Source organism: Micromonospora sp. NPDC000121, from assembly GCF_042899165.1.
GTDB lineage: Bacteria > Actinomycetota > Actinomycetes > Mycobacteriales > Micromonosporaceae > Micromonospora.
This window is the reverse complement of sequence record NZ_JBIAZP010000012.1, coordinates 57,672-115,342: the sequence shown is the minus strand read 5'-3', so window position 1 is coordinate 115,342 and position 57,671 is coordinate 57,672. Positions and strand designations below refer to the sequence as shown.

The 57,671-nt window shown below is 72.2% G+C and carries 50 protein-coding genes and 3 pseudogenes (1 of these 53 only partly in view); 29 read left to right on the top strand and 24 right to left on the bottom strand.

What is annotated here, in order from left to right:
* From ACFY23_RS27455 to ACFY23_RS27445, 3 genes are all read left to right on the top strand, one after another.
* Nucleotides 1-108: the final stretch of a hypothetical protein gene (locus tag ACFY23_RS27455; protein ID WP_350680216.1), read on the top strand. 318 nt of this gene lie to the left of the window's left edge; the window shows 108 of its 426 coding nt (coding positions 319-426); its start codon lies off the left edge, out of view; the stop codon is at nt 106-108.
* A gap of 434 nt (nt 109-542) precedes the next feature.
* Nucleotides 543-2,267 (top strand): class I adenylate-forming enzyme family protein, encoded by a 1,725-nt coding sequence (locus tag ACFY23_RS27450; RefSeq protein WP_350680218.1) that lies wholly within the window; start codon nt 543-545, stop codon nt 2,265-2,267.
* Between the two features lie 96 nt (nt 2,268-2,363).
* Nucleotides 2,364-4,517, top strand: a complete 2,154-nt coding sequence (locus ACFY23_RS27445; protein ID WP_350680220.1) for an MMPL family transporter — start codon at nt 2,364-2,366, stop codon at nt 4,515-4,517.
* Nucleotides 4,518-4,612: 95 nt separating this feature from the next.
* Here the strand turns inward: ACFY23_RS27445 and ACFY23_RS27440 are convergent, their stop codons facing one another.
* On the bottom strand, nt 4,613-6,985 hold the full coding sequence (locus tag ACFY23_RS27440) for a hypothetical protein (protein WP_350819332.1): 2,373 nt from the start codon (nt 6,983-6,985) through the stop codon (nt 4,613-4,615).
* A gap of 23 nt (nt 6,986-7,008) precedes the next feature.
* On the bottom strand, nt 7,009-8,652 hold the full coding sequence (locus tag ACFY23_RS27435; protein ID WP_350681020.1) for a fatty acyl-AMP ligase: 1,644 nt from the start codon (nt 8,650-8,652) through the stop codon (nt 7,009-7,011).
* 177 nt (nt 8,653-8,829) lie between these two features.
* Here ACFY23_RS27435 and ACFY23_RS27430 point away from each other — a divergent pair, with 177 nt between their 5' ends.
* Nucleotides 8,830-14,442 (top strand): type I polyketide synthase, encoded by a 5,613-nt coding sequence (locus ACFY23_RS27430; RefSeq protein ID WP_350819333.1) that lies wholly within the window; start codon nt 8,830-8,832, stop codon nt 14,440-14,442.
* Nucleotides 14,443-14,515: 73 nt separating this feature from the next.
* Here the strand turns inward: ACFY23_RS27430 and ACFY23_RS27425 are convergent, their stop codons facing one another.
* Genes ACFY23_RS27425 through ACFY23_RS27415 form a run of 3 tightly spaced genes read right to left on the bottom strand, consistent with a single transcriptional unit; the run spans nt 14,516 to nt 17,284 of the window.
* Entirely contained in the window at nt 14,516-14,986 is a 471-nt protein-coding gene (locus ACFY23_RS27425) for an SRPBCC family protein (protein WP_350681024.1), read from the bottom strand.
* 31 nt (nt 14,987-15,017) lie between these two features.
* Nucleotides 15,018-16,043, bottom strand: a complete 1,026-nt coding sequence (locus tag ACFY23_RS27420; RefSeq protein WP_350681026.1) for an SDR family oxidoreductase — start codon at nt 16,041-16,043, stop codon at nt 15,018-15,020.
* The gene (locus ACFY23_RS27415; protein WP_350681028.1) at nt 16,040-17,284 is read right to left on the bottom strand and encodes an aminotransferase class III-fold pyridoxal phosphate-dependent enzyme; all 1,245 of its coding nucleotides are present in this window, start codon (nt 17,282-17,284) and stop codon (nt 16,040-16,042) included. Before ACFY23_RS27415 ends, ACFY23_RS27420 begins: the two co-directional genes overlap by 4 nt.
* Before the next feature lie 120 nt (nt 17,285-17,404).
* Between ACFY23_RS27415 and ACFY23_RS27410 the strand changes: the two genes are divergently transcribed.
* The 3 genes from ACFY23_RS27410 to ACFY23_RS27400 all read left to right on the top strand — a co-directional run bounded on the left by ACFY23_RS27410 (nt 17,405) and on the right by ACFY23_RS27400 (nt 19,396).
* On the top strand, nt 17,405-18,238 hold the full coding sequence (locus ACFY23_RS27410) for an enoyl-CoA hydratase-related protein (protein ID WP_350681030.1): 834 nt from the start codon (nt 17,405-17,407) through the stop codon (nt 18,236-18,238).
* Between the two features lie 16 nt (nt 18,239-18,254).
* The gene (locus ACFY23_RS27405; RefSeq protein WP_350681032.1) at nt 18,255-18,737 is read left to right on the top strand and encodes an SRPBCC family protein; all 483 of its coding nucleotides are present in this window, start codon (nt 18,255-18,257) and stop codon (nt 18,735-18,737) included.
* Between the two features lie 191 nt (nt 18,738-18,928).
* Nucleotides 18,929-19,396, top strand: coding sequence for a hypothetical protein (locus ACFY23_RS27400; RefSeq protein WP_350681034.1), 468 nt, complete (start codon nt 18,929-18,931; stop codon nt 19,394-19,396).
* A gap of 51 nt (nt 19,397-19,447) precedes the next feature.
* Here the strand turns inward: ACFY23_RS27400 and ACFY23_RS27395 are convergent, their stop codons facing one another.
* Nucleotides 19,448-20,431, bottom strand: a complete 984-nt coding sequence (locus ACFY23_RS27395) for an NAD(P)-dependent alcohol dehydrogenase (RefSeq protein ID WP_350681036.1) — start codon at nt 20,429-20,431, stop codon at nt 19,448-19,450.
* A gap of 112 nt (nt 20,432-20,543) precedes the next feature.
* Between ACFY23_RS27395 and ACFY23_RS27390 the strand changes: the two genes are divergently transcribed.
* Nucleotides 20,544-21,260 carry a TetR/AcrR family transcriptional regulator C-terminal domain-containing protein gene (locus ACFY23_RS27390; RefSeq protein ID WP_350681038.1) on the top strand — a complete coding sequence of 239 codons (717 nt, stop codon included), beginning with the start codon at nt 20,544-20,546 and terminating at the stop codon, nt 21,258-21,260.
* 124 nt (nt 21,261-21,384) lie between these two features.
* Here the strand turns inward: ACFY23_RS27390 and ACFY23_RS27385 are convergent, their stop codons facing one another.
* Nucleotides 21,385-21,615 (bottom strand): hypothetical protein, encoded by a 231-nt coding sequence (locus ACFY23_RS27385; protein WP_350681040.1) that lies wholly within the window; start codon nt 21,613-21,615, stop codon nt 21,385-21,387.
* Between the two features lie 94 nt (nt 21,616-21,709).
* Between ACFY23_RS27385 and ACFY23_RS27380 the strand changes: the two genes are divergently transcribed.
* Nucleotides 21,710-22,447, top strand: coding sequence for a TetR/AcrR family transcriptional regulator C-terminal domain-containing protein (locus ACFY23_RS27380; protein WP_350681041.1), 738 nt, complete (start codon nt 21,710-21,712; stop codon nt 22,445-22,447).
* A 46-nt stretch (nt 22,448-22,493) separates the two neighbouring features.
* Here the strand turns inward: ACFY23_RS27380 and ACFY23_RS27375 are convergent, their stop codons facing one another.
* Nucleotides 22,494-23,372, bottom strand: a complete 879-nt coding sequence (locus tag ACFY23_RS27375; protein WP_350681042.1) for a helix-turn-helix transcriptional regulator — start codon at nt 23,370-23,372, stop codon at nt 22,494-22,496.
* A 203-nt stretch (nt 23,373-23,575) separates the two neighbouring features.
* Between ACFY23_RS27375 and ACFY23_RS27370 the strand changes: the two genes are divergently transcribed.
* From ACFY23_RS27370 to ACFY23_RS27360, 3 genes are all read left to right on the top strand, one after another.
* Nucleotides 23,576-23,716, top strand: a complete 141-nt coding sequence (locus ACFY23_RS27370; protein ID WP_350681043.1) for a hypothetical protein — start codon at nt 23,576-23,578, stop codon at nt 23,714-23,716.
* A gap of 250 nt (nt 23,717-23,966) precedes the next feature.
* Entirely contained in the window at nt 23,967-24,623 is a 657-nt protein-coding gene (locus ACFY23_RS27365) for a hypothetical protein (protein ID WP_350681044.1), read from the top strand.
* Between the two features lie 91 nt (nt 24,624-24,714).
* Nucleotides 24,715-25,422 (top strand): class F sortase, encoded by a 708-nt coding sequence (locus ACFY23_RS27360; RefSeq protein WP_387038311.1) that lies wholly within the window; start codon nt 24,715-24,717, stop codon nt 25,420-25,422.
* Between the two features lie 106 nt (nt 25,423-25,528).
* On the opposite strand, the gene ACFY23_RS27355 is transcribed toward ACFY23_RS27360, so the two are convergent.
* On the bottom strand, nt 25,529-27,730 hold the full coding sequence (locus ACFY23_RS27355; RefSeq protein ID WP_350681048.1) for an MMPL family transporter: 2,202 nt from the start codon (nt 27,728-27,730) through the stop codon (nt 25,529-25,531).
* Between the two features lie 262 nt (nt 27,731-27,992).
* Between ACFY23_RS27355 and ACFY23_RS27350 the strand changes: the two genes are divergently transcribed.
* From ACFY23_RS27350 to ACFY23_RS27340, 3 genes are all read left to right on the top strand, one after another.
* Complete coding sequence (locus ACFY23_RS27350) at nt 27,993-29,012, top strand: alpha/beta hydrolase (RefSeq protein WP_350819334.1); 1,020 nt, start codon at nt 27,993-27,995, stop codon at nt 29,010-29,012.
* 66 nt (nt 29,013-29,078) lie between these two features.
* Nucleotides 29,079-29,588, top strand: a complete 510-nt coding sequence (locus ACFY23_RS27345; protein ID WP_350681050.1) for a DUF523 domain-containing protein — start codon at nt 29,079-29,081, stop codon at nt 29,586-29,588.
* 47 nt (nt 29,589-29,635) lie between these two features.
* A complete protein-coding gene (locus ACFY23_RS27340) occupies nt 29,636-29,926 on the top strand; it encodes a LuxR C-terminal-related transcriptional regulator (RefSeq protein ID WP_350681052.1) in 291 nt (96 codons plus the stop codon).
* 130 nt (nt 29,927-30,056) lie between these two features.
* On the opposite strand, the gene ACFY23_RS27335 is transcribed toward ACFY23_RS27340, so the two are convergent.
* The 3 genes from ACFY23_RS27335 to ACFY23_RS27325 form a co-directional block, all read right to left on the bottom strand.
* Nucleotides 30,057-31,085 (bottom strand): helix-turn-helix domain-containing protein, encoded by a 1,029-nt coding sequence (locus ACFY23_RS27335; RefSeq protein ID WP_350681054.1) that lies wholly within the window; start codon nt 31,083-31,085, stop codon nt 30,057-30,059.
* Between the two features lie 81 nt (nt 31,086-31,166).
* The gene (locus ACFY23_RS27330; RefSeq protein ID WP_350681056.1) at nt 31,167-32,060 is read right to left on the bottom strand and encodes a phosphotransferase; all 894 of its coding nucleotides are present in this window, start codon (nt 32,058-32,060) and stop codon (nt 31,167-31,169) included.
* A 132-nt stretch (nt 32,061-32,192) separates the two neighbouring features.
* A complete protein-coding gene (locus tag ACFY23_RS27325) occupies nt 32,193-32,390 on the bottom strand; it encodes a hypothetical protein (RefSeq protein WP_350681058.1) in 198 nt (65 codons plus the stop codon).
* 152 nt (nt 32,391-32,542) lie between these two features.
* Between ACFY23_RS27325 and ACFY23_RS27320 the strand changes: the two genes are divergently transcribed.
* On the top strand, nt 32,543-33,019 hold the full coding sequence (locus tag ACFY23_RS27320) for a MarR family winged helix-turn-helix transcriptional regulator (RefSeq protein ID WP_350681060.1): 477 nt from the start codon (nt 32,543-32,545) through the stop codon (nt 33,017-33,019).
* A 336-nt stretch (nt 33,020-33,355) separates the two neighbouring features.
* Complete coding sequence (locus tag ACFY23_RS27315; RefSeq protein ID WP_350681062.1) at nt 33,356-34,111, top strand: hypothetical protein; 756 nt, start codon at nt 33,356-33,358, stop codon at nt 34,109-34,111.
* A gap of 87 nt (nt 34,112-34,198) precedes the next feature.
* On the opposite strand, the gene ACFY23_RS27310 is transcribed toward ACFY23_RS27315, so the two are convergent.
* From ACFY23_RS27310 to ACFY23_RS27290, 5 genes and pseudogenes are all read right to left on the bottom strand, one after another.
* Entirely contained in the window at nt 34,199-34,540 is a 342-nt protein-coding gene (locus ACFY23_RS27310) for a barstar family protein (protein WP_387038302.1), read from the bottom strand.
* A 188-nt stretch (nt 34,541-34,728) separates the two neighbouring features.
* Nucleotides 34,729-35,595: a hypothetical protein gene (locus ACFY23_RS27305; protein WP_350681066.1), complete on the bottom strand. Its 867-nt coding sequence runs from the start codon at nt 35,593-35,595 to the stop codon at nt 34,729-34,731.
* A 106-nt stretch (nt 35,596-35,701) separates the two neighbouring features.
* Nucleotides 35,702-35,851, bottom strand: a pseudogene (locus ACFY23_RS27300) (hypothetical protein); the annotation flags it as partial.
* Between the two features lie 91 nt (nt 35,852-35,942).
* A pseudogene (locus tag ACFY23_RS27295) lies at nt 35,943-36,815 on the bottom strand (DUF817 domain-containing protein); the annotation flags it as partial.
* Nucleotides 36,812-37,174, bottom strand: a complete 363-nt coding sequence (locus tag ACFY23_RS27290) for an ADP-ribosylation/crystallin J1 (protein ID WP_350681068.1) — start codon at nt 37,172-37,174, stop codon at nt 36,812-36,814. The pseudogene ACFY23_RS27295 and the gene ACFY23_RS27290, both read right to left, overlap by 4 nt.
* A gap of 432 nt (nt 37,175-37,606) precedes the next feature.
* On the opposite strand from ACFY23_RS27290, the gene argS reads away from it, so the two are divergent.
* The 6 genes from argS (at nt 37,607) to ACFY23_RS27260 (ending at nt 45,731) form a co-directional block, all read left to right on the top strand.
* Nucleotides 37,607-39,325: an arginine--tRNA ligase gene (gene argS / locus ACFY23_RS27285; protein ID WP_350681070.1), complete on the top strand. Its 1,719-nt coding sequence runs from the start codon at nt 37,607-37,609 to the stop codon at nt 39,323-39,325.
* 89 nt (nt 39,326-39,414) lie between these two features.
* Nucleotides 39,415-40,428, top strand: coding sequence for an S-methyl-5-thioribose-1-phosphate isomerase (gene mtnA, locus ACFY23_RS27280; protein ID WP_350681072.1), 1,014 nt, complete (start codon nt 39,415-39,417; stop codon nt 40,426-40,428).
* A 34-nt stretch (nt 40,429-40,462) separates the two neighbouring features.
* Nucleotides 40,463-42,421 carry a bifunctional aldolase/short-chain dehydrogenase gene (locus tag ACFY23_RS27275; RefSeq protein WP_350681074.1) on the top strand — a complete coding sequence of 653 codons (1,959 nt, stop codon included), beginning with the start codon at nt 40,463-40,465 and terminating at the stop codon, nt 42,419-42,421.
* Nucleotides 42,422-42,890: 469 nt separating this feature from the next.
* On the top strand, nt 42,891-43,961 hold the full coding sequence (locus tag ACFY23_RS27270; protein WP_350681076.1) for a hypothetical protein: 1,071 nt from the start codon (nt 42,891-42,893) through the stop codon (nt 43,959-43,961).
* 413 nt (nt 43,962-44,374) lie between these two features.
* Nucleotides 44,375-45,010, top strand: a complete 636-nt coding sequence (locus ACFY23_RS27265) for a hypothetical protein (protein ID WP_350681078.1) — start codon at nt 44,375-44,377, stop codon at nt 45,008-45,010.
* A 268-nt stretch (nt 45,011-45,278) separates the two neighbouring features.
* On the top strand, nt 45,279-45,731 hold the full coding sequence (locus ACFY23_RS27260) for a hypothetical protein (protein WP_350681080.1): 453 nt from the start codon (nt 45,279-45,281) through the stop codon (nt 45,729-45,731).
* A gap of 39 nt (nt 45,732-45,770) precedes the next feature.
* On the opposite strand, the gene ACFY23_RS27255 is transcribed toward ACFY23_RS27260, so the two are convergent.
* Nucleotides 45,771-47,060 carry an MFS transporter gene (locus ACFY23_RS27255; protein ID WP_350819337.1) on the bottom strand — a complete coding sequence of 430 codons (1,290 nt, stop codon included), beginning with the start codon at nt 47,058-47,060 and terminating at the stop codon, nt 45,771-45,773.
* Nucleotides 47,057-47,515 (bottom strand): GNAT family N-acetyltransferase, encoded by a 459-nt coding sequence (locus ACFY23_RS27250; RefSeq protein ID WP_350680790.1) that lies wholly within the window; start codon nt 47,513-47,515, stop codon nt 47,057-47,059. The genes ACFY23_RS27255 and ACFY23_RS27250 overlap by 4 nt, the downstream gene beginning before the upstream one ends.
* Before the next feature lie 82 nt (nt 47,516-47,597).
* Between ACFY23_RS27250 and ACFY23_RS27245 the strand changes: the two genes are divergently transcribed.
* Nucleotides 47,598-48,185 (top strand): TetR family transcriptional regulator C-terminal domain-containing protein, encoded by a 588-nt coding sequence (locus ACFY23_RS27245; protein WP_350680792.1) that lies wholly within the window; start codon nt 47,598-47,600, stop codon nt 48,183-48,185.
* A 35-nt stretch (nt 48,186-48,220) separates the two neighbouring features.
* Here ACFY23_RS27245 and ACFY23_RS27240 read toward each other — a convergent pair whose 3' ends face one another.
* Nucleotides 48,221-49,711, bottom strand: a complete 1,491-nt coding sequence (locus ACFY23_RS27240; protein ID WP_350680794.1) for a mannitol dehydrogenase family protein — start codon at nt 49,709-49,711, stop codon at nt 48,221-48,223.
* A 15-nt stretch (nt 49,712-49,726) separates the two neighbouring features.
* Here ACFY23_RS27240 and ACFY23_RS27235 point away from each other — a divergent pair.
* A pseudogene (locus ACFY23_RS27235) lies at nt 49,727-49,930 on the top strand (helix-turn-helix domain-containing protein); the annotation flags it as partial.
* Between the two features lie 42 nt (nt 49,931-49,972).
* Nucleotides 49,973-50,263 carry a zinc ribbon domain-containing protein gene (locus ACFY23_RS27230; RefSeq protein ID WP_350819342.1) on the top strand — a complete coding sequence of 97 codons (291 nt, stop codon included), beginning with the start codon at nt 49,973-49,975 and terminating at the stop codon, nt 50,261-50,263.
* Nucleotides 50,264-50,276: 13 nt separating this feature from the next.
* On the opposite strand, the gene ACFY23_RS27225 is transcribed toward ACFY23_RS27230, so the two are convergent.
* The 4 genes from ACFY23_RS27225 to ACFY23_RS27210 form a co-directional block, all read right to left on the bottom strand.
* Nucleotides 50,277-51,338: a dihydrodipicolinate synthase family protein gene (locus tag ACFY23_RS27225; RefSeq protein WP_350819338.1), complete on the bottom strand. Its 1,062-nt coding sequence runs from the start codon at nt 51,336-51,338 to the stop codon at nt 50,277-50,279.
* 70 nt (nt 51,339-51,408) lie between these two features.
* A complete protein-coding gene (locus tag ACFY23_RS27220; protein ID WP_350680796.1) occupies nt 51,409-52,065 on the bottom strand; it encodes an SGNH/GDSL hydrolase family protein in 657 nt (218 codons plus the stop codon).
* 15 nt (nt 52,066-52,080) lie between these two features.
* The gene (locus ACFY23_RS27215) at nt 52,081-53,088 is read right to left on the bottom strand and encodes a Gfo/Idh/MocA family oxidoreductase (RefSeq protein ID WP_350680798.1); all 1,008 of its coding nucleotides are present in this window, start codon (nt 53,086-53,088) and stop codon (nt 52,081-52,083) included.
* Between the two features lie 13 nt (nt 53,089-53,101).
* Nucleotides 53,102-53,965, bottom strand: a complete 864-nt coding sequence (locus tag ACFY23_RS27210) for a Gfo/Idh/MocA family oxidoreductase (protein WP_350680800.1) — start codon at nt 53,963-53,965, stop codon at nt 53,102-53,104.
* Between the two features lie 212 nt (nt 53,966-54,177).
* Here ACFY23_RS27210 and ACFY23_RS27205 point away from each other — a divergent pair, with 212 nt between their 5' ends.
* The 3 genes from ACFY23_RS27205 (at nt 54,178) to ACFY23_RS27195 (ending at nt 57,620) form a co-directional block, all read left to right on the top strand.
* Nucleotides 54,178-55,137: an acetylxylan esterase gene (locus tag ACFY23_RS27205; RefSeq protein ID WP_350680802.1), complete on the top strand. Its 960-nt coding sequence runs from the start codon at nt 54,178-54,180 to the stop codon at nt 55,135-55,137.
* Nucleotides 55,134-56,138 (top strand): hydroxyacid dehydrogenase, encoded by a 1,005-nt coding sequence (locus ACFY23_RS27200; protein WP_350680804.1) that lies wholly within the window; start codon nt 55,134-55,136, stop codon nt 56,136-56,138. The genes ACFY23_RS27205 and ACFY23_RS27200 overlap by 4 nt, the downstream gene beginning before the upstream one ends.
* Nucleotides 56,139-56,390: 252 nt before the next feature.
* The gene (locus ACFY23_RS27195) at nt 56,391-57,620 is read left to right on the top strand and encodes an extracellular solute-binding protein (protein ID WP_350680806.1); all 1,230 of its coding nucleotides are present in this window, start codon (nt 56,391-56,393) and stop codon (nt 57,618-57,620) included.
* Nucleotides 57,621-57,671: the final 51 nt, after the last annotated feature.

The window sequence follows — 57,671 nt, the reverse complement described above, 5'->3', positions numbered from 1 at the left end:
TCCGTGCGACGGGAACGGGAGACGCAAGCGGACTTCGACTGGAGATTCGATCTCGTCACCGAGGCGGTCGACGCTTTGCGGCTGGTCGCTGAGCGCCATGTCAGGTGAGTCCCAAACGGGTCAGGGCAGCCCGCTCCTGCGGGCCGTGTGCGCGCGCACGATCGCAGCCCACGTCGGCCGATCGCCGGATCGGGTTCGCGGCTGCCCCGCTGGCGGCCGCAGGCCGCTCAAGCCGCAGTGATGCCGGGACCGCCGCCCGGCGGATTCCTCCTCGCTGCGTAGGCCCGGGTGCGGCAGAGTTCGGCGCAGCAGCCCGGGACGGCGTCTCCCGTCACGTCGCCGGCAGGACATTGTGGCCGGTCGCCCGTCCATCCACACTGGTCGGACGGTCCGGAGGTCGGATGCGTTCGGGGTCGGATTTCCGTCCACCCAGATCTGGTTTAGGTCAGACAATGTCGATATCGTTACCGGCCAATTGGACGGCCGATGCGCATTCGTCGTCAGCCGACCTCCCCAAGCCCCGAGAACAGGAGGACGCGCTCGTGGCCTCACCCGCCGATTCGACGGTCACCGGCGACGACGTCGAGCCGCAGCGGCCCATTCCGCGGTTTCTCACCGAGTTCACGCCTACCCGGTGGCGCCGTCGGCTGAGCCCCTTCTCGCGCGTACCGAAGCACTCCAAGATGGGCGAGACCTGGCACGTGGCGGCGAAGACCGCCCCGGACGAGCTGGTCATCGTCGATCGCCCACCGGACATCGACCCCGACGGAGCCGAAGCCCGCACCTACACGCAGTGGGCGGAGCTCGTCGATCGCGCCGCGGCCTGGCTGCACAAGGCGGGCGTGCGCCCGTGGGACCGGGTGGCGATCCTCAAGCAGAACCACCTGGACATCGTCATTCTCGGCTGCGCCATCGCCCGGATCGGTGCCATTCCCTGCATGTTCTCCGGCTCCTACGGGCCGGAGGCGATGATCCCGATGCTGGAGCGGCTGGAACGGCCGTTCCTGTTGACCGACCAGAAGCACCTCGACAAGTGCGGCATCACCCCAGAGGTGGTGGCGGAGCTCACCGTACGGACGATCAGCATCGATGCGGTCGCGGACCGGCCGGACGTGCTGCACCTGGACGACTTCAAGGACGCGCCGCCGGTCCAGCCGAACATGCGCGAGTTCAAGGAGCCGGTGGTCATCACCCACACCTCCGGCACCACCGGCGTACCCAAGCTGGTCATGCACTCCGCCGAGTCCATCTACGCGATGGCGATCGTGGAGACCGAGCGGTGGCCCAGGTTCGGGCTCCGGCGCAGCGACACGGTGGCCTTCTGCGACCCCTACACGCACGAGCGGCTCACCACCATGCAGTTGGCGATGGCCGCGGTCGGCCCGCGGGTGCTCTACCTGTCCGACCCGCTCTCGCCCCGCGTGCGGGAGCTGCTGGCCGAGCACAAGCCGACGCTGGTGGAGGCGCTGCCGAACATCTACCTCGCCTGGGAGCCGCTGACCCGCGACCCCGCCGGCCTGTTCAGCAACGTGCGGGAGTACGTCAACTCGTTCGACGCCATCCACACCCGCACGATCCGCACCTTCATGGCCGCCACCAAGCGCCGGTTCCCGATCTGGGTCCAGTCGTGGAGCCAGAGCGAGAACGGCGCGCTGTGCATCCGGCCGTTCTTCCGCTTCGTCGTACGCCGCAAGGGGCACCGCCCGCCGCCGACGCAGCTGATCGGCTGGCCCATCCCGTTCCACGCGAAGATGCGGGCGGTGGACCCGGAGACCGGCAAGGAGGTCCCGCGCGGCCAGGTCGGCCTGATCGAGATCGACCAGCCGGGACGGTGCCTCGCCTACGTCGGCGAGCAGGACCGGCACGACCTGAAGTGCAACGGCAGGTGGTGGAACACCGGTGACCTCGCGGTCATCAACAAGTGGGGCGCCGTGCGGATCGTGGACCGGGAGATCGACCGGATCCCCGGCGGCAGCGCGATCGAGTTCGAGGACCTGATCCTCGACCGGATCGACTACACCACCGAGGTCGTCGTCCTTCCGGTCGCCGGTGACCTGCCGGTACCCGTGGTCAGTACCGCGGACGACGTCCCGCTGGACAAGGCCGACTGGGAGCGGGCGGTCGCCGACCTGAGCCCGATGGCCCCGCCGATCCAGATAAAGTGGGACGAGTTCCCGCGAACCGGCACGTGGAAGATTCGCCGGGTCGCGCTCCGGGAGAAGCTGCTCTCCGATGCCCAGGCGATCGGCATCGGGCGCTGGACCTGACCGTCGTCAATCTGATCACCCCGACGCGGCGCCGGCCCTGACTGTGCCGGCGCCGCGTCGTCCCGGACCACCGCGGTCGAGCGAAGGGTAACTGCGATGTTGGATCTCCTCGGCCGGCTCGCGCACCGGGCACGCTGGTGGGTGATCGCCGCCGCCGCGGTGTTCCTGGTCGCCGCCGGCGGCTGGGGAGCCGGCGCCTTCGACGACCTGGCCGTCGGCGGGTTCACCTACGCGGCCAGCGAGAGTTCCCGTGCCGACGAGATCGAACGGGAGGCGCTCGGACGCAACGACGCGGACGTCGTCGTGCTGTTCGGCAGCGACCGCTGGACGGTGGAGGACCCCGCGTACGCCGACGCCGCCCGGCGCGTGCTGGACGGGCTGCCGGCGGACCGGGTCGAGGGCGTGACCGACTACTGGCGGGCCAAAGCTCCCGCCCTGGTCAGCACCGACCGGCACGAGACGTTCGCGGCGGTGCAGGTCGCCGGCGCCACCGAGAACGACCGCCTCACCAACTACCTGGCCATCAGGGACAGCCTGACCAGCCCGGATCTCGACGTCACCGTCGGGGGGCCGCTGGCGCTGATCGACGACGTCAACAACCAGAGCAAGGCGGACCTGACGCGCGCCGAGGCGCTGGCGTTGCCGATCCTGTTCGTGCTGCTGGTCCTCATCTTCCGTAACCTGCTGGCCGCGCTGCTGCCGGTGGCGGTCGGGGTGCTCGCGATCGTGGGCTCGTTGGCCGGCCTGCGGCTGCTGGCGCAGTTCACCGACATCTCGATCTTCGCGGTCAACGTGGTCACGCTGCTCGGTCTCGGGCTGGCCGTGGACTACAGCCTGTTCATGGTCAGCCGGTTCCGGGAGGAACTCGGCGCGGGTCACCCCGTCCCGACGGCGTTGCGGCGGACGATGGTCACCGCCGGCCGGACCATCGTCGTCTCCGCGGTGACCGTCGCGCTCGCGCTGGCCAGCCTGGCCGTCTTCCCGCAGGTGTTCCTCCGGTCCATCGCCGTCGGCGGGGTCGCCGCGGTGCTGCTGGCGGGGTTCTTCGCGATGACCGTGATGGCGGCGATGCTGGCCCTGTTCGGGCCGCGGCTGCGGGAGCGCCGCCGCAGGCCGGTCGACACCGACCCGGACTCGGGCGCGTGGGCGCGGATCGCGCGGACGGTGATGCGTCGGCCCGTACTGGTCGGCGGCGCGGTCATCGCCGTGCTCGTGGTGCTCGGCCTGCCGTTCCTGCGCATCTCCTACGGCTGGCTGGACACCCGGGTGCTGCCCACCTCGGCGGAGAGCCGGCAGGTCCAAGACGCCATCGAGCGGTCGTTCCCGGACAGCGTCACCCGGCCGATCGAAGCCATCGTCACCCTGGACGGCCCGGCGACCAGTTCTCCCGGCCGGGAGGAGATCGCCGCGTACACCGAACGGGTGGCCGCGCTGCCGGGCGTACGGCAGGCGGACGTCAGCGGTCTGGCCGGCGACACCGCGCGGGTCACCGTCCGGTTCGACGCGGAACCGATCTCCGAGCAGGGGCGGGAACTGGTCGACGCGGTGCGCGGCGTCGAACCGCCGCCCTCCGGCACGGTGCTGGTCGGCGGCGACGCCGCCGGGTTCGCCGACCTGATGGACATGCTCGGGCAGCGGCTGCCGTGGATGGCGCTGCTCGTCGTGGCCACCACGTTCGTACTGTTGTTCCTGTCCTTCGGCTCGCTGGTGCTGCCGGTCAAGGCGATCCTGATGAACGTGCTGAGCCTGACCGCGGCGTTCGGCGCGGTGGTGTGGGTCTTCCAGGACGGCCACCTCGCCGGGCCGCTGCGGTTCACCTCCACCGGCAACATCGACGTGGTGCAACCCATCCTGATCTTCGCCGTCGCGTTCGGACTGTCGATGGACTACGAGGTGTTCCTGCTCTCGCGCATCCGCGAGCACTACGACCTCAGCGGTGACAACACCGAGGCGGTCGCGGTCGGGTTGCAGCGGTCCGGCCGGATCATCACCAGCGCGGCCCTGCTGCTGGTGGTGGTGATCGTGGCGTTCGCGACTGCGAGCGTGCTGGTCGTGAAGATCATCGGAATCGGGCTCGCCCTCGCCGTCGTCGTCGACGCCACCATCGTCCGGGCGCTGTTGATGCCGGCCACGATGCGGCTGCTCGGCCGGCTCAACTGGTGGGTGCCCGGGCCACTGCGACCGCTCTACAGCCGGTGGGGGATCCGCGGGGAGAGCGGCCACCTGGCCGCGGAGCGCACGGCCGCGTAGCGCCGCGCCGCCACGGCGCCCGCGCCGGGCAGGTGCGCGCCCGTCGCGAGGTGCGCCCGTGGCCTGGGGACCGCCCCAGGCCACGGGCGGGACGGTCAGTAGATCAATGCCCGGCCGAGGCCCATGTCGGTGAGGCGGGTGGAGTGCACGATGCTCGTGACCTCCACAGCCTTCTGGATGCGTTCCTCCGGCGTGGTGTCGACCAGCCGCCGCCCGTCCCACACCTCGTAGTCACCGATGGTGGACAGGTGCGGGGCGATGCCTTCCTGGAACCAGTTCTCCCAGCGGGTGAGCTGGTCGGACACCGGCAACCGCTCCCACAGCCGCATGCCGTCGCGGATGAGCTCGACGAGGCGTTCCCTCTCGTCGGGGTGCCGCTGCAGGTGCTCCCGGATGATCGACGTGCCGACGGCCAGGTGGCGCACCTCGTCGATGGCGGCGCCCTTCTCCATGTCCGCCATCCGCGGGTCCAGCGGTCGCCACTTGCGCTCGCTGAGCTCGAACGACGGGGCGAGGAAGCCCTCGACCAGGATCGTCAGCAGCACCACGCCGCCCACGAAGTCCTGCTGCTCGCGCACGATCGGCATCCCGTACTCCTCCAACGGATCGAGGATGGTCGCCTTGTCGTGCGCGGTCTGCTCGGCGATGACGGCGGCGACGTCCCGCTCGTCGACGCCGAGGTTCCGCAGGTGGTTCCGGAAGATCATCGCGTGCCGGGTCTCGTCCATCAGCTGGGTGGCGTAGAACTCGGCGGTCGTGGAGTCCGGCGCGCACGCCACGATGTGACCGATCGCGCGGGCCGCCCGCTCCTCGGCCAGCGCGCGGAACGCGACCTCCTGGATCAGCGCGTCGCGGAGCGGGCCCGGCTCGTGCAGGAAGTCCGGGGTCACCAGCTCCGGCGGGTAGCCGACGATGTTTCCGCGCAGCGTGCGCTGCGGGACGTTGGCGAACCAGTACCGCAGGTCGCAGTCGCGTGCGGTCAGCCGGAGGCCCTCCGCGCCGTCGAACAGGGAGGAGGCCTGGTCCCAGTCGGCGGCGTCGTCCGCCGTCATCCCCGACCGCTCGTCGGTGCGGGGGGCGGCGGGCTGGGGCGTGTAGGTGACCACCGGCTGCGGGCGTGGGCCGGGCACGGTGACCGGTGGCGCGTCGGCGGACCGAGGAGGGGCCGGCTCGATCGTGGGGCCGGGCCCGGGTGCGCCGGCCGGCGGGACCACGGCCGGCTGCACCGGCGCCGCAGGTGCCTGCGGCCCCGGTGCTTGCCCCGTCGCCGGCGGCGCGGCTGGTGGCTGGGGCGCGGCTGGTGGCTGCGCGGCCGGTGCCGGGGCGCTGTCGTTCATGATGAACGGGCGGGTGCCGTCGAGGTAGTCGACCAGCGGCGCCGCGACGCTGGCCCGCGACGGCGGGTGGAACGCGACGCACTGGCAGGCCGCGACCAGGTAGGCCACCTCGGGGGAGCGGATGAACGACATGCCCCCGAGCATCTCGACCGCCTGGCGGGCGGCGTCGGTGATGGCGTCCTGCGTGCCGTAGCGGGCCATCAGGACACGGGCCAGCGCGTCGTTGTCCGTCTCGCCGGCCTGCATGGCGCGGGCCGCGCCCTCCAGCAGTTGCGTCGCCGTCTCCAGCCGGGTGCCCAGCGCGGCGCGGTCGGTGACCGCGCCGCGCCCGGCGGCCAACGCGCGTTCGACGAGCGCGCTGGCCATGCCCAGGTACGACGCGGTGATGAGCAGCTCGAACCAGATGAACCCGACCGTCTGCAGGTCGTCGAGCATCCCGTCCGGGCCGCTCTCGGTCGGGATGACCAGTTCCTCCTCGATGAACACGTCGGTCAGCCGGACCTCGTCGCTCTCCGCGCCGGCGAGCACGCTGCTGCCCCAGAACGGGTGCCGGGTGATGCCGCGCAGCGTGGCCGGCATGAGCAGGAAGGCCGTCTGCTGGCCGCCGCCCGGTGCGGGCACCGCCACGCTGGCGGTCAGCAGGTCCATCGAGTGGCTCAGGCTGCACGGTTTCTTCGACCCGTTGATCCGGTAGCCGCCGTCCACCGGCGTCGCCGTCATCGTGGGGGAGAGGATCCCCTGGGCCGGGCGGCCCTCGGCGAAGCCCGAGGAGACCAGCAGGTTGCGGCTGGTGATCGCCTCCAGCAGGGCCCACTCCATGCCCGAGTTCTTGATGCTCTCGGCGAAGGTGAACAGCGTCGCCACGGAGAAGTGGTGCATGGTGGTCGCGACCGCCAGCGACGGCGCGTGGGCGCCGATCGCGCGGGTGACCCGTACCGCGTCCAACGGGGACGCGCCGAGCCCGCCGTAGTCCTTCGGGATCACCAGGCTCGGGCCGCCACTGGCCCGGAACACCGGCAGCGTGCCGCCGCCGGAGGCTTCCCGCTGCTCGAACGGGACCTTCGACAACCCGTCGAGCAGCCCCGGCAGGTACGACTCGCAGAGGGCACGGGCCTGATCAAGGGATCGCACAGATTTCCTCCGGAGGCGGGCGGTCAGCGGGGGATGAGCGAGCGGGCCGCCGCGCGGCGCAGCTTGCCCGAGGGTGTCTTCGGAAGGCTGCCCGGCGGCAGCACCACGACCTCCGCCGGACGGGCGTCGACGTCGGCGAGGACCCGGTGGGCGATCGCGTCGGACAGCGCCTTCTCGGCGGCCGGGTCACCGACCAGGCGTGACTCGACCAGCACCGCGAACGACTCCCGCGCCACCCCGTCGCCGGCCATCAGTCGTACCGCCGCGACGTTGCCGTCGCGGACGCCGTCGACGCCGGCGGCCGCACGCTCGATGTCGGTGGGGTAGATGTTACGGCCGCCCATGATGATGACGTCCTTGCGGCGGCCGCAGACCACGATCTGACCGTCGACCAGGTAGCCCTCGTCGCCGATGTCCAGCCAGCCGTCGTCGTCCAGGGCCGGGGCCGGACCGTCCTCGGTGAGGTAGCTCCGGGTCACCGAGTCACCGCGCAGCTGCAACCGGCCGACCTCGCGGTCGCCCAGCTCGGCGCCCGAGTCGTCGACGACCCGCACGGCGACGCTCGGGTGGGCGGCGCCGAGCATGGGCAGCCGGCGCACGCCCGTCGGGTGGTCGTCGCCCGCCGGTACCGCCCGCCGGTTCTTCTCCAGTTCCAAGGCGTCGACGGTGTCGAGGAGCATCGGATCCGACAGCGCCGACAGCGAGATGACCAGGGCGCTCTCCGCCGCGCCGTAGCAGCAGTTCACCGCCTCGGGCCGCAGGCCGAACCGCGCGCCGGCCGCGACGAACGCCTCCACCGTCGACGGGTCGATCGGCTCCGCGCCGTTGCACAGAGCCTTCAACCGGGACAGGTCGAGCGAACCGGCGTCGGCGCGGGCGAGCTGCCGGGTCAGGATCGCGTACGCGAAGTTCGGCGCGGCCGTGATCGTGCCGCCGTACCGGCTCATCAGCTCCGCCCACACCATCGGGCGGCCGAGGAACTCCGCCGGCGTGACCATGACCAGGTCGATGCCGGTGAACATGGGCAGCAGCAGGCAGCCGACCATGCCCATGTCGTGGAAGAGCGGCAGCCAGCTGACCAGCACGTCGTTGTCGCCGCACTCGAGGTGGGCCGCGGTGTCGACGAGGTTGGCGTGGATGTTGCGGTGGGTGATCCGCACCGCCTTCGGCTCGGCGGTCGAGCCGCTGGTCAACTGGAGCAGCGCGGTGTCGTCCTCGGCGGCGGACACGACGGTGAACTCCCCGTCGCTGTCCAGCTCGCCGATCATCCGGTGGGGGATGCCCTGCTCGCGCAGCACGCCGACCATCGCCTCGAACGGGGCGCCCACCAGCACCAGACGCGCGTCGATCATGCGTAGGACGCGCAGCGTGTCGTCGCGCCAGACGGACAGGTCGGTCCGCGGGGTCGGCTGGTGCAGCATGGTCACGCTGCCGCCGGCCAGCCACGTCCCCTGGGCGACCCACGCGACCTCTCCCGGGTCGCCGGCCAGGACCGCGACGGCCTGTCCGGGGGCCAGCCCGCCCGCGACCAGTGCCGCCGCCGTACGCCGGGCCGCCTCGTGCAACTGCCCCCAGCTGCGCCGCACCGGGTTCGCGGGGGCGCCGGTGACCATGCCGCCCGGCGACCGTCCGGCGGTGCCGACGACGGCATCGACGAAACGGCTCACCTCGATGTACCCAGAATCATGCGGGACAGCGTAGACACGGCGATCGACAAAGACCATAGCTCCTTTGTGGAGTCCGTACGGGCGATTGTGCCGGCCGCCATGACCGATAGAGGATGACCGCTGCCCGGTGGGTGACCGCGGCACCGACATTGATGATCGCGGAAGGCGGCCGCCTGAATGGGTGACTCCAGGACGCAGTGGTGGTTGGACGTCGTACGTACCCAGGCGGCCGAGGTGCTCGGTCGACCGCGTGGCGACGTCACTCCGGACGGTGCCTTCGCCGACCTGGGCTTCGACTCACTGACCGCGCTCGAACTGGCCGACCGGCTGTCCGAAGCCAGTGGGCTCCAACTGTCCGGCACCCTCGCCTTCGACCACCCCAACCCGTCGGCGCTGGCCGCGTACCTGGCCCAACAGGTCGGCAGCCCGGACGCGGACCCGGGACCGGGGCACCGGGCCGCCACGCCGACGCCCGGCGAGCCGGACGGCACGGGTGGGCCCGAGCCGATCGCCATCGTGGCGATGGCCTGCCGTTTCCCCGGCGGAGCGGCCACCCCCGAGGACTTCTGGACCTTCCTGACCGACGGACGCGACGGCGTCGGGCCGTTCCCGACCGACCGGGGCTGGGACCCGCAGGTGTTCCATCCCGACCCCGACCGTCCCGGCTCCACCTACGCCCGCCACGGCGGATTCCTCTACGACGCCGGCGACTTCGACGCCGGATTCTTCGGCCTGTCGCCCCGCGAGGCGTTGGCCACCGACCCGCAGCAGCGGCTGATGCTGGAGATCTCCTGGGAGGCGCTGGAACGCGCCGGCATCGACCCACGCACGCTGCGCGGAAGCCGCACCGGCGTGTACACCGGCGTCGTCGCCAGCGACTACGCCCCGCGCCTCGGCGCCATCCCGCCGGAACTCGCCGGCTTCCTGATGGCCGGCAACGCGTCCAGCATCGTCTCCGGCCGCGTGTCGTACACGCTGGGCCTGGAAGGACCCTCGCTGTCGGTCGACACCGCCTGCTCGTCGTCGCTGGTCGCGCTGCACCTGGCCGCCCGCTCGCTGCGTACCGGCGAGTGCGACCTCGCACTGGCCGGCGGGGTCACCGTGATCGGGACGCCGTTGGTGTTCACCGAGTTCAGCCGCCAGGGCGGGCTCTCCCCGGACGGGCGGTGCCGGTCGTTCGCCGCGTCCGCCGACGGCACCGGGTGGGCCGAGGGCGCCGGTGTGCTGGTCCTCGAACGGCTCGCCGACGCACGCCGCCACGGCCGGCGCGTCCTGGCGGTCCTGCGGGGCAGCGCGGTCAACTCCGACGGGGCGTCCAACGGCCTCACCGCGCCCAACGGTCCGTCCCAGCAACGCCTGATCGCCGACGCGCTCGCCGACGCGGGACTCGACGCGCCCGACGTGGACGTGGTGGAGGCACACGGCACCGGCACCCGGCTGGGAGACCCGATCGAGGCGCAGGCACTGATCGCCGCGTACGGCGCCGGCCGGCAGCGCCCGCTCTGGCTCGGGTCGGTGAAGTCGAACATCGGACACACCCAGGCGGCGGCCGGCGTGGCCGGTGTCATCAAGATGGTGCTGGCGCTGCGGCACGGCCGGCTGCCCCGCACGCTGCACGTCGACGAACCCACCCCGTACGTGGACTGGTCCGCCGGCCCGCTGCGGCTGCTCACCGACGAGCAGCCCTGGCCCGCCGGCGCCCGGCCGCGCCGCGCGGCGGTGTCGTCGTTCGGGATCAGCGGCACCAACGCCCACGTCATCGTCGAGGAGGCGCCGCAGGACGAGCCGGCCGCCGCGACCGACAGCGCGGCCGTGCCGGCGCCGCTGGTGCTCTCCGCGCGCACCGTCCCCGCGCTGCGCGAACATGCTCGCCGCCTCGACGCCTTCCTCGACGCCCACCCCGACGTGCCGGCCCGCGCGGCGGCGGTCGCGGCAGCCCGGCGTACGGCGTTCGAACAGCGCGCCGTCGTCCTCGACCGCGACGCCCTCGCCGCGCTCGCCGCCGGGCAGGACGTCCCGGCCGTGGTCACCGGCACGGCAGGCGAGGGCAGGCTGGCCCTGGTCTTCCCCGGACAGGGATCGCAGCGACCCGGGATGGGGCGGGAACTCGCCGCGGCCGAACCGCGGTTCGCCGCCGCCCTGGACGAGGTCTGCGCCGCACTGGACCGGCACCTGGACCGTCCCATCCGGGCGGTCGTCGACGGGAACCCGGACCTGCTGGACCAGACCGAGTACACCCAGCCGGCGCTGTTTGCCGTGGAGGTGGCGCTGTACCGGCTGCTGCGACACTGGGGCGTCCGGCCGGACGTCGTCCTCGGCCACTCGATCGGGGAGATCAGCGCCGCCCACGTGGCCGGAGCGCTGTCGCTGGACGACGCCGCCCGCCTCGTCGTCGCCCGCGGACGGCTGATGCAGGCGCTGCCCGCCGGCGGCGCGATGGCCGCGATCCAGGCCACCCCGCAGGAGGTCGAGCCGCTGATCGCCGACCCGGCGGCGCAGGTCGGGCTCGCCGCCGTCAACGGCCCGACGTCGGTCGTCGTCGCCGGCCCGCAGGACGCGGTGCAGACCGTCGCCGACGCGTTCGCCGCACGGGGCCGCCGGACCAGCCGGCTACGCGTCAGCCACGCGTTCCACTCCCCGTTGATGGAGCCGATTCTCGCGGACCTCGCCAAGCTGGAGGCGGACCTCACCCACCGGGCGCCGGAGATCCCGCTGGTCGCCAACGAGACGGGCCTGCCGGTCGACATGGTCACACCGGGGCACTGGAGTCGGCACGCGCGGCAACCGGTGCGGTTCGCGCAGAGCGTGCGCGCGCTGCGCGAGCAGGGGGTGACCCGGTTCCTGGAGGTCGGGCCCGGCGGCGTGCTGTCGGCCATGGTCCTCGACTCCGTCAACGACCTGGACGCCGACACGGGTGACCCGACGATCGCCGTGCCGCTGCTGCGCGGCGGGCGCGACGAACGGGACTCCGCCTGGGACGCGGTGGCCCGCCTGTTCGTCCAGGGCGTGGACGTCGACTGGCCCGAGCTGGTCGGCGGGGACGTCCCGCCCGCGGAGCTGCCCACCTACCCGTTCCAGCGCCGGCGGTACTGGTTGACCCCACCGGCCCGGCCGCTGCTCGGGGAGCCGGTCGAGACGCTCGACGCCGGAGTGCTCCTGACCGGCGAACTGTCGATCGCCGCCCAACCGTGGCTCGCCCAGCACCGCGTGGGCGGGGCGGTCGTCGTGCCGGGCGCGCTGCTGGCGGAGCTGGCGGCGCGCGCGGGTGACCACGCCGGCTGCCCCGAGGTGGTGGAGCTCCTGCTGCAGGCGCCGCTGGTGCTCCCCGAGACCGGCGCCGTCGAGACCCGGGTGGTCGTCGCCGGGACGGACGGCGACCCGACCCGCCCGCTGACGATCCACGCGCGCCCACCCGGCGGGACGTGGACGCCGCACGCGACGGGAACCGTCGCCCCGGTGCGGACCAGCGACGCCACCCGGTTGAAGCTGTGGCCGCCGCCGGGCGCCGCGCCGTTGGACACGGACGGCTTCTACGACCGCCTACGCGCCGGTGGCTACGACTACGGCCCGGTGTTCCAGGGCGTCGGCCGGGCGTGGCGGCGGGGCGACGAGATCTTCGCCGACGTGACGCTGCCCGCCGACGCCGCCGGCGCGACCGAGGGTTTCCTGCTGCACCCGGCGCTGCTCGACGCTTCGCTGCACGCCCTCGGCCTGCTCGGCGACGCCGGCGCGGACGACGGGATCGCGCTGCCGTTCTCCTGGACGGGCCTGCAGGTGCACGCCCGAGGCGCCACGGCGCTGCGGGTCCGGCTGACCCGCGACGGCGACGGTGTCGACGTCGTCCTCGCCGACCCGTCCGGCGCGCCGGTCGCCTCGGTCCGGCACGTCGCGCTGCGGCCGATCACCCCCGACCGACTCGCCCTCGGGCCGTCCGGGTCGGGCGGCGGGTACGAGCTGCGCTGGGTGCCGGCCGCTCCGGCCCGATCCGACCAGCCGGTGGTCTGGCTCGACGGGTTGACGGCCGGCGACCAGGTCCCCGACCTCGTCTTCACCGAACTGCCGCCGGGCGGTGACGACCCGCACCCCACCGTCGCCGCCGCGCTCGACCTGGCACACCGCTGGCTGGCCGACCCGCGGTACGGCGCCGCCCGGTTGGCGGTGGTGACCCGGCGGGCCGTCGGCGACCAGTCCCGGGACCTGGCTCAGGCGGCGGCGTGGGGGCTGCTGCGGTCGGCGCAGTCCGAGCACCCCGGCCGCTTCATGTTGATCGATCTGGACGACGACCCGGCGTCGCGGCGGGCGCTCGCCGCGGCCGGCGCCGCCGGAGAACCGCAGGTCGCCGTCCGCGCCGGCGGACTGCTGGTGCCTCGGCTGCACCCGTCGGCCGCGGGCAGCCTCGTCCCCGAGACCGGGGCCCCCACGGATTCCGGGGCCGTCACCCGCGTCGGACCACGGCCGTGGGCCCCGCAGGGCACCGTCCTCGTCACCGGCGCGACCGGCGCCATCGGCCGTCTCGTGGCACGGCACCTGGTCGAGCGGCGCGGGATGCGGCACCTGGTGCTCACGTCCCGGCGCGGAACCGACGCCCCCGGCGCCGCCGACCTGGTCGGCGAGCTGACCGCGCTCGGCGCGGAGTCGGTGCGCCTCGTCGCCTGCGACGTCGCCGACCCGGCGGCCCTGACCGACCTGCTGAGCTCCATCCCCGCCGAGCATCCGCTCACCGCCGTGCTGCACCTGGCCGGGGTGCTCGACGACGGGGTCGTCGAGTCGCAGACCCCGCAGCGGGTGGCCGCGGTGCTGCGGCCGAAGGCGGACGGCGCACGGCAACTGCACGAGCAGACCCGCGAGTGCGACCTGGCCGCGTTCGTGCTCTTCTCCTCCGCCGCCGGCCTGCTCGGCTCGCCCGGGCAGTCGGGATACGCCGCCGCCAACGCCTACCTCGACGCCCTCGCCGCCCAGCGGCGCGCGCAGGGGCTGCCGGGGCAGTCGCTGGCGTGGGGCTTGTGGGAGCTGCCGGACGGGATGGCCGAGCAGGTCGGCGCCACCGGCCTGCGTCGGATGCGCGGGATCGGGCTGACGCCGTTGCCGCCGGCACGCGGACTGGCCCTGCTGGAACGGGCGCTCGACTCGGACGCGGCGACGCCGGTCCTCGTCGACGTGGACCGCGCCCTGCTCGACGGGCACGACCGGCGGTCGGTGCCGCCGGTGCTGCACGACCTGATGGCCACCCCGGCCGGCGCGGTCGCCGGCCTGGCGTCGCCGGCCACCGCGTCGGTCGGCCCGGTCACCGGCGGCGCGCCCGGCCCGGCCGGCGGAACGGACCTCGCCAGGACGCTGCCCGGGCTCGCTCCCGCCGAACAGGACCGGGTGCTGCGGGAGATGGTGCTCGCCGAGGCCGCCAGGGTCCTCGGCCACACCTCCGCCGCCGACCTCGACGGCACCCGGAGCCTGCCCGAGCTCGGATTCGACTCGCTGACGGCGGTCGAGCTGCGCAACCGGCTCGCCGCCGCGACCGGGCTGACCCTGCCGGCGACCCTGGTGTTGGACTACCCGAACGTGCGGGAACTGGTCGGCTACCTACGCGGTGAGCTGCTACCCGAGCAGGCGTCCACCGCGCTCGGGGTGCTGGAGGAGTTGACCCGGCTGGAGTCCAGCCTGGCCAGCCTGACGATGGACGGTTTGGCGCGCAAGCGGCTCGCAGACGCCCTGAACCAGCTGCTGTCGCTGGTCGACACCGAGTCGGACAAGGTCGACGCGGCGCAGGACGACTTCTTCGACCTGCTCGACTAGGAGCCCGCCTCGGCCGTCGAGAAACGGGCCGTCTTCCCGCCGCTCGGGCGACGGGAAGACGGCCCGCGGTCGCTCAACCGAGCGGGGCGGCCTCCACCACGGTGACCTCGATGTCGGAGCCGAACAGCCCGAGGAGGATGTCCCGGATCGAGTCGCGCATCGCCGCGCACGCCACCGGGTCGATCAGGCTCGCCAGGGAGGCGATGCCCAGGTCGAACCGGCTCTCGAACTCGACCCGTACGCCCTCGTCGGCCTCGACGACCAGCCACGAGCCGGTGAACGTCGCGAAGTCGCCCTTGGTCTGTTCGAAGTCGATGCGGCGGTTGGTCGGGTCGATCTCGTCGCGTTCGGTCCAGACGAGGATGCCCCGGCGGAAGTTCACCTCCCACGCCGACTCCACCTGGGTCGGGCCCACCTGGGTCACCCCGACCGTCCGTACGGTGTCGGTGAACTCCGGATACGCGGCGAAGTCGGCCAACCGGTCGAACGACTCCTTGGCGTCTGCCCTGGGCAGCAGAGCGTGCACGATGACGGAGCACTCCATCGCGGGTGGCCTCCTCAGCTCGGGTTGACGATCACTGCGGCAACCCCCGGATCAGGTGACGCAGGCTGACCCGCCAGGCGTCCTCGGCCTGCGCCGGGGTCATCGCGTCCGGTCCACCGGGAATCGTGCCGAACGACGTCGGCAGCAGTTCGGGGATGATGACCAGCCCGCAGACGGCCACCACGCCGTCCAGCCGCGCCAGGTCCTCGGGCGGAAGGACGTCCGCGAACGCCGGCCGCACCAACCGGTCCACGATGGACGGGTCAGCGATGCGGCCGTCGGGTATGTCCATGCCGCACTCGCGGGCGGTCTCCGTCACCAGTTCGAGGTAACGCTCCACCGGGATGCCGGCGGGCCCGGCGGTCAGCCAGTAGTCGCCCTTGCGCAGGTCGGCGTCGAGCACCGCGCGGATGCCCTGCGCGACCATGTCCTGGGGGACGAGGTCGAAGAACGTGCCGGGATGCGCCGGGATGAAGGGCAGCTTGCCGGTCACCAGGTACTCGGCGAGCAGGTGCACTCCCTGGTGCTGACGGATGACGCCGGTACGGGAGTCGCCGATGACGATGGCCGGTCGGACGATCACCGCGTCGATGCCGCTGTCGCGGACCATCTGCTCGCCGAGGTACTTCGACGTGACGTACTCGTCTGTCCGGGCGGCCACCTTCTCGGTGCCCAGCCTGCCGCCGCCACCGGCGCGGCCGTACCGGGACACGTAGGCGGTGCTGACGTGGACCAGGGTCGCGTCCGCCTCGGCGGCGAACTCGACGACCCGGCCGAGGCCCTCGACGTTGAGCCGGTCCACCTCCGCCTGGTCGGCGGAGAAGTTGACGATGGCCGCCGAGTGGACCACCGCGTCGACCTCGGCGCACAGCTCGCGGTAGGCGCGGCGGTCGAGCCCGAGGGAGGGGGCGTGCAGGTCCAGCCTGGCCACCCGGTTGGAGCCGCCGGGCAGGCGTCGGTAGGCGGCGGCGATCACGTCGTACCCGGAGAGCTCGGCCAGTACGGCGGTGCCCACGACACCGCTGGCCCCGGTGACCAGGACGGTACGTCGCGTCATGCGGGGGAGTCGCTTCCGGTGGCGGGGAAACGCGCGGCCAGGGCGGCGCAGGCCCGCCCGAACGAGGCGACCAGCCGCTCCTCCTCGTCGGAGGTCATCGTGGCGGGCGGGGTCAGCCGCAGCACCGGGTGCGCGTTCATCGAGTGGTTGACGACCACGTCGTTGTCGAGCAGGTCCATCAGGAACTCCGCGGCGTGCATTCCGGAGCGGAACTCCACGCCGATGAGCAGCCCGGCGCCGCGTACGTCGGCCACCAGGTGCCCGACCGACCGCATCGTCTCGGTGATCGCCGCGAGGAGCCGCGCGCCCAGCTCGGCCGCCCGCTCCACCAGCTTCTCCTCCCCGATCACCTCGACCGTCGCGCGGACGGCGGCCATGGCGAGGGGGTTCGCCGAGAACGTGGACGTGTGCAGGTAGGGGTCCTTGTCGAACGGGGCGAACGCCTCCTCGGTCGCCAGGGTCGCCGCGACCGGCACCAGCCCGCCGCTGAGCGCCTTGCCGACCAGCAGGACATCCGGCCGTACGCCGTCGCGGTCCGCGGCCCACCAGGTCCCGAGCCGCCCCAGCCCGGTCATCACCTCGTCTAGGACGAGCATCGCCCCCCGATCGCGGCACAGCGCCTCGACCGCCTTCAGATAGCCGGGCTCAGGGATGATCACCCCGCCCTCGCTCTGCACCGGCTCGACGACCACGCAGACGTCACGGTCGACGACGGCGGCCAGTTCGTCCAGGTCGCCGAACCGGACGTGGGTGACCTCGGGCAGCAGCGGGCGGAACGGATCCTGATAGAGCGACCGCGCGGTGAGCGACAGCGCGCCGACCGTCTTGCCGTGGTACCCGCTGTGCATGGAGACCAGCCGGTGCCGCCCGTTCGCCCGGGCGATCTTGATCGCGGTCTCCACCGCCTCCGCGCCCGAGTTGGAGAAGTGCACCTTGACCAGGCCCTCCGGCGCCACCGAGGTCAACGCCTCGGCGGCCCGGGCGGCGGGCTCGTTCAGCAGCACCCGGGTGGACAACGCCTGCCGTTCGAGCTGGTCGCGCACCGCCGCGAGCACGGCCGGATTCCCGGCGCCGACGAAGAACACGCCGTAGCCGGCGCAGTTCAGCAGCTGACGGCCGTCGGCGGTGTGCACCACGGTGCCCGCGGCGCCGACCTCCAGTGGTGTGTGGAGCATGGCGGCGACCCGACCCAGCCCCTCGCCGAGATGGCGGCGGTAGATATCGAAGACACTGGAGGACACGGCGGAAGTCTGCCCGAACGGCACCGACCGATCAATGGTCTACTCAGGACAGCGACGGTGACCGAACAGCCGACCCGTCGAGCATTGCTGCGGGCGTCGACCTTGCTCTAGGGTGCCGGCGTGGACACGTACAGCGAGATCATCTACTCCGTTTCGGACGGGATCGCCACGGTCTCGCTCAACCGTCCCGAGGAGCGCAACGGCTACACCCTGCGGATGGCCGACGAACTCGCGCACGCGTTCGACCGCGCCGACCGCGACGACGACGTCCGCGTCGTCGTCCTCACCGGCACGGGCGAGCACTTCTGCGCCGGGTTGGACATGTCCGTGACGGAGTTCGACACCCCCGACGACCCCGAGGCCGAGTGGGCGGAACCGGCGGGACGGTGCTCGATGCGGATCTTCGCGATGAACAAGCCGGTCATCGCCGCGATCCGGGGCGCGGCCGTCGGCGCGGGCGCCACCATCATCCTGCCGGCCGACTACCGGCTCGCCGCCACCGACGCGCGATTCGGGTACGTCTTCAGCCGGCGCGGCATCTACGCCGAAGGCGCGTCCACCTGGTTCCTCCCGCGGCTGGTCGGGATGGGCTGCGCGCTCGACTGGATGATCAGCGGGCGGGCGTTCGACGCCGCCGAGGCGCTCTCGGCCGGCCTGGTGCACAGCGTCCACGAGCCGGAGCACCTGCTCGACAAGGCGTACCAGCTCGCGCGGACCATCATCGCCACCACCGCGCCGGTGTCCGTGGCGGTCATCCGGCAGATGCTGTACCGGACCAGCGCGCTGGACTCGCCGTACCCGGCGCACCGGCTGGACTCCCGACTCTCCGCCGAGGCTCTGACCAGCGCGGACGCGAGGGAGGGCTTCGACTCCTTCCGGCAGCGACGCGCTCCGGCCTTCCCCGGACGGGTCAGCAGCGACCTGCCCGACCACCTCCCCTGGAGGAACGAATGACGTCTATGGTTGCGGCATGACTGCGCGGGCAGCCGGACACGGCCCGGAAATCGCCGAACAGATCACCGTCGCGGCACCGGCGGACGCGGTCTACGCGGCCGTCGCCGACGTACGGCGGATGGCCCGGTGGAGCCCGGAGTGCGTCGCGGTCTGGGTCACCCGGCGCGACGGCGGGCAGCCGCGACGGTTCGTCGGCTGGAACCGTCGAGGCCCGTTGCTGTGGTTCACCACCTGCCGGGTCGTCACCGCGACGCCGGGCAGCGAGTTCGCCTTCGACGTCACCACCTTCGGCCAGCCGGTGGCCCGCTGGGGCTACCGGTTCAGCGAGACCGACGGCGGCACCCAGGTGACCGAGTACTGGCGGGACCGGCGCAACGGGGTGGCCCACGTGCTCGGCCGGATCTTCACCGGCAGGGCGTCGGGCGATCGCCCGACCGTGAACCGGAACGGCATGCGGGAGACCCTGCGCCGGTTGAAGCGGGAGCTGGAAGCGGCCTGACCCCGCGGCGCGACGCCATCACTGACCGTGCCGGCCGCCCACCGGCCAGAAACCGGGTCAGCCTGCCGGCCGCCCTCGTGCATGTACGGGGCCTGCTCGTGGAGTCGCTGAAGTGGGCGGTTGCGGCCCGGCAACTGTGACGGCGTCGTAGTTCGCTCGACCGCTTGCCGTCGATCCGTACGCTGCGGCTCATGCCGACATGGGACCGGGCTTACCGGGCCGACCAGGACGATCGCCATACCCTGCGCTACGTCGTCGCCGCCGGGATGTCCGTGGTTGGTCCCCTGCTCCTCTGCGGCGGCCTCGCCGTGGGCGAGTCCTCGTGGGCCGCAGCGTCCGCCGTCGGCGTCTTCGTGCTGATGTGGGAGGTCGTGCTGTGGCGCGTGACGCTGGTCGGTGTCTTCGTCAGCGACTACGGCATCAAGATTCGCACGGTGCACCGGACGCAGGTCATTCCCTGGTCGCGGGTGAGCCGCGCCTGGGCGGGCCAGGCCGCCAACTACGACGCCTGGCAGGTCTGGGTCTCCACTCGGGATCCCGAGCGGGACTTCGAGACACCGATCTGGCGCCAGGGCTCCCGGGCGCGCCACAGTAACCGGATCGTCCTCTCACCCGAGGAGTTCGCCACCGCCCTGGCCACCCTCAATGCACCCCGCTGATCGCGTCAGTCGTCTGCGGCGCTGGCCTTGGTCGGGGTCGGGGTCGGCAGGTCAGATGGTGATGACCACCTTCGCCCGCGCGTGTTCACCTTCGAGGTACCGGATGGCTTGGGGCACGTCGTGGAGCGGATAGGTCCGGTCGACGACCGGGGTGAGGCGGCCGGCCTCGGCGTGGGCGCGGAGCGTGTCGAGGTGTTGCCGGCTGGGTGCCGTGGTGAGTGTGACGATGCGGTGTCGGACGAAGGGCGCCAGCAGCCGCCCGCGCGCGAGGAGCCAGACCGGTCCGATGAGACTGCCGCCGCGGTACACGCCGCCGCCGGAGAGCACCAGCGTCCCGGTCGGGGTCAGCGCCCGCCGGAGCGCGGTGAGTGAGCGGTTGCCGACCAGGTCGAACACGACGTCGTGGCGACGGGCGTCGTGGGTGAAGTCGTCGCGGGTGTAGTCAACGACGTGGTCGGCGCCGAGGGAGCGGACCAGGTCGATGTTGCGGGTGCTGCACACGCCGGTCACGGTCGCGCCGAGCACCTTGGCGAGTTGGACGGCCAGGGTGCCGACGCCGCCGGAGGCGCCGTTGATGAGAACGCGGTGGCCGGGCTCGACCTGCCCGACGTCGCACAGTCCCATGAGCGCGGTGATGCCGGCCAGCGGCAGGGCGGCTGCCTGCTGCGGCGTCAGGTTCGCCGGCTTCGGCGCGACCAGGGTCTCGGGCACGCACACGTACTCGGCGAACGCGCCGTTGGCGTCGCCGAGGTCACCGAAGACGGCGTCGCCCGGACGCACCTGTCGAACGTGGGGGCCGACGGCCTCGACCCGGCCGGCGAAGTCGCGGCCACGGATGCGCGCCCGGGGCCCTGGTCGGCCCATGGTCAGCCGCGCCATCCGTGGATCGCCGCGCATGACATGCCAGTCGTACGCGTTGAGCGCGGCGGCCTCGACCCGCACGAGCACCTCGTCGGCGGCAGGCACCGGCGCGTCGACGTCCGCGAGCGTGAGCGTCTCCGGCGGTCCGTATCGGTCCTGGACGATCGCCTTCATCTTCCCCTCCTCAAGGTGTACGGCGTACACCGCATGCAAGCAGCGTAGGTGTACGCCGTACACCCGTCAAGGCGGTTATGGTTTCAACCGTCGCCGGGAGACGAGGACCGAGATGGCTGAGCAGGCTGACACGCTGCGCCGGACGCCGCTGAGCAGGGACCGGGTCCTGAGCGCCGCCGTCGCGCTCGCCGACGAGGCCGGGATCGAGTCCCTCAGCATGCGCAACCTCGCCCAGGACCTGGGCGTCGTGCCGATGGCCCTCTACAAGCACGTGGCCAACAAGGACGAACTGCTCGACGGCATGATCGATATGGTCGTCGGCGAGATCGATCCGCCGGTGCCCGACGCCGACTGGAAGCACGTGGTCCGGGGGCGCATCCTCTCGGCGCGGCAGGTGCTGCGGCGCCACCCCTGGGCGCCGCTCGCGATCGAGTCGCGGAACATGGCCACGCCGGCCGTCCTCGCCTACCTCGACTCGATGGTCGCGACGTTCCGGGCCGGCGGGTTCTCCGTCGACCTCGCCCACCACGTGATGCACGCGATGGGCAGCCGAATCCTGGGGTTCAGTCAGGAGTTGTTCGACGCCTCCCGGCGCGCCGGCCGGTCCGGCACGACCGACCCGGACCCACCGGCGGCCTTCCCGCCGGAGGTCGCGGCCCGGTTCCCGCACCTCGCGGAGATCGCCGTGGCGGCGTCCCACGACGACGCGTCGGTGGTGGGACAGGGCTGCGACGACCAGTTCGAGTTCGAGTTCGCGCTGGACCTGCTGCTGGACGGCATCGAACGGCTGCGACAGCAAGGCTGGACGTCGTCGCGCCGACCCCGGTGAGACGGTCGGGGACGAACTGCGGTGTACGGCTGGCCACGGTGCAGGCGCCGGATCGGGGCACGAAGTGGATGCCCCGTGCGCGGCGGTTTCGACAACGCCGACGGCACGCGGGCCCGGCGGGTGCTCAAGGGACTGTGTCGGAGTAGACCTCGACGTCGTAGAGCAGCTGCACGTTGCGGCGACCGTTCGTGATGCCGACGAAGACCGGGTCGCTGGCCGGGGTGCGGCCCTGGCGCCACGCCTGTTCCCGGGCCGCTTCCCGCGACTCGTGATGGGTTTTGCCCTCTTGATGTAGTTGCAGAACGCGACGAGCAGTGACGCGGTCGCTGTCGAGGTGGACCCGCAGCAGAGGCATGACTGACCTCCTTGCCGACCGCCTAGCTCTACCTACCTCTGTCCAACCAGCTTATCGCTGTTAAGTTGCCTGTTCAACGGACTAGGATGGCTCCATGACCAGCGCAGAGCCGGGTGTGCCGATGACGCCCTCGGTCGGGCGGCGGGACAGCCGCACTCCGCCCCCGGTATGGCTACGTGCGGAGCCGTCGCGTGCACGGCGGAAACCGCCACTGACCCCTGAGCGCATCGTGGACGCAGCGGTGACTTTGCTGGACGAGCACGGCATCGAGGGCCTGACGATGCGCCGCCTCGCCCAGCGGCTCGACGTGACGTCCACCGCGTTGTACTGGCACGTGAAGATCAAGGATGACGTCCTGGACCTGGCCGTTGACCGGATCTTCGGCGACGTGCCAATTCCCGACGTGAGCGACAACTGGCTGGAGGACATCCGCGCCCTCGCCCGAGCCTGGCGCGCCGCCATGCTGCGCCATCCCTGGGCGCCAAGGCTGATCGGACGTCCGATGCTCGGGCCCAACGTCCTGGCCCGTACCGAGTTCCTGCAATCGGCGCTGGTGCGCGGCGGCTGTCGCGGACTTCAGCTCGCGGTGGCCACGCGAATGCTCGCCAACTACGTCATCGGCGCCTCGCTTACCGAAGCGACGTGGCGCCAGACCGCGGACCCTGACGCGAGGGCCGCAGCCCGCGACCATATCGCCGCGAGCGCCCATGCCTATCCGACCCTCACCGCCTCTGGCCATCTCGACGACACCCGGTGGGACGACGACCTGCTGTTCGAGGAGGGCCTCAACGGCATTCTCGCGACAGCGGCACGGACAGGGATGCCGGAATGACCCCCGCGCACCACTGACCATCGCCGCGACGCGACCCGCTGGCCGGCTAGCGGTCCGACGTCGAGAGGCTGGTGTCGCTGGTGGTGACGGCCCAGGAGGCGAGCAGCATGAGCGCGTGCGCGGTCGGCGAATCGGGTTCGGCAGCGTAGATGGTCATGGTGAGATCCGGCTCGGCGCGCAGTTCCATGCTCTCGTACGCGAGGGCGAGGTCGCCCACGACGTGGTGGCGGAAGTGTTTGACGCCGGTGCCGTGGATGCGGACGTTGTGCGCGGCCCAGCGGCGGCGGAAGTCGGTGCTGCGGGTGGACAGCTCGCCGACGAGGTCGTGCAGGCCTTTGTCGTGGGGGTCTATGCCCGCCGCGGTGCGCAGGTTGGCCACGGTCATGTCGGCGAACAGATCCCAGTCGGGGTAGAAGCGGCGGGCGGCGCTGTCGAGGAACGTGAACCGGGCGAAGTTCGGCACGCCGGTGGGGTCGGCGTAGACGTCGCTGTGCATGGCTCGGCCGAGCAGGTTCGCGGCGAGCAGGTCGGAGCGGTTGTTGACCACGATCGCGGGGGTGGTGATGGCGTCCAGCGACCATTGCAGGCTCGGCCGTACCGTGCGCTGCTTCGATCGGCGGCTCGGCCGCAGCAGCGCGCTGCTGCCGTTGGCTTCCTGCGCGAGGCGCATCAGGTGGGCGCGTTCGGCGTCGTCGAGTTGCAGGGCGCGGGCGATCGCGTCGAGCACGCTGGCGGAGACTCCGGCCAGCGAGCCGCGCTCGAGCTTGGCGTAGTACTCGACGCTCATCCCGGCCAGCGCGGCAACCTCGCTGCGGCGTAGCCCAGGCACGCGGCGCTGCCCGGCGGCAGGCAGCCCGGCCTGCTCCGGTGTGATCTTGGCGCGGCGCGAGGTGAGGAACTCGTGCACTTCGACTCGGTTGTTCACGCCCTCGACGGTACGACGCGCCGCGCTGAGCTGGGATGTACTGCGGGTACACCCATCGCTGGGGACTTTCACCCGCCGTGTCGGACGGGTGTGCTCGGCGCACGGCAGCGTCGTTGTCTCGTCGGCCCCAACGGCGGTGCGCTGGCCTCGGCGGAGGTACCCGAGCATCCCGGCACCGGTTCCGCCATTCTCGGCTTCGTCCAGTGGATCGCTGCCGGACCATCGCCCCGGTCGCCGGGCTCGGCGGCGAGGACACCGCCGTACCGATGGCACTGCTCATGATCGCCTGTGTCGCGCTGTCCATGATCGGCCTGCTCGTCCTCGCCCGGCCCGCAAGGCCCTGAAGCGGTAGCCCGAGCCGTCGCGAGCCGCACGGGGTGGCAGTGCAACGGCACCTGGCCGCTACGAGAGGCAGGCGGACAGAACGGACTGTACGCCCCAGGCAATGCGAATTAACGATTTATAGCATGCCGAGTGCTAGATGTTACGAAACCCGGAAAAGTCCTCTTGTTTCACATGAATCGACCTAACGTTCGTCATGGCTCGTCCTCCTGAGCCGATCCAGAAGGAGTGAGGAACATGTCGATGAGGTTTTTGACCAAGGTCGCCGGCGGGATGGTGCTGGGCAGCGCCGCCCTGCTGCTCGCTGCGCCCGCCGCCGCGCTCGCCGCGACCGACGGAGAACCCAAGGAGCCCACGGCCTCGAACCAGGGGCAGACGTCGAAGAAGAAGTCAGACGACAAGCCGAAGACCTTCAACCTGCACGACAAGGACGGCAACGGGGTCATCTGCGCGACGAACAAGCAGATCAACGAGCAGAACATCTCGCAGATCATCAAGGACAACACCATCACGAACAGCGTCGTCACCTTCAACCTGTCGGCGGCGCAGTCGGCGACGAACGACAACAGAGTCCAGCCGAACAACATCGTCGTCTGCATCCGCGACCTCGACGTGGAGGTGGACGTCGAAACCGACCTGCTCGCCGACCTCCTCAGGATGGTCGACGCCGGTAGCAGCGCGGCTGCTTCGCCGGCGGGCCAGCCTGCCCGCGCCGGCGGCGCGTACGCGGGTCCGGAGGGAGCCTGGGTGCTGCCGCAGACGGCCGGCGTCGCGGCCGGTGACGGGGGCGCGCTCGCCGACACCAACACCGGTGCTCTGACGGCGGCGGGTGCCGGCATGATGGGCGTGGGCGTGCTCGGTGGCATCGCGCTGCTGCGTCGGCGGTCCGCCAATGGCACTGTCGCCTAGGGCGGCCAGGAGCGCCAGCGGCCGTCACGGTTTTCCGTGGCGTGCCGCTGGCCTCGTCCTGGTCGCACTTGTCACGCTTGCCGGAGCGGGATTGGTCACGTTCGCGGCCACGGCTCCTGATCCGGTCGGGCCGCCACAACCCGACCCCGCCGCCGCACCGCAGTCCCTGCTGTCACCGTCGACGGACGAACCCACCGCACCAGAGCCGACGCCGGGCGGAGCCGACGCATCGCCGGCCTCCGGTGTGACCCGCGGCGAGGCGCGCAGTGCCGGCGGCCGCCCCAAAGCCGATCTCGGGTCCACCGCGACCCGCCCGTCTCCCGCACCCAAGGTGGTCGGGATGCCGCGATCGCAGCCCACCCGCATCAGGATCCCGCGGATCGGCGTCGACGCGCCGACGGTTCCGCTCGGGCTGGACCGGAACCAGCAGATCGCGGTCCCACCGCTGAACCAGCCCGATACGACCGGGTGGTACAAGCTGGGACCAAGTCCCGGTGAGGTGGGAACCGCGGTGGTGGTGGGCCACGTCGACTCACGCGCCACGGGTCGGGCGGTCTTCTTCCGCCTGGGCGCGCTGAAGCCGGGGGACACCATCGAGGTGCCCCGCAAAGACGGCAAGAAGGCCCGCTTCATCGTGGACGGGGTGGCCCGCTACCCGAAGAAAAAGCTCCCGCTGAACCTGGTCTACGGTCACACCGGCAAGGCGCAACTGCGCGTGATCACCTGCGGTGGCGGCTACGACAAGGCGGCGAAGTCGTACAAGGACAACATCGTGGTGTTCGCGACGCTGGTGCCCTGACCACAGACGTCCGCGGTGGCGGGTAGCCACAGCCGCGGCCGAGAGCGGCCCGACGCCGAACCCGGCCTCGACCCGAGGACGGGTAGGGCCGGGTTGGCGGGCGCAGTCACACCCCCGTCGTCGCCAGCGTGCGCTCCTGCTGCGGGGCCGCGGGTAGGTCGTGCGACACCCGCGGGAGCCACTCCAGCCACCGGGGCAGCCACCAGTTCTTCTCGCCGAGCAGGGCCATGACCGCCGGCAGCAGCACCGCGCGGACGATCGTCGCGTCGAGCAGCACGGCTGCGGCGAGCCCGACGCCGAGCTGCTTGGGAGCGGCCAACGGCAGCGTGGCGAAGAGCGCGAACACAGCCACCATCACCGTCGCCGCGCTGGTGATGACCCCGGCCGTGCGGATGATCCCCTCGGTGACCGCGAGCCGGGTCGGTAGTCCCCGGTCGTGGCCCTCCCGGATCCGGCTGACGACGAAGACGTGGTAGTCCATCGACAGCCCGAACAGGATGACGAACAGGAACAGCGGCATCCAGTTGGTGATGCCGTCGGCGGCGCGGAAGTCGAGCAGCGACTCGAAGTGGCCGTACTGGAAGACGTAGACCAGCATGCCGTAGGCCGCGGCGACGGAGAGCAGGTTGAGCAGCACGCCGGTGACGGCCACGACGACGGACCGGAACGACACCAGCAGGAGCAGGAAGGCCAGACCGAGGACGAACCCGAAGACCAGCGGCAGGGATTTCGCGAGCTGGTCGTTGAAATCCTGTGCGGTGGCGGTGGCGCCGGTGACGCCGACCCAGGCGTCGGGCAGCCGGCCGAGCGTCGCCGGCAGCACGGTGCCGCGCAGGGTCGCCAGGGCCTCCTCCGAGGTGCGGTCCCCGCCGGAGCCGGACAGCCCGACGCTGACGACGGCGACCGTGCCGGCGGGGTTGACCTCGACCGTGATCGGCTCGTGCAACCGGCCGGTCGCCAACGCCTGCTCCCTGAACGCCGCCATCGCGCCGTCCCAGGCCGGCCCCGTGACGTGCGGGGCCTTGACCACGACCTCGGCCGGGGCGGCGCCGCCGGGGAACGCCGTCTGGATCGCCACGAACGCCTGCGTGATCGGCGCGCTCGGAGACAGGTCCTCGACACCCTCTCCCTTCGTACGCAGGTCCAGTGCGGGCGCGGCGAGCGCGCCGAGGGCCGCGGCGGCGAGCACCGCCGAGACCAGCGGGCGGCGCAGGACGAGCCGCAGAACCGTGCCCCACACCCGGCCGTCGGAACGGGTCCGGTACAGGACGGGGATGCGGCCCGCATCGACGCGGTCGCCGAGCGCGGACAGCAGCGCCGGCAGGACCGTCAGCGAGCCGAGCACGGCGGTCGCGACGACGAGGATGGTGCCGACGGCGAAGCTGACGAAGGTGGTGTCGCGGGTGAGGAACATGCCGGCCATGGCGACGATGACGGTCAGCCCGGAGATCCAGACCGACCGGCCGGAGGTCTGCGCGGCGATGACCAGCGCGCGCTGCGGATCCGAGCCGTTGCGGCGTTCGTCGCGCTCCCGCCGGATGTAGAACAGGCAGTAGTCGACGCCGACGGCCAGCCCGACGAGGAGCATGACGTGCATGGTGGTGTCGACGGTCGGCGCCAAGTGGCTGGTGAAGCCGAGCAGGCCGATCGCCGCGACGACGGCGGTGATGGCCAGCCCGACCGGCAGCAACGCCGCGACGACGGCGCCGAAGGCGACGAACAGGATGCCGAGGGTGACCGGGACGGAGAGCATCGACAGCCTGGTCAGGCCGGCGTCGAGGTCGTCGCCGATGAGCTTGTCGCTGCTGGCGTCGCCGGCCTGCGCGATGTACAGCTGCGGGTGCGCCCGCTGGACTGCGGCGACGGCGTCGAGGACCGGCCCGACTCGGTCCTTGGCAGTCTCCGGGTCGCCCCGCATGGCGAAGGTGAGCAGCGCCGACTTCCCGTCCCCGGAGATCACCGGCGGGTTCACCGCGTCGGTGACGCCGGTGGCCTGCACGGCGGCGGTGACCTCGGCGATGGCGGCCCGCCCCTGCGGGCCGTCCACCGCCGATGTGCGCGAGCTGACGATGACCATCTCCCCGGCGTGCGTTCCGGGGAAGCCGGCCTGTTCGACGATACGGTCGGCGCGGCCGGACTCGCCGAGGCCGAAGTCGCTGTCGGTCGCCTTGACGATGCCGACTTGTCCACTCAGGACGGTGGCACCGACGACGAAGACCAGCCAGCCGAGTACGGCGAGCGTGCGGTGACGGGCACTCCACACCGCGACGTGCGCCGCGATGCCGGTGACGTTGTCCCTGGATTTCATGCCCCGAACGGTATGGAGCGCGATGGGGCGGGTCGATCCTGTGAGCCTCCTGGCGGGGGTGGGGGCAGCCCTACCGTGACGAGCGGATCCTGACGGGTGCGGCGTCGCCGTCGCGCGCCGTAGGGGAATTCCCCTACCCTCGGCAGCGCCCCGTCGGCCGGAAGGCGGAGGCCGGCGGGGGCCGGCTGCGACGCACGTAGCACGACAGGGCGCGACCGGAGGGCGATCCCGGAGGTGCCGCAGCGCCCTACCGTCGTGGGGCGTGAGAGAGAATCTCGAGGAAGCCGAGCTGGTAGAGCCTCGGCGCCCCGCGCGGGCACGGCGCTGGCGCGTACTGCTGCGGATCGTCGCCGCGTTGGTGACGGTGTCGGTCATCTCGACCGGCGCCGGCTGGACCTACGAGACGCTGGCGCGGCGCGGTGACGGCCAGCGGCATCCGGCACCGGGCCGGTTGATCGACATCGGGGGGCACCGGCTGCACCTGAACTGCACCGGAGCCGCCAGCGGCGGGCCGACCGTCGTCTTCGAGGCGGGGCTCGGCGAGTCGTCCACGACATGGGCGACGGTGCAACAGGGCCTGACCGACACGTCGGGAACCGCCCGCGTACGGGCGTGCAGCTACGACCGGGCCGGCTACGCGTGGAGCGAACCGGGGCCCGGCCGGCGAGACGCCGGTCGGCTGGCCGAGGAGTTGCACACGCTCCTGGACGCCGCCGGCGAACGCGGCCCGTTCATCCTGGTCGGCCACTCCTACGGTGGGCAGGTCGTGCGTCTGTTCGCCGATCGATGGCCCACCGAGACCGCCGGGTTGGTGCTGGTGGATGTCACCGACGAGCGGGCGACCGGTGCCTTGCGGGCGAGCGCACCGGTCATCCGCGTGCAGATGGCCGGCTTCCAGTTCGCCGCCCGCATCGGCGTGGTGCGACTGTTTCCGGGCACCGCCGCCAGCGCCGACGCGCCCCCGGCAGTGCGTGAGCACGCTGCGGTCGTCTATCGAAGCAACAGCATGGCGGCCTCCGCCGCGGAGGCCGCGGCGTCGGTGGACAGCGCCCGCCTGGTGCAGTCGACGGTACGTCCGAAAGCATGGGGAACCTGGCCGGTGATCGTGATATCCGCAGCCGGGCAACCACGCGAAGCGCTTGAGCACCACGCCGGGCTGGCCGCGCTGTCTGGCAGAGGAGAACACCTGATCGCCGGGACGACCAATCACTACGTTCACTACGGCCAGCCACAACTCGTCCTGGACTCGGTCCGCAGAGCGCTCGACGCGGTGGGTTCCTGACGACGCGGGTGCCGCCAGCTCTATCGGGTGGATCGGGGTCGACCTGGATTCGATACGGTCGTGCGTATGCTGAAGGTGCTGGTGAGTGGGTGTCTGGCGGGTCGTCCGATTCGATTCAACGAGACCTCCGTGCCCGTCTGCTCGCCGATTTGGGAGAAGTGGGCGACCGAGGGTCGACTGGTGCACTTCTGCCCTGAGATTGCGGTGGGATTCCCGGTTCCACGTCCAGCAGCAGAAATTGTGGGCGGCACCGCAGCCGGTGTCCTCGACGGCGCCGCGCGCGTCCGGGAGGTGGGTGGCCGGGACGTGACCGACCTGTTTCGGCTCGCGGCGCGTCGGGCGCTGCACCGAGCCGTCGAGGCCGAGGTCGCGCTCGCCGTCCTGGTCGACGGGAGCCCGACGTGTGGAAGCAGCAAGGTCTACGACGGGTCCTTCACCGGCCGCACCGTGCCCGGGCGCGGCGTAGCCGCGGAGGAACTGCATCGCCACGGCATTCCGGTGTTCCACGAAGGACAACTGGAACAGGCGGCCGCGCTGCTCGAAGAACTCGAGCGAAACAGCCGACGTGGCACCTGACGTACCGCGATCGACACGGCTTCCGCGGCCTTGACGACGTCGTCGAGATGTCCGCGATCGTGGTGCGCCCGTCGCCCCTGCTCGACGGGCTCGTCCTGCTCTTCGACGCCTGCTGGAGCCGCGCGGTGCCACTCGGCGTGGACGCGACCGCCCTGGACGTGCAGGCACTGCAGGTGCTCAAGTTGCTGGCGGCAGGGCTCCAGGACGAGGCGATCGCCCGCCAGTTGGGCACGACGACACGCACGGTCCGGCGCCGGGTCCAGGATGTGCTGGCGGCCCTGCACGCCAAGTCCAGGTTCCATGCTGGCGTCGAGGCCAGTCGACGCGGCTGGGTCTGATCCGGTCTCGGCGCCGTGCGCACCCATTCCGTCGAGTCGGGTAGCTCCTCCACCAGCGCCTTGACCGGGGCGAGCCCGACGCCGCCGGCGCCGCACCCGGTCGGCGGCACGTCGCGGTGCGCCGTCCGCCTCAGTCGTCGAGCGTGACGGACGGGCAGGCCGGTAGTCCGGGGGAGCCGCCTCGCTGGTGCCGCATCCGGTAGGCCTGTGGCGCGCTCCCGTACTGGCTACGGAAGAGTCGACTGAAGTGTGACTTGTCCGCGAAGCCCCACCGTGCGGCGATCACGGAGGTGGGCTGATGGGCCATGAGTGGCCTTGTCAGGTCTCGCCGGCACTTCTCCAGCCGCTTGGTCCGGATCAGCTCGGCGACGGTCACGTCGTCGCCCTCGAACAGACGGTGCAGCGATCGTAGGGATATGTGGTGCGCGGCCGCGATCGCGTGGGGTGTCAGGTCGGTGTCGCCGAGATGTCGGTCGATGAACGCGACGACGCGGGCCCGCATCGCGGTCTGCTGCACGTCGGCCGGGAGGGCGTGTGTCATGTCGAACTGGTGCGCGAGAGTCGCGGCGGTCAGGTCCAACGCGACGGCTCCCAGCCGGTCGCCGTCCTCGGGGCCGTACTCCTGCGGATGCTCCGCGATCCGGCGGAGGAACTGTCCGAGCAGCGCGCCCATGCCGGTGCCGGACGGGATGTTGCAGGCCAGGAGTTGTGTGATCTTGGCGGGAGGAAGCGGCAGCGTCGCGCGGGGTATGTCGAGGACTATCGTGTGGGAGGTTTCCTCGCCGTCGGGCGGACGGTGGAAGGCGTCATATGGCTGCGAGTTGTCGATGAAGGTCAGCCTCGGTCCCGCGGTCGCCGACTCGCGCCGCTGTTGCCTGATCGTGCTCGCACCGCTTATCACCTGGGCAACCTGGAACATGTCGGGATCGCCCTGACGGATCAGCTTGGCAGTGCGCTGCATCCGCAGTTCGGGATACCGGAACCGTGTCACGCGCAACCCGCCGAGATCGATGGCCTGAGCCCACGCGACGAAATCCCGTGCCGGGCTGGAGAGGTGGGCCGGGGAGTTCTCGTCGACAAGTTGTCGCCAGAGGTCGAACCGGTCGACCTCGGGAAGTGTCGTCGTATCGATGATCTGACTGGGAAGGATCGGACTCACCTCCTGACGGCCGAAGTGAACGTGTGACACCGCCCGGGCGGCGCGCGTGTCTCACCCGGGCAGACCTCTCAGCCCCGCACGCTATTGAGGGAACAGCCACGTCATCGCCTCCAGGCTCTTGCTCACGTACGCGTTCTGCCCGGTGTCGACTCCGTACGACAGGTCCTCGAACAGGCTGCATCGGGCGTAGAAGACCGCCCGGTCGGGCAGGCCCGTGCGGTCGGGCCCAGGCGCGTCGTACCTGGCCAGGGCGAGGTCGAGCGCGTGCGGGCCGAGGTCGCGACAGATCAGGCCGAAGTCGTAGGCAGGGTCGGTGATGGCGGCGTCACTCCAGTCGATGATGCCGGTGACCTCACCGTTGTCGGGGTCTACGAGGACGTGTTCGATGCCGAGATCGTTGTGGCTGAACACCGAAGTGCGCGGTTCTGGCGGTGGGGCGGACCGGAAGAACGCGTCGACGGCCGGCCGATGTCCGGGTGGGATGCCCCCGGCGACAGTCGAGTAGAACTCCTCGGCCTCGCGGTGCCACTCGGTCAGCGGCGTCTCGTCGATGTCGACCAGACCGGCCACGCGGTCGGCCGGGATGGCGTGGAGAGCGCGGAGGAGGTCACCCAGGACGGTCGCGACCGACGGAATCAGCGCGGCGCGCGATGCCTCAGGAATCGACAGGAGCGGGCGGCCGCGCAGTTTGGGGTACGCCAGAACGCCGAGTTCGGCCGCCGCGGGCAGTGGTTGGGGCACCGGTAGAGGTGATGCGGATGCGACCACCTGTAGCAATCGACATTCACGGGTCGCGCGGCCCGTACGCTCGTCGGCGTCGAGGTCTCTGGAGATCCGGACCACGAGGTCGTCGTTCACCTCGTACGAGATGTTGTCCAGGCCCGCCCCGAGCGGAACCACCGACGTGACGTGGATGTCGGGCAGGTGGGCGGACAGCAGGTGGTGTACGGCTTGTCGATCGTCCCACTCGGACATGGTGGGACCGGGTTGCCCGGGCATGGGGCCTCCAGGGTGTGATGTGATGGCTGACGGGCATGAAGGCGGAGATAGTCTGGGGTGTCTCGGCGTATTCAACGCTGACCGGCGGACGATCTATGCGCGACACGGTTAGCGTCGGCGTGGCAGGAAACCCGCCACGGCGAGGCCGGCGATCACGGTCACCACGCCGGCGGCCAGCCAGCCGGGGGACCCGCCCGTGACGGGTTGACAGTCGGCGACGCACAGGATCGGCCGTATCCGGATCAGGTCGGCCCCCTGGAGTATCCACAACAGACCAAGCAGGATGAGGGCCACTCCGGCGACCACCCTCGCAGTCCTACGCCATCTCACGGCCACGCCCTTTCCGGTTCGGTGGGGGACGCACCGCCTCGGGAGGTCGGTGAGGCGGGGCTGGGGCATGCTGCTCCGTTCGGCTACGCTCAAAGTAGTCAAGCAGCCTTAGAAGGCGAGATTATAAGGTGCCCGAAGAATCTACAAGTGGCAAGCCGTTCCTGCCGCAGCTCATCGGTCAGACGTTCAACCTGGTCCTCGACCAGCTCCATCACCACCTCGTCCAGACCGGACACGGCGATCTGCGGCCTACCCACTACCTCAACGTGTTCCGGTTCATCGACTGCGACGGCACCCGACCCACCACCCTGGCCCGGCGAGCCGGGATGACCCCTCAGGCGATGAGCGAGCTTGTGGGTTACCTGGAACAACGCGACTACGTGCGGCGCGTCCCCGACCCCACCGACGGCCGCGGTCGCGTTGTCGTCTACGCCGAACGCGGCATCCGGGCCGCCGAGGTCGCCACGAGATTCTTCGCGGACCTGGAGGCCCGCTGGGGCGCCATGGTCGGACCCGACCGCCTCCAGGACGTCACGTCCGCACTCGCTCAGATCCTCGACGCCTCTCCTCACGGAGCCGACCCGTCGAAAGCCTCCGCACCATGACGCCGTCGACCCCGACACCCGCCGACCACGCGGGAGGCCCGAGCCTCCACCTTCGACGCGGGGACGGCTGACGTCGAACGCGGGTCTCCGCCGCGGAGCCGACGCCGAATGCCCCTCATGAAGACGTAGCCGCCCGCCGAGGCTCTGGCCGACGGGAGCGAACAGGCACGCCATCCTGGATACGATCCGCGTCCCATCCGATTAGGAGGAGAGGCGACCATGCCGATCGACAACGGGGTCCACGAGCGGGCGGGCGCGGGTAGTGGCGATGCCCCGGATAGGCCCCTGCCGGCCTCGCCGTCCCGCGGTCGGGCAGGCCGTCAGGGACGGGACGCCGTGGTCGTCGTGACTGTCGCCGTCGCCTTGGTGATCGGCGGTGGGCTGGTGCTCGGCCAGCGGTCGACCGACCAGCCCGAGCCCGGGCAGCCCGTCCCGGCGGCGACCCCGTCGGAGGAGACGGCCACGCTGCCCTGGGTGTCGGCCATGGTCGCCCGCAACGGCAGAGACATCACGGTGTACACCGGCCCGGGCGAGGCGAAGTGCAAGGAGCTCCACCAACCGCAGGCCTCGGTCACCGAGCAGGCACCCGGGCAGGTGGTCGTCGCCGTGCGGGGTCGCCTCATCGATTCGGTCGACTGCAGCGTCAGCGGCCAGGCCGTACCCCTGGTCGTGTCGCTGCGGACTCCCCTCGGTGACCGAACGCTCCGCGACGCCGCGACCGGCTTGTCGCGCCCGCCCTATCTGGAGCGCGAGCTGCCGGACCTGGGTTCCGACGAACGGTGGAGCCCCTACTCGTCGAACTGGATGTCCACCGACGAACGCTGGCTCCAGGGCTACAACGGACCGAACGGGTCCGGGCTGCTGGTGAGCGCCCACCCTACGGCCACGTCGAGTCGCCCCACCCCGGTGGCGACCGTCCGGATCGGCCCCCACCGCGGGGTCGTCACCGGTGGTGGCGGCGTTGGACGGTGGTGGACGGTGTGGTGGGAGTCCGGCGAGGCGACCTACTCCCTGCGGCTGATGCCGGCCGAGGGCAGCGCGTTCACGCTGGCACAGTTCAAGCGGGAACTCGCCAGGTTGCGGTGGAGATGACCTCCCGCCACCGTCGACGACGGTGCCAGGCCGCTCGGCGACCGCAGGGGCTGCGATCCGCGCCGTGACGCGAGGGGACGACGCCACTCAAAGCTGGAGGCTGGCGATCTCCCGTGCCAGTTCCTCAACCTCCTCGTCCCGGTCGCACAGCAGCAGCACCTTGAACGGGACGCCCTTGCCGTCCGGCCGGCCGAGCGGATCAGCCCAGGTGCGGACGGCGCGCGACAGGACCCTGAACAGTGTCTGGCGCTCGTCGGGGCTGTCGGACGTCAGCAGTGGCGCCCGCTCCACCACGATGAGGTAGCCCTCGGCGGGCAGCCAGTTCAGGTCGCGGAGGCAGTCGGACAACGCGTCCCAGTTCCAGCCGAAGTAGCCGGGAAAGAGCAGCGCGTCCGAGAATTCGTAGAAGACATGGTCCGCATCGGTCATTCTCGCCCCGTCAAACCGGGCGACAACGGTCCTGCCCGTATTCGGCAGGATCGCTCCTACCTGGACGAGCGCACTGCGCGAGCACACCGTCAGTGGATCGCCAGAGCTGTTCCACCAGGCACTCATCTCTCCACCTTGTTCTTGTGCCAGCAGCAGCTGCTGCGGCCCGTCCTCGGGCAGCGTGGACGTTAGCGGTCAAAGCGCCGGAGCACGTGATCGAGCCCTCCCGGAGGGGTAGCCTCGCTCGGTGCCGCGCTCCGTTGGCCTGACCTGCGCAACGCACCCGACCTAGGCGCAGGTGGCCGCCCTTCGCGCCAGCCAGGGGCAGCCACAGCCACCGGCACCCGGGCTACGACCTCTCCACCCGGCTGCGGGCCGGCGGTCTGTGACCCGTGAAAGGCGCCCGGGGGACCGGCCGCCAGCCGATCCCCCGGGCGCCTGCCACCGTTCGGGTCAACCTTGCTGGCCCGGAGCCGCCCCGGCACCGGGCCGTCCGCCGCCGCGGCCGAAGCCGCCAGCGGGGCTTCGCCGGTGTCGACGGTGGCGACGGCGGCGGCGGAGCCGAGGCTGCCGGACGCGCTGAGGCCGCCGGTGCTGGCACCGGTCGCCGTACCGCCCGCGCGGACCGTGTACTCCGCGCCGCTGACGATGGTCGACGCGGAGTAGGTGATGTTCTGCACGTCCTTCGAGGTGACGTACGTGGCCACGACGGCGCCGTCGGCGTCGACGATCTGCAGCGCCGTGCCGGCGGCGACGGGGGAGTCGAGCGTCGCGGAGAGCCATCCCTGGGCGGAGTCGCCGGCCGGGGTGGACACCATGCCCGCGCTGCCCGCGGCGAGCAGCACGCCGCCGCTGACCTGGAAGGTGCCGTTCACGTCCAAGGCGCCGTTTCCGTTGCCGGCAGGGCCGTTGACCACCACTGTGCCACCGGACATCGTCGCGGTGCCGTTGGAGTCGAACCCGTCGCCCGCGGCGTCGATGACGAGCGTTCCGCCGGTGACGGTGACCGAGTAGTCGCCCACCGCCCCGCCGCCGCCCGGGCCCCCCACCGCCACCCGGCCCACCGCTGCCCGGGGCGGCGGCGTCGCCGCCGGTGGCGCCGGCCTCGTCGCTGGTGCCGCCGGCGGCGTTGATCCCGTCGTCGCTGGACACCACGTGGACGTCGCCGCCGCTGACCGTGATGTCGGCGGATTCCAGGCCCTCGACCGATGCGGTGACGTCCACGGTTCCGGCGTCTATGGCGAGTGCGGACTCGGCGTGCACCGCGTCGTCGCCGCTGGCCAGCTTGAGGGTGGTGCCGTTGAGGTGCATGGCGCCGTTGCTGTGCAGGGCGTCGTCGGAGGCGTCGACCGCGGCGGTGCCGCCCTCCAGGACATCGGCCTCACCGAGGCCCCGACGGGAGGGGCCGCCGTTGCCGGTCGTCGGGCGGCTGCGGCGGCGAGATCCAGGTGACCATCACCACCGAGATGATCATGAGGAGAAACCACGACGCGAGCTTCTCCGGCGAGACCGGGTGCCAACCGCTCACCTGGCTCGGATAGAGCCACGCCTGCGACCAGGTGGCGATGTTCTCCGCGAACCAGATGAAGAGCGCGACGAGGAGGAACGCCAGCAGGAGCGGCATGCGCAAGCGGAACCGGAACACGCGGAACTGCATGACACAACGCCCGAACACGAGCGCGACGACGGCGACGAGCACCCATCGCACGTCGAAGACGAAGTGGTTGGTGAAGAAGTTGGCATAGATCGCGGCGGCCACGACCGCCGTCACCCAGCGCCTCGGGTAGCGCACGAAACGCAGGTCGAACAGCCGGTTGACCCGGACCATGTAGGAGCCGACGGCGGCGTACATGAAGCCGCTGAAGAGGGGCACCCCGCCGAGCCGCAGCACACCGTCGGGCGCGTAGGACCACGAGCCGACGTGGGTCTTGAACAGCTCCATGACCGTGCCGACGAGGTGGAACAGGACCACCACCCGCAGCTCGCGCAGGGACTCCAGGCGCCCGGCCACCATCGCGATCTGGATGGCGACCGCGGCGAGAGTCAGGAAGTCGTTGCGGGCGAGGGCCCCGTCTGTCGGGTACCACAGGTGCGCCGCGAGGATGACCGCCAGCATCGCCGCGCCGAACACGCACGCCCAGGCCTGCTTGAGCCCGAAGACCGCGAACTCGGTCAGCCAGCAGATCGGCCCGCGCTCGGGCAGCCGGGCCAGGACCGCGCGGAAGCGGGCATCGATCGCGCGTTCGGCCGTGGTCAGGGCGGCTGGTCCGGTCACCCCGTCGGCTCCACCGGCCGGAACTCGTGCACCACCTCGATCAGACCGACGAGGTGCCGGTTGAACTCGTCGAGTTCCTCGGCCGGTACCCACAGTTCGAGGATGTCGCGTCCGCCGACCTGCCGGACGGGGTAGCGGGAGGCGAACGCGCGGTCGACGTGGAACCGGGTGACGTAGCCGACGCCGGAGGCGGGAACGTTCCAGTCCCTGGCGATGGTGATGGCGTACTGCTCGTTGAGGACCGGGTAGAAGATCGGCTGGTCGGGCAGTCGCGGCGGCCACGCCGTCCAGCCGGAGGCGCGGACGAGGTCGAGCTCCTGCGGGCCGGTCGGCCGCCACAGCGTCATCGTCTCCGTCACGAGCGTCGCCCCTTTCCTGCTGGTCGAAGGACAGTTGCCGGTTGCTCCGCTCCGTTTCAGCCGGTCCACCGGGATGCGGCCCGGGCCACCCGGCCCTCGGCAGCAGACATGACCGCGATCCTGACAGTGGCGGACGTGTGCGGCAATCGCATTCGTACGACTGCCGGCCCGGCGGAACCGGGGTGTGCCCGGCCCGGTCGGCCCGGTAGGCTGCCGTGCATGACCAGCGCGACCGCTCAGTGCACCGGAACGTCGTTTGACGTCCAGGTCGGTGCGGAGCGACGCCGGCGATCCGTCGCCCGCCCGCGCTGACCTGTTCCCGGCGACCGGCGGATCGAGCCGCCGGTCATCGCCGATCGTCCTCGGTCTGCCCGCATCTCCCCGTCCAGCGGCCCGCGTGACGGCGCGGGTCCGAGCGAGATCGGCGTACCCATGGATCTTGAAAGGCTGCTCTCCGACCGGCTGGCGCCGGCGTTCGCGACCGTGGCCGGCACCCCGGTCGATCCGATGGTGCGGCGATCGCCGCGCGCGGACTTCCAGAGCGACGCGGCGTTGGCGCTGGCCCGGCGGCTCGGCCGCTCGCCGCGCGACCTCGCCGCGGACGTGCTGGAACACGCGGCGCTCGACGACGTCTGCGCGTCGGCGGAGGTCTCCGGGCCGGGCTTCCTCAACCTGACCGTGGCCGACCGGGCGCTGGCGGACCTGGTCTCCGGGCTGGCCGGCGACAGCCGGCTCGGCGTGCCGACGGCGGCGGCGCCGGAGACCGTCGTGGTCGACTACTCGGCGCCGAACGTGGCCAAGGAGATGCACGTCGGGCACCTGCGCTCCACCGTCATCGGTGACGCGGCGGTACGGCTGCTGGACTGGCTCGGGCACCGCGTGGTGCGGGTCAACCACCTGGGCGACTGGGGTACGCCGTTCGGGATGCTGATAGAGCACCTGACCGACCTCGGCGAGGTCGGGGCGGCGCACGAGTTGTCGGTGGGCGACCTGGATTCGTTCTACAAGGCGGCCCGGGTGAAGTTCGACGCCGACGAGGCATTCCGCGAACGGTCCCGGCGGCGGGTGGTCGCGTTGCAGGGCGGCGACGAGTCGACCCGGCGGCTGTGGCGACTCCTGGTGGAGCAGTCCGAGCGGTACTTCCTGTCCGTGTACGACCTGCTCGACGTGACGCTGACCGGGGACGACTTCCGGGGCGAGAGCGCGTACAACGAGCTGCTCCCCGACGTCGTCGACGACCTGGGCCGGCTGGGGCTGCTGGCGCCCAGCGGCGGGGCGGACTGCGCCTTCCCGCCGGGGTTCACCGGCCGAGACGGTGAGCCGCTGCCGCTGATCGTGCGCAAGAGCGACGGCGGCTACGGCTACCCGGCCACCGACCTGGCCGCGCTGCGGCAGCGCACCGGGGAGCTGGGCGCCACCCGGCTGCTGTACGTGGTCGGGCTGCCCCAGCAGCAGCACTTCGCGATGGTCTTCGCCGTCGCCGGGGCGGCCGGTTGGCTGCGCCCGCCCGCCCGGGCCGAGCATCTCGGCTTCGGCTCGATCCTCGGCGCCGACGGGCGGATGCTGCGCAGCCGGACCGGTGGGTCGGTGAAGCTGGTCGACCTGCTCGAAGAGGCGGTGGCCCGCGCCACCGATCTGGCCCGCGCCAAGAACCCCGACCTGGACGCCGCGGCCGCCGCCGAGATCGGCCGGGCCGTCGGCATCGGCGCGATCAAGTACGCCGACCTGTCCACCGACCGCACGAGGGACTACGTCCTGGAATGGGAGCGGATGCTGTCGCTGGACGGCAACACCGCGCCCTACCTCCAGTACGCGTACTCCCGCATCCGGTCGGTGTTCCGGCGGGCCGGCACGGCCCCGCGGCCGGGCGCGCCGGTCGTGCTCACGGAGCCGTCGGAGCGGGCGCTGGCGATCGAGCTGCTCGGCTTCGCCGGGGTGGTCGGCAAGGTGGAGCGGAGCCTGGACTTCCACCACCTCGCCGGCCACCTGCACCGGCTCGCGACCGCGTTCAGCGCGTTCTACGAACGCTGCCCCGTGCTGCGCGCTCCCGACGAGCTGCGGGAGAGCCGGCTGCTGTTGGCCGACCTGACCGCCCGGACCCTGCGGCAGGGACTGCACCTGCTCGGCATCCGAACCCTCGAACGGATGTGACCCCACGGCATGATCACAGACCGGCCCGCGAGGTAGCGGGGGAGTGGGTCGTCACCGTAGGTTATGGACCCGGACAGTGAGGAGCGTGGATGCGTACCATCGACTGGCGGGACGGTCTGATCATCGCGATCGACCAGACCCGGCTGCCGCACGAGGTCGAGTTTCTGGAGATCGGGACCGTCGAGGAGTTGATCGCGGCGATCCGCTCGTTGGCGATCCGGGGCGCGCCCGCCATCGGCGTCGCCGGGGCGCTCGGGGTGGCCCTCGCCGCCCGGCTGTATCCGGACGACCCGGCGGAGCTGCGGCGGGCCGTCGACGCGATCCGGGCCGCCCGCCCCACCGCCGTGAACCTCGCCTGGGGCGTCGACCGGGTACGCGTCCGGCTCGATGCCGGCGGCGCGGAGGCGGCCCTCGCCGAGGCGTTGACCGTGCTGGAGGAGGACGTCCGCTGCTGCCGGGAACTCAGCGAGCGGGGCGCCCGTTGGCTGGTCGAGACGGTGGGGCCGCAGGTGGCGGTGCAGACCCACTGCAACGCCGGGGCCCTGGCCACCGTCGAGTGGGGCACCGCGCTGGGCGTGGTCCGGTCCCTCCAGGAGCACGGGGCGCTGACCCACGTGTACGCCTCCGAGACCCGCCCGCTGCTCCAGGGCGCGCGGCTGACCGTGTGGGAGCTGGCCCAGATCGGCGCGCCGCACACCCTGGTGGTGGACTCGGCCGCCGCGTCGGTGCTGGCCCAGGGGCTGGTCGACGCGGTCGTGGTCGGCGCGGACCGGATCACCGCCAACGGCGACGTGATCAACAAGGTGGGCACGTACCCGCTGGCCCTGGCGGCGGCCCGCGCCGGCGTGCCGATGGTGGTCGCCGCCCCGGAGTCGACCGTCGACCTGGCCACCCCGTCCGGCCGGGACGTCCACATCGAGGTACGCGCCCCCGAGGAGATCACCGCCCTCGGTGCGGCGACCCTGGCCCCGAAGGGCACCGGTACCCTCAACTACGCCTTCGACGTGACCCCGGCGGACCTGGTCACCGCCATCGTCACCGAGCGTCGGGTGATCCTGCCGGCCGCCGGCGGCCGCCCCGACGACGCCGCCGACCGGGCCTGACCCGCCCCGACCCCTCGTGCGAGGAGCCGCCCCGATGCTCAACCGCTGGTCCGCCGCCGACGCCCCGAACGCCTCCGACCCGGTCGCCCGACTCGTGTACGCGTCCCGGCTGCTCGGGGCCGACACCGACCTGGTGCTGCACGGCGGGGGGAACACCTCGGTCAAGGCGACCGTCCCCGACCTCGCCGGGGAGCCCGTGGAGGTGCTCCACGTCAAGGGCAGCGGCTCCGACCTGGCGACCATGGACGCGTCCGGCTTCACCGCGCTGCGGCTGGACCGGCTGCGCGCGCTGCTGCGGCTCGAGCGGCTCGGCGACAGCGACATGATGAACGAGCTGCGCTGCGCCCGCCTCGACGCGACCGCACCGGATCCGAGCGTCGAGACGCTGCTGCACGCGCTGCTGCCGCACCCGGCCGTGCTGCACAGCCACGCCGACGCGCTGCTCGCCCTGTCCAACCAGCCCAAGGGCGACCGGCTGGTCGAGGAGGTCTACGGCGACAGCGTCGTCGTGGTCCCGTACGTCATGCCCGGTTTCGACCTGGCCCGGCTCTGCGCGGAGTTGTACCCGGCGCGCGCCCACGCCGGCACGGTCGGCATGGTCCTGCTCAACCACGGGCTGTTCACCTTCGGCGCGGACGCCGAGGAGGCGTACCGCCGGCACATCGAGCTGGTCACCCTGGCGGAGGAACGGATGGCCCTGCCGCGGGCCCGGGTCGCGCCGGCCGCGCCCCGCCCGGTGGACCGGGTGCGCCTGGCCCGGCTGCGCCGCGAGGTGTCCACCGCGGCGGGCGCCCCGATGCTGCTCGGCCGGCACGAGGACCCGGCCGTGCGGGCGTTCCTCGACCGGCCCGACCTGGCGGCGGTCGCCACCCGCGGCCCGGTCACCCCGGACCACGTGCTGCGCACCAAGCGGATCCCGCTGGTCGGCACCGACGTGGCCGGGTACGCCGACGACTACCGCCGGTACGTCGAGCAGAACCGCGCCCGGGCCCGCACCACGCTGACCGTGCTCGACCCCGCGCCCCGCGTGATCCTCGATCCGGAGCTGGGGATGCTCACGGCCGGCCGCCGGGCAACCGAGGTGACGATGGCCCAGGACATCTACCGCCACACCGTCGACGTGATCGAGGCGGCCGAGGCCGTCGGCGGCTACCAGGCGCTGCCGGCGGAGGACATCTTCGACCTCGAGTACTGGGAGCTGGAGCAGGCGAAGCTGCGGCGGGGCGGCCCGGCGCCGGAGTTCGCCGGCGAGGTGGCGGTGGTGACCGGGGCGGCCTCGGGCATCGGCCGGGCCTGCGCCGAGGCCCTCCTGGCCCGGGGGGCCTGTGTCGTGGCCCTGGACCGGGACCCGTCGGTGGGCGGGTCGGACGGGCCGTCCCGGCTCGGCCTGACCGTGGACGTCACCGACGAGGAGGCCGTCGACGCCGCCCTGGACGCGGCGGTGGACCGGTTCGGCGGGGTCGACATCGTCGTCGCGGCCGCCGGGATCTTCCCGGCCAGCCGCGAGATCGCCGGGCTGGACCCGGCCGACTGGCGGCGCACGATGGCGGTGAACGCGGAGTCCGTGGCGTACCTGCTCTCCCGGACCCACCCGCTGCTGGCGCTCGCGCCGCGCGGCGGCCGGGTGGTCGTGGTCGCCTCGCGCAACACCCTGGCCCCCGGGCCGGGGGCGGTCGCCTACTCCGCCTCGAAGGCGGCGGTGACGCAGGTGGCCCGGGTGGCGGCTTTGGAGTGGGCGGACGACGGTATCCGGGTCAACGTGGTGCACCCCGACGCGGTCTTCGACACCGGGCTGTGGAGCGCGGACGTGCTGGAGACCCGGGCCCGGCGCTACGGGCTGACCGTGGCGGAGTACAAGCGACGGAACCTGCTCCGTACGGAGATCACCAGCGCCCGGGTCGGCGATGTGGCCGCCACGCTCTGCGGGGAGACCTTCGCGGCCACCACGGGCGCGCAGATCACCGTGGACGGGGGGAACGAGCGGGTGATCTGAGGGTGCCGGCGCCTCGGCCCTCCGACGAGGAAATACGGCATGCTGTCACAGATCGCCCTCGGCTGGTGTCACGGACCCGCATCGTCCGTTCGGACTACCCTGGATCGGCTGTTCGGTAGCGTCGGTGCTCAACCTTATGGCAGACTGCCATCGGGTTGTTTGGCACGTACGTGTCACGCGGCGAGGGGATGAGAGGCGCGGGCGCCAGCCGGTGTAGGTCGGCCGGGGGCCCCGCGCCTCTCTTTGTGTGCTCCGGCCTGGTCGGAGGGGTCGAGCCCCGTTCGGGCTCGCCGCGATGCCGGTGGGGCTCGGCGGCCCAGTGGCTTCGCGTCGGCCGGCGCGAGCGGGCCCGCCTCGGCCGGGCCTGCGACGTCGCCGTAGCCGGCGGGTGGCGTGTCGGAGCGTGTCTATGCGTTCACTGTTGGCACAATCGGCGTCGTCGGGAAGACCATCCCCGGAGGTGCGCGTGGTGCGGGTTCGCGGCCGATTCGCCCGGACGATGCTGCGTGGGACGCTGATGATCGGTGGCGTCCTCGCAGCCTGGGGCGTGGCCGAGGCGACAGCGGAGGAGGCTGCCTTCGCCGCCGGACCGCCTCGCCTGTGCACGTTGGGCGACCTGCTCGACAGCGCCGTCGTCGGCGGATCGCTGTCCTGCGCTGCTTCGTCGCCCGCCGACCGTGGGCCCGCGGCCATCGTCGGCGGGGGCGTCGGGACGGCGACGCCGGGGACGACCGGCGGGATCGCGCCGCCGGCGCGTACGTCGGTGGGGATCTCGGTGCGGGTGCCCACTGGCTCACGGCTCGCGCAGGTGCGGGCACCGGTGCGCCGGGCGGTGGACGCGACCCCGTCCGCCGGAGTGGACCCGGTCGCCGAGGCGGTCGAACCGGTGACGCGTCGGGTCGTGGGCGATGCTCCGCCCGTGGTGCGGGAGACCGCCGAGGCCGGCCTGCTGGAGCGGGTCGGCACCGTCGTTCGTCCGGTGGTCGAGCCGGTCGGCACCGTCGTTCGTCCGGTGGTCGAGCCGGTCGTCGAGGCCCTGGCGCCCACCCTGGCGCCGGTGCTCGAGCTGACCGAGCCGGTCATCGGCCCACCCGCCGCGCCCTCGCCTCCGGCCGGCGATCCGGTGGACGACGTGCCTGCGCCGGCCGAAGACGTGCCGGCGGTCACGGCCCCCGCCACGGACGGGGGCCCGGTGCCCGGACCGCCGACACGTCGCGGTGTCATGCCGCGCCTCCCGAGCAGCGCGGCGACCACGTCACCCGCGACGACGGGGGAGCCGAGGTCCGCCGGTGCGCCGGGCGCCGGCGCGACCGAGGCGAGCCACCCGCTGCGGCAGTCCTCGCCGGCCCACACTCCCGGCGTGACGCCGGCCGCGTCCGGCAGTTCCGCCAGCAACGGCTCCGCCGGCGGATGGGCCGGTACCGCCGCCGACACCGCGCCGGGTTCCTGGACCCCGGACCTGCGGTCCCAGGGCTGGTGCGCGACCCGCTGCGAGGAACTCGCGGACCGGCCGCGCCAGCCCGACACCCGACCAGCCTGAGCCCCTCCCGCCCGGCCCCGGACGCGTCCTTGCCGTCACCACGGCGAGTCGTCGGAGGCGCGCGACAACCCAAGGGCTGGCGTACGGGTAGCGGCGCACCATGTCCGCGACCCGCTTCGCGCGGTGGTGGTCGCTGCCGCGATGACGATCCGCGCCGCTGGCGGCACCGGCCCCACCGCGATCGCCCCGGACGGTCCGCTGGCGGCGTCGCCGTGGCCACCGGGCTCGGGGGCGGGTGAACGACCAGAAGCGGGGCCCGCACGACCAGGGCGGAGCTGCTTCGCCCGGCGCCTCCCGTCGTACTGATCGAGCCGCCACTCCAGGCGCCGTTGCCGGCCGGGCGTCGACCGCACAAACCACTGCCCCGCGGCAACTCGTCTGCCGACCAGCCGTACCCGTGAAGAGGAGACGTTGTGAAGGAAACCCTGCCGCTCGGACGTGCCCGATGGTGCGACATCGCCGATGTCGTCCACCTTGTCGCCGGCGCGCTCGCCACCAGCGCCCTCGGGGCGTGGCTCGTACCCGACGAGCGCCGTCGACACGACGTGCTCCGTGCCGTCACCCGGATCTGGACCGAGCACGCGCTCCTCTTCGGCGAGGCGTACCTGCTCGACGACCACTCCGCCGCCGCGGTCTGGTTCCACCGGTACGGCCGGATCCCGCCACCGGTCGGGTACGGCGAACGGCTCGCCGTCGCCTGCGGCGACCACCTCGACCGTTTCCTCTGCCTCGACGGTGTCCTGGCCGCCCATCGGCCCACCGGCCCCCACAACCACCTGGCGTTCTTCGCCACCACGCCGGACCGGCAGCGCGTCAGCCGCGCCGGCGCCCTGCTCACCACGAGCCACGCCCGGATGGACCACGCCCTGCTGCCCGCCTACACCGAGGCGACGACCCTCGCCGAGCGTGACCTCTACGCCCGGCACGGCTATGTCGCCCACGAGCCCTTCACGCTCCCCGACAGGAGCACCGCCTACCCGATGTGGCGCAGCCCAGGGGAGCACAGGACGCCGTCACGGCTCGCCGGCCGCGGATCTGTCGGCCGCTGACCCCTCCCGCACACCGCCCTGCCTGTCTGCCTTCCGCCCGCGTACACCATCAGAAGGGATCACTTTCCGGTGTCGAATCCAGCTACGCCAGGTTCGCCGCGAAGCGGTGCCGGTCATCCTCTCCGCCGGACCGGTGGCGGGGGGTGGGTCGTTGACGCCCCGCGGGGCCGCCCTCCAGCCTGCCCGGCGGCGGCGACCGGAGCGGGACGCTGAGGTGCCGGCAGATCGGATTCCTCCTGCCCGCCGTCCGCACGATCTCCCGATCCGGGTGGTCCTCGACGCCTCGGCGATCGTCGCGTTCGCCGAGGAGTCGATCGACGTGGGCGAGGTGATCGCCGAGGTGGCCGACGAGGGTTGCCTGTTCGGGCTGCCGGTGACGTGCCTTGCTGAGGCATTTCGGCTGACCGACGCAGACCGCCTCGACATGGTCGTCAACCACCCGGCCGCCGCGGTGCTCACGGTCGACCCCCTCAACTGGCGGGCATGCGCCGTCACGCATCTCATGCTGGGGCGCCTCGACGCCGCGACTGCGCTGCTCGCCGCCGTCGACAACGAGTGCCATCTGCTCACCGGCCAGCCCGGCCTGTACGCGGCTCTCGACGGCGGGGGGCCGATCATCCCGCTCCAGACCGGAAGACCCTGGACCGCAGGTGGGAAGCATGGCCCGCCCGACTGGAGCGGGTGCGGGATGCCGTTCTCCAAGGATCTCGACGCCCGGTGAGGAGCCGTAGGCGGCCGTGCGACGCCGACGAACGGGGCGCTATGCCGTAGGCGCGTGATGTCGTGCGGCCCGCGACCGGCCGACGAGCAGGAGGGTCATGCCGCCGGCGAGCGCGAAGGTGCCGGCAAGGATGACCCATCCCACCGTCCCGTGCTCGACCGCGGTCGCAGTGACGACGAGCGGGGCGAGCATGGCGCCGACCGCGACACTGCACTGGTTGATGCCCTGGTAGGCGCCGGCGGTCGCCGGATCGGCGAGTTCGAAGGCCAGGCCCCAACTACCGGCCTCGGCCCACATCTCGCCGGCGGTGTGGGCCAGTGTGGCGAGCACGAGCAGCAGCACGGCGAGTGCGACGCCGTCGACGGCGGCGGCCGCGTACAGCGCGCACGCCAGCGCCAGCAGGACGCCGCCGGCGGCGACACCGCGCGCGGCGGTGCGCAGCTCATGCGTGCCGCGCGCGAACCGGACCTGGAGCAGGGCGACCAGCACGGTGTTGAGCACCAGCAGGAGGGAGACGGTCACCGGCGGGGCGTCGGTCCGCGTGACGATCCACAGTGGCACGCCGACGGTCTGCAGGCCGAGGTGCATCGCCAACACGGCGTTGAGCGCGGCGGTGCCGAGGTAGGTCGGGTCCCGCAGCGGCGAGCGGCCGGACGGCGGCCGGTCCTGCGCGCCGTCGGCCGCCGGGCCGACCGCGCCGGACAGCAGGCGCAGCACCGGCACCAACGGCGCGCACGACAGCACCACCAGGGCGCCGGCCGCCAGGAGACAGGCGGTGTACGCGGCGGCGGTGTCGGCCAGCAACGCGACGGCTCCCAGGCAGGTGCCCAGGCCGATGAACACGTTCGTCACCACGCTCAGGCCGGCGCGTACCGTCACCCGGTCCGGACCGGTGAAGCAGGCGGCGATCAGTGCCGCGCGGGCGCTGCCCTGCACGGCGCGCAGACCGACGGCGGCGGAGGCGACGGCGACGAACGTGAGCGTGCTGCCGGCCGCGGCGTACGCCAGCAGGGCCAGGCCCTGACCGGCGGTGGAGGCCATCAACACACGGTGCGCGCCGACCCGGTCGGCCAGGTAGCCGCCGCCCAGTGCCCCGGCGACCCCGGCGGCCCCGGCGACCGTCAGCCCCCATCCGACCGTCGCGACCGACAGGCCGATGACCCGGGTGAAGAACAGGGCGCTGACGGTGTAGAACAGCCCGCTGCTCAGCGCCGAGCCCATCGTCGACACCGTCAACGCCCGCGCGACGGGGTCGGTCGGACGCAGCACCCGGCTCGCGGCCTGCCACCCTCGCGCCGGCAGCGAACGGCTGACCGTCGCGGTGGTCACCGAAGCTCGCGGGCGTAGCAGACCGACAGCGGCTCACCCTCGTACGGGCCGAAGTTGTCGATGCGGTGGTAGCCCTCCCGCTCGTAGAAGCGCATCGCGTCCGGCTGGGCCGTGCCGGTCTCCAGCAGCAGCTTCGCGATGCCGAGGCGGCGCGCCTCGTGCTCCAGGGCACGCAGGATCGCCACCGCCACTCCCGTGCCACGCACGGCCGGCTCGACGTACATCCGCTTGATCTCCGCCGAGTCCGGGCCCAGCAGCCGCAGCCCCCCACAGCCCACCGCCGCGCCCTGCGCGTCGCGGGCGATCAGGAACACGCCCACGTCGTGGGCGGTGGGTGCGACCCCCGGCTCGTGGTCGTCGTTTCCGTACCGGGCATCCAGCTCGGCACGTTGCGCGGCGCGCAGCCGCACGCCGTCGACCCCGTCCCACGACTCCGACTTCACCGTGACCTGCACGCCCACACCCTACTCCGATCCGTAACAAGCGTTCCGGTAACGGATGCTACGCTATCGACGGGCGGCGGCGAAGGAGCAGGGGATGGCCAGGCGACGTGATCTCCAGGGGCACCAGGAACGGCTGTCGGCCGCCACCTGGTCCGTGCTCGCCGAACACGGGCTCGCGGGGCTGACCCTTCGCGCGGTGGCCGAGCGGGCCGGATGCAGCACGGGACTGGTGCTGCACACGTTCCCCGACAAGCAGGCCCTGCTCGTCCACGCCCGCACCCTGCTGCACGAGCGCACGGCGGCCCGCGCCGACGCGGCGCAGGCGTCCGGCCTCGAACCCCTGGACGCGCTACGTGCCGTGCTGATGCAGGCGGCGTCCGGCAGCGACGACAAACGCGAGGAGGCGCGGGTGTGGGTGGGCTTCCTGGCCGCCGCGCTCGCCGACCCCGAACTCGCCAGGCTGCACCAGGCCCACAACCGCGCGTTCCTGCGCCGGATCCAGCACCTCCTGGCCGCCTGTCGCCCCGACTGGAGCCAGGATCAGACCATGCGCAGCGCCACAGCCCTGGTTTCGCTCGTGGAAGGGCTCAACGCCCTGGCGGCCGTCGACCCGGAAACCTACTCCGCCGCCGCGCAGCAGGCAGCCATCGAGGCCGCACTGCACCAGATCCGTGCCGAGTGACGATCACCACCGCGCGGTGACACCGCCGCCACGCCCTATGCCGCAGCGGCGGTGCCCGACCGCAGGCGGGCCACGTGGTCGACCAGGGCTGCCCGCAGGCCGTCATGGTCTCGAAGGTCAGCCCCGAAGACCTCCCGGACGTCCAGGAAGGCGCTGACCAGGCGGCGATGATCGGTGCCCCCGGCCGTCACCGCGACACGCAACCGGTCGGCCAACGGGTCCGCCAACGGCACCGCCCTGTCGTGGACGTCGGCGACGTACGTCATCCAGGCGGCGATCGCCAGCGCGGCATGGTGGGGCACCACGCCGGCGGCGAGGCGGTCCCGAACGGTGCCCAACAGCCGGACCGGCAGCTTCTGGGATCCGTCCATGGCCACTTGGGCGGTGCGGTGCCGCAGCGCCGGGTTGGCGAAGCGGGTGAGGACCTCGCGCCGGTACCGGTCCAGATCCAGACCTCGCGGGACGCGCAGCGTGGGCGCGACGTCCTCGGCCATCAGCGCGTCGGCGGCCGCGGCGAGGCCGTCGTCGGCGAGCGCCCGCGCGATCGTCTCGTGTCCGCGCAGCGCGCCCAGATAGGCGAGCAGGGAGTGGGTGCCGTTGAGCATGCGCAGCTTGATGGCCTCCCAGGCGGCCACGTCATCGGTGAGCACCGCTCCGGCGAGTTCCCAGGCCGGTCGGCCGGCCGCGAAGTCGTCCTCGATCACCCACTGCCGGAAGGGCTCGGTGACCACGAGGCCCTCGTCGCGCAGGCCCAGGATCGCCGCGGCCTCGGCGCGGTCCTGGGGGGTGGTGGCCGGGACGATCCGGTCGACCACGCAGGACGGAAAACGCGCCGCCTCGGCGATCCAGTCGGCGAGCGCGTCGCCCTCGGCCGGCGGCAGTGCGGCCAGGAAGTCGTGCACCAGGTGGCGTAGGACCTTGCCGTTGCCGACCAGGTTGTCGCAGGACAGGATGGTGACCGGACCCCCGTCGAGTGCCCGCCGTCGGCGCAGCCCGCCGACGAGTTGGCCGACAGCGGTGCGGGGCGGCCGACCCCGCAGGTCGGCGACGACCTCCGGATCCGTCAGGTCCAACCGGCCGTCGCCGCCGCGCCGGTAGCCCTTCTCGGTGACCGTGAGGGTGATCAGCCGGACCGCGGGATCGGCGAGCCGGTCGACCACCGCCGCCGGATCGTGCGGCCCGGCGAGGATCTCCCGGACGCTGCCGATCACCCGCAGGGGCGTGGCCGCCGGCCCGCGCTCCAGCACCGAGTAGAGGCCGTCCTGCGCCGTCAACTGGTCGCGTACGACCGCGGAGCGTTGCGTCACCGCGGTGATTCCCCAGTCGTCGCGGCCGGCGGCGGCCGCGGCCAGTTCGGTGAAGGCCGCCTGGTGTGCCCGGTGGAAGGCGCCGATGCCGAGATGCACCATGCCGACCCGCACCGCGCGCGGATCCACCGCCGGCCCGATCCGGCCGCCGTGACCCCGCGGCGGAGCGGCGAGGCTGCCCAGCGAGAGCCGTGGTCTGGAGTCGTCCGTGCCGCTCACCGGATCACCGCCAGGATGCCCCGTCCTTTAGAGCGGGGAGGAATGGCGGACGCGTTGCCAGCCATGACCGTCCTTTCTGGTATGACCGGTCCTGTGCGGACGGCGTACAGGTGTCGGGCGTACCCGACCCCGGAGCAGGCGGCATTGCTGAACCGCACGTTCGGGTGTGTACGTGTCGTCTGGAATCGCACGCTTGCCGTCCGTCACGCCCGCTGGCACACCGAACGGAAGTCCACGTCCTACGCGGAGACGGATCGGGCGTTGACGGAGATGAAGCGGCAGCCTGATCTGGCGTTTCTGGGGGAGGTGTCGTCGGTGCCGTTGCAGCAGACCCTGCGGCACCAGCACGCCGCGATGACGGCGGTGTGTCCGGGTTGCGGCACCCGGCATGACCGGGACGTCAACGCCGCCACGAACATCGCCGTCGCGGCCGGGCTGGTCGAGACGAAAAACGCCTGCGGAGCGGACGTCAGACACGAAGGGCAACCTTCCGTGCGGTCTGCGGTGAACCAGGAACCCCAACCCGCGAGGGTGGGAATCTCCCGCTTTTAAACGGGGGAGGATGTCAAGACAGCCAGCGGTCCAGGTGCTCCGCGACGAAGTCGTCGTGGCGAAGCTGCGGGTACGCCCGCCACACCCGGTCGATCTCCGCGAGCTGACCCGGGCTGAGCGATTCGCGCTCGTCCAGACACCACAGCCCGGCGAGCAGCCCCTGCCGGCGCAGCACCTCGTGGATGCCGGAGATGCAGCCGTGGAACCCGCCGGCGACGTCGAAGATCGCGCCATTGGCGTCGGTGAGGGCGAGTTCGGTGGCGAACGCCTCGCGCAGCGCCCCCGGGTCGCCGGCCTTCGCCAGCCGGGCGGTCCGGTGCAGGTGCACCGCACGCCGCGTCCACACGGACCACTGACCGAGCAGCCCACCGACGAATTCGAGTTCCCGGGAGCCGTCGACGGGGTAGCGCGACAGCAGGTCACCGACGATGTGGTCGTCGTTGCCGGTGTAGAGGGCGATCTCGGTGCTGCGCGCCGACGCGGCCACGCCGAGGATGACGTCGAGCGACGCGTACCGGTCGAACGGGGCGACCTTGATGCCGATGACCGACGGCAGGTTCGCCAGGCTGGTCCAGAACGACCGGGGCAGGATCCGGCCGCCGACGGCCGGTTGCAGGTAGAACCCGATCACCGGCAGCACCTCGCCCACCGCCGCCGCCCGCTGGATCAGCTCGTCCTCGGTGAGGTCGCCGGCGCCGTACGGGGCGAGCAGGATCGCGTGGTAGCCGAGTTCGGCGGCCAGTTCCGCCTCGGCGACGGCTTGTCGGGTCGGCCCGCAGGCGCCGGCGACGAGGATGGTGTCGGGGGTCGGGTACTCGGCGGCGGTGGTGGCGGCCAGTTCGAGGACGGGGCGGAGCAGGCCGTGGCGGGGCTCGTGGATGGCGAACTGGGTGGTGTGCACGGCGACGGCGACCCCGCCGGCGCCGGCCTCCAGGTAGTAGCGGGTGAGGGCGCGTTGGCGGCGCTCGTCGAGTTTGCGGCGGGCGTCCAGCGCCAGGGGATGCGCGGGAATCACCGTGCCGGTGCGGAAGAGGGCCAGCGGGTCGGTCGTCCTGGCCTGAACCGTCGTGGTCATCGGCACCTTCCATTCCGCGTCTGGGGTCGGGTGGGTCTGCCCGGCACGCTGCTCCTGCTTTCGTCCGTGGTCAGGGAATCGTGAGGCGGCCGGAGCGGCTCGTGGGATCCCAGGCCCCGAAGGCGCCGAGGAGGGTGCGGGCCATGGCCCGGTGACCGTGCTGGCCGGGGTGGCATCCCATGGCGTACCAGTGCTCGGGCGCCGGCCGGTCGGTGTCGGTCCACTCGGCGTAGTGGTCGACCAGGGGCGCCGCGGTGTCGGTGGCGACGGCGCGGATCGCGTCGACGTAGCGGGGGAGGTGTTCGACGACGTGCTCGGGAGCCGTCGACAGCGTGTCGTTCGGTGTCTGGACGACGACCAGGCTGTCCGCCCCGGTGCGGAGCCGCTCGATGATCGACCGGTAGGTGGACGAGAACTTGGCCAGGCCGGCCTCGCCGTGCTTCGTGTCGTTGAGTCCGATGCCCACCACCACGACGTCCGGCCGGAAGCGCAGGGCGAGCCGGTCGAGATGCTCGTCGAGGTCGTCCACCGTGTAGCCGCTCACGGCGGTGTTGATGGACGCGTCCGCCGTCCGACCCAGCTCGCGCAGGCGTTCGGTGAACAGCTCGGGGTACGACCGGGCGCCGTAGGTGTGCCAGGTCCCGGCGGTCACGCTGTCGCCGATGAACGTCCAGGTCAGTGGCGCCTGTCCGGCGATGACGGCGGTCAGTGCGGGGTGCGGGTCCACGTGTCGCTCCTTCTGTCAGTGGAGGCGGACCGGTTTTCCGGCCCGGCCCGACTGGTAGACGGCCTCGATGAAGGCCACGGCCGCCCGCGCCTGCGCGGCGGTCACCAGAGGCGGACGACCGGTGCGGGCCGCGGTGACGAAGTCGGTGAGCTGGGCCAGCTGCTGGTCGGTCGGCGCGCCGTCCGGCCTGGGTGGTTGCCCGCCGTGCTTCGAGGTGTAGTGGGTGATCTGTTCCGACTCCACCACCACCGAGCCGCCGTCACCGAAGACGGTGTACCGGATCGGGACGCTGTCGTAGGCGGCGGTGGTCGCCAGGAAGGTCAGCAGGGCGCCGCTGCGCAGCCGGGCGGTGATGGTGACGGTGTCCTCGACCTCGATGCGTTCGTGGGCGAGCAGGTCGGTGTACGCGAACACCTCGTCGACCTCGCCCAGCAGCCACAGCGCCAGGTCCACCAGGTGCACACCCTGGTTCATCAGGGCGCCGCCGCCGTCGAGGGCCCAGGTGCCACGCCAGTCGCCGGCGTCGTAGTACTCCTGGCTGCGCCAGAGCGCGACCTCGACGGTGGCGGACGTGATCCGCCCGAGGTGACCGTCGCGGATGGCGCGGAACACGAACTGGTTCGCCTCGGCGAACCGACGTTGGCTCACGACGCTCAGGGTCCGGCCCGACCGCTTCTCCGCGTCGAGGATCTGATCCGCGGCCTCGACCGTCACGTCGATCGGCTTCTCGAGCAGCACGTGCTTGCCGGCTTCCAACGCGGCGACCGTGACGGGCGCGTGCAGGCCGCTCGGGATCGCCACGATCACGGCGTCGACGTCCGGGCGGGCGAGCAGCTCCGGCACGGACCGGGTGGCGTCGACGCCGAACTCGGCCGCGACGGCGTCGGCGTGTTCGGTGCTCTCGTCGGCGACCGCGACCAGCGTCGCGTCGGCGGCGCCGCTGACCAGGCGCCGGACGTGGGCCTTGCCGATGACGCCGACCCCGATGACGCCGACGCGGAGCGGACCGTGGGGAGGGGGCATGTTCCGTCCTTTCCTAGGAGCGGCTGGTCAGCGCGTCGGTGATCGCCGCCATGACCACGATCGGGGAGAGCAGGGTGCGCGGATCGACCGGTGACCGCCCTTGGTCGCAGGCGTCGATGAACCGGGCGAGGGCGGGGGCGTTGTAGTCGGGGCCGATCGTCGGGGACTCGGTCAGTACGCCGCGCGTCCCGGTGGCCATCACCTGGAACGGGACGCGGTCGTCGGCGGGCGTGACGAAGGTGAAGGTCACCACGACGTCGGCTATCCGGGTGAGTGCCACCGTGGTGTCGCCTTCACGGACCAGGTCGACCGATACCGACTCCGGCTCGACGTGCGGATCGCCGAGCAGTTGGAGGGCCAGTTCGACCTGATGGATGCCGTAGAAGAACAGGCCCGCCCACTCGCTGTCGGGGTCGGCCGGGCCGATGACGGCGAGCTGGCGCAGCCGACCGATCCGTTCTGCCGGGTCGGTGAGCCGGGCGACCTCGGGGACGAACCGCAGCGCCGAGCAGGACACCAGCGGCGCGTGGCCGCGCGCGGCGGCCGCGAGGATCGCCTGCGCGTCGTCGACCGATGCGGCCAGGGGCTTGTCGACCAGCACCGGCAGCCCGGCGTCCAGCAGTGGCTCCGCCTGCTTGCGGTGGTGGCGTCCGTCGCGGCTGCTGATGATCGCCGCGTCGACCCGTCCGACGAGGTCGCTCGGCTCGCCGACGACGAGGTCGATGCCGCCGGTCTCGCACAACGCCGTATTGCGGTCGGACGGGCCGCCGGTCAGGGCGACCACCCGGTTGCCGGGGTGCCGCTGCTCGGTGTTGAGGAAGCGGATGAAGTGGTCGACGTGCGAGTTCTCGGTGCCGATGATGCCGATCCGTCTCACACGATCGCCCTCTTCGAAATCGACGGCCAACTGTCCCCAGCCTTACCTGCAATCGGTTGCACGTCAAGAGCCTCCTGGGTTGTCGAGGTGTCCTGCCTGGATGGACGTGCTGCACGTTAGCCGCATCCGGCGGGGGTGCCGCCCACGGGGACCGGGAGACTGCCACGAGCAATCGATTGCAGTCGGGGCGGGCGCGGCCTTACTCTGGCCCGGTGATCCCGGACGGTGCCGCAGACGAGCATCACGAGCCGGAGCGGGGCCGGAGCTGGTGGCGCCGGTGGCTGGGTGCGGTCCGGGATCCGGACGGGTCGTGGGAGATCGGACCGGTGCGGAAGACCGCGGACGGGACGCTGCGCCAACCGGTCGACCTGACCTCGTACGGGACGACGATGCGGGCGGAACTGCTCCGGCCGGCGGGCGAGGATGTCCGCCCGGCCGTGGTCGTGCCGTTCTACGAGGTGGCCACCCTGGTCGGTGAGCCGTGCGCCCGCACCGCCGGCCACAGCGCCGCGCGACGGCGATCGCAGGCGTACGCCCGGCACCTCGTCGCGCGGGGCTTCGCGGTCCTCGCCGTACCGTGGTGGTTCGAGTACGTGCTCGGACCGGTGCGGGCAGCGGCCTCGCTGGGCGAGCGGTACAAGCCGAGCGTCGCGTCGCACGTGGACTCCCTGACGACCACCGGTCTGGGCCGCAGCCTGGCCGACCTGTTCCTCGCGGTGGACGCCCTCGCCGGCGTGCCGTGGGTGGATCCCCGGCGGATCGGCGCCTTCGGCCACTCGCTCGGCGGGAAGCTGGCGCTGCACCTGACCGCGCTGGACACGCGGATCGCCGCGGGAGTCGCGCACGAGCCGGGCCTGGGCCTGGCGTACTCGAACTGGGCCGACCCCTGGTACCTCGACGGCGCGGTGCCGCCCGACCGCGACCACGACGACCTGCTCGCCCTGGTCGCGCCGCGGCCGTTCCTGCTCGCCGGCGGCGGCGCCTCGGACGGCTGGCACAACCACCACCTGGTCGAGCGGGCCGCCCGGCGGTGGACCGAACCGTCCGGTCTGGAAACCCTCTACCACAACAGCGGACACGCCCACCCCGACCACGTCCTGGACGCCTGCTACGCGTGGCTGCACGGGCGCCTGGCCGCTGCCGACACGCCCGAGGAGACCTCCCCGCCATGACCAAGCCGACCGTCTGCGTCGTCGTCGCCCCGGACGAGTACGACCTGCTGTTCGCGCCGGAATCCCAGCAGCGCCTCCGCGACCACGCGGTCGTCGAGTTCGGCGACGGCGACCGGCGGACGCTGCTGCCGCCCGACGCCGCCGACAGGTTCGACGTCGTCATCACCTCGTGGAGCACCACGCCGTTCGACCCGGCCCGACTGCGCGGCGAGCGGCTCCGCCTCGCCCTCTACTCGGCCGGTTCGATCCGCCGGCTGTTTCCGGTCGAGGTCCTCCGGTCCGGGCTGCGGGTCTGCCAGGCCGGCGCGGCGGCCATGGCGCCCGCCGTCGCCGAGATGGCGCTCACCCTGACCCTGGCCCTGTTGCGGAACGTGCACCGGCACGACCGCGCCCTGTGGACGGGGCGGGACTGGGCGGCGGCACGGCAGCCGGTGCTGGGCCGGGCGCTGGCGGCGCGCAACGTCGGGATCGTCGGTTTCGGCCGCACCGGCCGGGAGTACGCGCGGATGGTGCGGGCGTTGGGGGCGTCGGCGCTGCGCGCGTACGACCCGTACGCCGACCCGACGGTGGCCGCGGGGCACGGGGTGGAGCTGGTCGGGCTGGCGGAGCTGTTCCGGTGCAGCGACGTCGTCGCCGTGCACGCGCCGTCCACCCCGGAGACCCGGCACCTCGTCGGTCGGGCCGAACTCGCCGCGCTGCCGGACGGCGCGATCGTGGTCAACACGGCCCGCTCCTGGGTCGTCGACGAGGAGGCCCTGCTCGCGGAGCTGGTGCCGGGGCGGCTGTCGGCCGGGTTGGACGTGTTCGACACCGAGCCGCTGCCGGCGGCGAGCGCGTTCCTGGGGCTGCCGAACGTCATCGTCACGCCCCACGTCGCGGGCGGCACGGTCGAGGCGCGACGGACGCAGGGTCGGATCGTGGTCGACGAGCTGTGCCGGTTCGTCGCCGGCGAGCCGCTCGAACACGAGGTGAGCGTGGAGTCCTACGACCTGCTGGCGTGACCGGGGCGGTGGCGGCGTCGACGGCCGGAGGTGGACCCGGCGGGACGGGGACACCTCGCCGGCCATCGACCGGCCCCGCTCCCCGCGACCCCCGCTCGCCGGAAAACAGTCCGACCCGTCGATGCCCTTGACCGGTGGCGATGCCGACGCTAGGTTCTCTGCAACCGATTGCACAGTGAGGAAGCACACTGTCAGGCTGTTTCAGGAAGAGGGGGCGGCATGAGCGGTATTTCCAGACTCCGATTGGGCGCCATGGCGCTGACGATGACGCTTGCCGTCGCCGGCTGCAACGGCGGGGGCGACAGCGCGATGCCGACGGACCCAGGTGCCGTCGAAGGTTCGGTCACCTTCTGGACCTATCCCATCGGGGACAGCGGCAAGGACAGCTACTGGGATCCGGTGGTCGAGCAGTTCAAGCAGAAGTACCCGAAGGTCGACATCGACGTCGTGGTGCAGCCGTTCACCAACCGCGAGGAAACCCTCGTCACGGCGATCGCCGGCAAGCAGGGCCCCGACGTCGTCTACTTCAACCCCGACTTCATCCCCAAGTTCGCCGTCGAGGGCGTGCTGGAGCCCGTCGAGGACGTCATCGCCGACGACCGGGACGACTTCACGCCGGCGGCGCTCGACGCGATGTCGTGGGAGGGGAAGCTCTATGGTGTGCCGCTGCTGATGCAGGCGCTGATCGGCGTGTGCAACAAGAAGGTGCTCGCCGCGTCCGGGGTGGAGAAGTGCCCCGAGACGTGGGCGGACATCGAGCAGATGGCGCCGAAGGTGAAGGCGGCCGGATACGTCCCGACCGACTACGTGGCCGCCCAGACCCTCACCCTCAACCACAGCTTCTACCCCTACCTGTGGCAGGCCGGCGGTGAGGTCCTGACCGCCGACGGCAAGAAGGCGGCGTTCAACAGCCCCGAGGGGCTGCGGGCGCTGGAGTTCGTCAAGAAGCTGGTCGACAACGGGTGGACCTCGCAGCAGAGCCTGACCACGGCCGAGACGCTGGAGCAGAGCGCGCTGGGGCAGGGCAGGCAGGCCTACTCGCCGAACAACACGACCGTCGGCCTGTCGAAGCTGTTCAAGCCGGAGGAACTGGTGGTCAGCCAGCCGCTCACCGACAAGGTGCAGGTGGCCGCCGGCTCGGTGGGTGGCCTGTCGGTGCTGGCCGGCAGCGACGCCAAGGCCGCGTCGAAGGCGTGGATCGACTTCCTGACCAGCCCGGAACACATGCGGTCCTTCGACCAGAAGAACGGCTACTACGCGCCGCGGAAGTCCGTCACGGGGCTGTACGCGGACAACCCGGGGATGGCCGAGGGCGAGAAGCACCTGGACGTCATCCGGTCGGGTGTCATCCACCCGAAGGCGCGGGAGATCATGAACCTGATCAAGCCGCACCTGCAGGCCGTGCTGCTCGGCAAGACCGCACCCAAGGATGCGCTCGCCGCGGCGGAGAAGGACGTCAACGCGCTCCTCGAGCGCCGCTGATTCAGATTCGACGGTCGCAGGCGTGGCCGTGTCCGGCACGCCTGCGACCAC

Excerpts from the sequence above, each read along its gene's own strand:
- ACFY23_RS27420 (WP_350681026.1), bottom strand. The coding sequence starts at position 16,043 with ATGACGCGACGTACCGTCCTGGTCACCGGGGCCAGCGGTGTCGTGGGC.
- ACFY23_RS27310 (WP_387038302.1), bottom strand. The coding sequence starts at position 34,540 with ATGACCGATGCGGACCATGTCTTCTACGAATTCTCGGACGCGCTGCTC.
- ACFY23_RS27355 (WP_350681048.1), bottom strand. The coding sequence starts at position 27,730 with ATGAAATCCAGGGACAACGTCACCGGCATCGCGGCGCACGTCGCGGTG.
- ACFY23_RS27215 (WP_350680798.1), bottom strand. The coding sequence starts at position 53,088 with ATGCCCCCTCCCCACGGTCCGCTCCGCGTCGGCGTCATCGGGGTCGGC.
- mtnA (WP_350681072.1), top strand. The coding sequence starts at position 39,415 with ATGCGTACCATCGACTGGCGGGACGGTCTGATCATCGCGATCGACCAG.
- ACFY23_RS27225 (WP_350819338.1), bottom strand. The coding sequence starts at position 51,338 with ATGACCACGACGGTTCAGGCCAGGACGACCGACCCGCTGGCCCTCTTC.
- ACFY23_RS27195 (WP_350680806.1), top strand. The coding sequence starts at position 56,391 with ATGGCGCTGACGATGACGCTTGCCGTCGCCGGCTGCAACGGCGGGGGC.
- ACFY23_RS27430 (WP_350819333.1), top strand. The coding sequence starts at position 8,830 with ATGGGTGACTCCAGGACGCAGTGGTGGTTGGACGTCGTACGTACCCAG.
- ACFY23_RS27275 (WP_350681074.1), top strand. The coding sequence starts at position 40,463 with ATGCTCAACCGCTGGTCCGCCGCCGACGCCCCGAACGCCTCCGACCCG.
- ACFY23_RS27380 (WP_350681041.1), top strand. The coding sequence starts at position 21,710 with ATGACCAGCGCAGAGCCGGGTGTGCCGATGACGCCCTCGGTCGGGCGG.
- ACFY23_RS27390 (WP_350681038.1), top strand. The coding sequence starts at position 20,544 with ATGGCTGAGCAGGCTGACACGCTGCGCCGGACGCCGCTGAGCAGGGAC.
- ACFY23_RS27330 (WP_350681056.1), bottom strand. The coding sequence starts at position 32,060 with ATGTCCGAGTGGGACGATCGACAAGCCGTACACCACCTGCTGTCCGCC.
- ACFY23_RS27340 (WP_350681052.1), top strand. The coding sequence starts at position 29,636 with ATGTCCGCGATCGTGGTGCGCCCGTCGCCCCTGCTCGACGGGCTCGTC.
- argS (WP_350681070.1), top strand. The coding sequence starts at position 37,607 with ATGGATCTTGAAAGGCTGCTCTCCGACCGGCTGGCGCCGGCGTTCGCG.
- ACFY23_RS27345 (WP_350681050.1), top strand. The coding sequence starts at position 29,079 with ATGCTGAAGGTGCTGGTGAGTGGGTGTCTGGCGGGTCGTCCGATTCGA.
- ACFY23_RS27405 (WP_350681032.1), top strand. The coding sequence starts at position 18,255 with ATGACTGCGCGGGCAGCCGGACACGGCCCGGAAATCGCCGAACAGATC.
- ACFY23_RS27395 (WP_350681036.1), bottom strand. The coding sequence starts at position 20,431 with ATGAAGGCGATCGTCCAGGACCGATACGGACCGCCGGAGACGCTCACG.
- ACFY23_RS27425 (WP_350681024.1), bottom strand. The coding sequence starts at position 14,986 with ATGGAGTGCTCCGTCATCGTGCACGCTCTGCTGCCCAGGGCAGACGCC.
- ACFY23_RS27200 (WP_350680804.1), top strand. The coding sequence starts at position 55,134 with ATGACCAAGCCGACCGTCTGCGTCGTCGTCGCCCCGGACGAGTACGAC.
- ACFY23_RS27385 (WP_350681040.1), bottom strand. The coding sequence starts at position 21,615 with ATGCCTCTGCTGCGGGTCCACCTCGACAGCGACCGCGTCACTGCTCGT.
- ACFY23_RS27445 (WP_350680220.1), top strand. The coding sequence starts at position 2,364 with ATGTTGGATCTCCTCGGCCGGCTCGCGCACCGGGCACGCTGGTGGGTG.
- ACFY23_RS27400 (WP_350681034.1), top strand. The coding sequence starts at position 18,929 with ATGCCGACATGGGACCGGGCTTACCGGGCCGACCAGGACGATCGCCAT.
- ACFY23_RS27245 (WP_350680792.1), top strand. The coding sequence starts at position 47,598 with ATGGCCAGGCGACGTGATCTCCAGGGGCACCAGGAACGGCTGTCGGCC.